The sequence below is a fragment of the Klebsiella sp. CN_Kp113 genome (assembly GCF_040064585.1).
Lineage (GTDB): Bacteria > Pseudomonadota > Gammaproteobacteria > Enterobacterales > Enterobacteriaceae > Klebsiella > Klebsiella michiganensis.
On record NZ_JBEAID010000042.1, the window covers coordinates 1 to 49,624 of the forward strand.

The following is a 49,624-nucleotide window of genomic DNA, read 5'->3' on the forward strand; positions in this document are numbered from 1 at the left end:
CAGAAAACCCCTGCCAGCGATGGCGGGGGTTTTTGCTTCATACGGCAGGTTGAAATACAGGACAGATGAATGACTGTTCACGACGCTATACCCCAAAAGAAAGCGGCTTAACGGTCAGCTTCAACTTTTCAGAAAACCCCTGCCAGCGATGGCGGGGGTTTTTGCTTCATACGGCAGGTTGAAATACAGGACAGATGAATGACTGTTCACGACGCTATACCCCAAAAGAAAGCGGCTTAACGGTCAGCTTCAACTTTTCAGAAAACCCCTGCCAGCGATGGCGGGGGTTTTTGCTTCATACGGCAGGTTGAAACACAGGACAGATGAATGCCTGTCCACGACGCTATACCCCAAAAGAAAGCGGCTTAACGGTCAGCTTCAACTACTTCTAAAGCAATACGTTGGCATGTCTCAGACCTTTAAAGGTGAAAATGCGACGCAAACTGTGATACAGACGAGGCATACCAACGGCTGTTCCATCCCTAATACCCTCAAGTGCGACAACCGCTATTGCCTTTATTTCAGACTCCCGTCAGGCGTTTTTTTCGTGTGTCTCTGGGCTGCGATTCAGCGAGTAGAGCAAGATTTATATCTTCCCACTCTTTATGATCATTTCTTTTATAAAAGCGTCCAGGATGGAGCCAGCCCAACTTTTGGACATAGTGCAGAAAATGAAGAAATTAGAACAAAAAGACATTGATGATTATTTACCGCCTTTATCATCTCAGCGGCCTGGGTGTTAAACGTAGACGAGGTCGATGATTTCACGAAGGAGTGTCTGACAGTCACTCCTTCCTTCGGTATATCCGGCAACGTAACCCGGAACAGACAAACACGGCGAACGGGCAGGCACAGCAAAAGCTTTGATACTTCACAAAGCGAATGAAAAAACAGGAGGTATTCATTATATGAATTTTTTTAAAACATAGTTTCACTTTAAGGGGGAAACAACTTTCTGCTTGTGGTTGTTATTTGTACAATGAGTGTTGGACAAGATAAATTCACAGTAAGTAGAGGGATTTATGAAGCAATACACCAACGAACTCACGCCATCAGTACTCGCATCATTCAATCATCCATTCAGCGCAGAGCAACTGGCAAACGCAGACGAAGAGCAACGCCAGATTTTCAAATCCCATATTGAAGAAATGAAAGATCGTTCTTTAATGGCAATTTGGCGTTTTGCTACGACTGGAGCGCTCACCCGAAACGGTGGAAAGATTGAGAAAGCCAGCGCCAACGACACTTTTATTCTTGAGGATGGGAGCGAGGTTACTCGGGCAATGGTTGGGGATGACGTTGTTTATCCTGACGGAACACGCGCGAAAATCATCAACGGATCGGGGTCAGTCAATACCAACGGCAACGGCGTTTCTTATGCTCTCGTAGGAAGCCAGCTTGATAACGGTGATGTGATTGTTAGCACCCCACAAGATTATGCCCTCCTCTGCCAGTTAGACAACAGCCCAGCAATGCCAGCCGATTTTCTCGCTCCATCGGCGCTCTAAAAAAAAGGAGTCCAGAAAATGGCTACAGGCTTTTGGGTTGTGAAAGGCGATAAAACAACATGCGGGGGATCGGTACTGACCGGACACCCGAAAGGGAAGCAGATTGGCCCGAATCTAAACAGACAGGCAACAGTGGGCTGCCAGGTATCCTGCGGTAAACACCCAGGTATTTACAGCGTGGCAGGTGGATATCCTGGAGAGTATATTCATGGTCAGTTAGCCGCCAGTACGCTCTACAGCCGCTCTACCTGTCCGTGTAAGTCATTTTTCATCGCCACCCATACTTTTATGCGACACGGCCCTTATCAGGCTCCAGTGCGGGCAACATCCACACCAGCGGCAGCGAAAGCCACACCTGATTCAGTACAAGAACCAGATCAGCATGCCCAAGTAGCGAAGAAGCAAAACAGTTTTGCTGACACCTGCAAGCCAGAAGATAACCAACTTCTGAACGGCGTTTACATCTGGACTGAAACCACCGACGCAGGACATGCTTATGTTTCTGTACACGAGAATAATTCGATCTATGTTTACACATACGGGCGCTTTGGTCGGAAAGGCCCGGCCACATTAACAGGTGATGGGATTCTTAACTTCCTGACTGGCGATGATGCACGCCTTTACTATCGTGAAGAACTGTACAAATACCAAGCGAGAGTTTTTCAGATCGACGATGTTACTACGGAGGAAACCCGCAGAATTTTTGAATCTCTATGGAACTCCGGTAAAACACCCGTTTTCACGGAGGCGATGGGAGACCGTACTAAGCGGCGCGGAAAGGTGATAGACGTTTACGATTTAACCGGCAGCAACTGCACAACTCACACGGTACAAGTGATCAGAGAAGCAGGGACTAAAATCTTTGACACCAGTTACACATCGACAACAACGCAGCTTCGTATCGACAATGAAGAAGATTTCACTATCCCTGTATCTTTACAGCGTTACCTGACGGAAAAGAGCGGCGATCTGTCTTCAATGAACGTTATGGAAGTCACCAGCTCATTCAGAGAACAGTATCCGAACATCGAACAATTCAAGCCTAACTCTGAAAGCCTCACAGGACGAGTGGAGGAAGGGCTTACTAACAGTGCGTCAACGGTTGGATCATCTTCGGGCTATTCTGGTGGCACGATTGGCGGCGTTTTAGGTGGTTCGTATGACATTGACGAATAGAGCAAAGGCTATCCTTCGATGGGGAGGCATTGCTTTAGTATTCGCAATTTACTCTATCGCCTTGATGATACCTGTGCTTGATTTTGGACTAACCCGGAAATACAACGGCCCCCCTTCAACAGGTCAGATGGAAGCCCGTTTATGTGAAGCGATCATAGATGACTTAGCGCGTTCAGTGGATAGCCTCTTAATCACTGCATTTGTCGGTAGCGCCATTTGTCTTGTTTTAGTCTTGCTTATCTTCAAGAAAGTGAGATGACCGTCAAAGGCTGGAGAGATCCAGCCTTTCCCCTTTTCCCTGTTTTTAGACAATACAAGCCTAATACGCGTTGGTGGTAAGACAACGCACTGGAGTGCCCCCGAGCCAGTGTCATTGTCTCACTTCTGAACAGAAAGAGATTTAAGGAGATCTGCCAGCTATACAAAGAGAAGTTCGGCAGCCTTCCCGATGCCGTATTATTGTTCGAGAACGTTAACTCACTTTACTTCAAGGGCGCATACGGCATAAAAACGCAGTTTATATTTATGCCGCTATTGTGGAATAAAAGCTCAATACTGACCAAAAATGATGATAAAGATTTCATCCGGGGATTACCGAAACGGATTATCAGGCCATTTTATGTAGAGGCACTTCTTGGTCTGGTTAGTATAGTATTTTTTGTAATTGCAGGGATTTTGATGCTGGCGATAAAACACGGTTGGGTGTGAAAGACACGTACCTGGCGGGCTTTACCCTGCCATACAAAGTGAGATACGGTCTGCGACACAATCCCCAGCGCCGCAGATACCTGACGTATGGTTGAACGAAGCCGGCTGAGCGGTCCGTTTCAACTTATTAGACAACCCCTGCCAGCAATAGCGGGGCTTTTGCTTTGGGTTGTAGCAACGGCGCGGGTGTAGTCGATCAGGAAAGGCGTCAGCCGCCACCTGACAAGAAAGCGGCACAATGGGGGAAACAGATTTGCCATCAACCGCATTATGACTCATACGGTTATGCGTCCTTCTTGCTTAATTAATATATTTAAAATAAATGACTTCAATTGTAGTATTCATGTTTGTTATGTATTTCCTGATTTAACTACATTTATGCGAACTATTTTTTACATTTCGTCATCGGCTTATGAAAAATAATAGCCAGCCACATCGGTGATAATTAATCAGGATAAAACAAAAAATGAAATTAATGACTCGCATTGCAGTGACAACCGTCCTCGCTACGGGCTTCTCAATGGCGGCACAGGCTGCGGATGTTAACGCTGCGCCAGTCCCGGCGCAGGATCCGATTGTCCAACACTTAAAACTGACCCAGGATCAGGTAACGAAAATTAAAAGCCTGCACCAGCAGCTGGAAAAAAACGTTCAGCAGATCTCCCAGAAAGATATTAAAGACGGCGTATTATTTGATGTGATTGATTCCGGAAAATGGAATGAAAAAGCGGTCAAAGATCAGCTGGCGGCGTTTAGTAAAGTCGAACAGCAGGTCCGCTATTATCGCGTGAAGTACTATTTTGATGTGAATCAGGTCCTGACGCCAGAACAGCGTAAGCAGGTCCAAAAAGATTTAGCTCAGGCGCTGAGTGAGTAAATCTATCGGCCCCGGCCGGGGCCGATATTGACGTCAGGCGACGCTTTCTTCTTCCTGGAGCCGTATCTCCGCTTCTGCGACGATCGCCTCCAGTTCGCTCAACATCTCTTCATAACCAAAGCTAACCGTTGTTATGGTTTCTGGCTGCGGCTGCGATGCTGCCAGCACCGCTTTTTTTGTTTTCTTCTTGCCCACTGACACACTCCCTTACTGCCGTTGTTACACAGGTAAATCTATCAGCAAAGCGCGCAGCGGCGTATCGGCAACGAGGGTAATGTTAGCTTCGTCACGAATAAACGCGCCATCACCGCAGGTCAAAGCCTGTTTCTCTTCTTCCTGCACTCGCGCATGTACCGTGCCGTGAATCGACTGCAGGTAGGCGCGCGGGCCGTGGAGCTGCACGTTAAGCTGCTCGCCTTTCGCCAGATTGATATGGTGGATCCATACCTGCTGGCGCAGCTGGAGACTGTTCTGGCTGCCGTCCGGCGAAGCCAGCAGCTGCTGCGCTCCCTCGGCGATAGCGATTTTTTGCACCAGCGGGTTTTCATGCTGCGGGCAGGCGTCCAGCCACAGCTGGATTCGCGTCAGCGAGCTCTCTTTGCTCAGGTTGTGCTCGCTGTAGCTCACGCCGGGCTGGGTGGATATCAGCAGCGCTTCGCCAGCTTTAGCCTGGATATGGTTGCCATCGCTGTCGCGGTATTCCGCTTCACCTTCCAGTATCAGGTTCAGAATGTCGACTTTCGGATAGGTACGCGGCTGGAACGACGCGCCGGGCGCCAGGACTTCCTGGTTGAGCACGCGCAGCGACGCGTAACCTAGCAATTTCGGGTCGAAGTAGTGGCCAAAGGAAAAGGTGTAGCGGGCCTGCAGCCAGCCGAAGTCGGCTTGACCGCACTGTTTGGCTGTTCGGGTTGTAATCATCTTCTTGACCTCTCTTTACACTAAATCAATGGTAAAGGTATGGACGCTGTATTGTTAGCCAGATATTCTGCCCGGTATGTTCAAATTTCCTGAATGAGAGAACGATGGCTAAAGAGAGAGCATTAACGCTGGAAGCGTTACGCGTTATGGATGCGATTGACCGGCGCGGAAGCTTTGCGGCGGCGGCTGATGAGCTTGGTCGGGTGCCTTCAGCGCTCAGCTATACCATGCAAAAGCTGGAAGAAGAGCTGGATGTCGTTCTGTTTGACCGTTCAGGTCATCGAACAAAATTCACCAACGTAGGCCGAATGCTGCTCGAGCGCGGGCGCGTTCTGCTGGAAGCGGCGGATAAGCTGACAACCGATGCCGAAGCGCTATCGCGCGGCTGGGAAACGCACCTGACCATCGTCACCGAGGCGCTGGTACCCACCACCGACCTGTTTCCGCTAATTGAAAAGCTCGCGACCAAATCGAACACCCAGCTGTCGATTATTACCGAAGTGCTGGCCGGGGCATGGGAGCGCCTTGAGCAGGGGCGGGCGGATATTGTCGTTGCGCCGGATATGCATTTTCGTTCCTCCTCGGAAATTAACTCCCGTAAGCTCTATTCGGTTATGAGCGTCTACGTTGCCGCCCCCGACCATCCCATTCACCTCGAGCCTGAGCCGCTTTCTGAAGTCACGCGCGTGAAGTATCGCGGCGTGGCGGTGGCGGACACCGCCCGCGAACGTCCGGTGCTGACGGTGCAGCTGCTTGATAAACAGCCGCGATTAACCGTGAGCTCGATCGAAGATAAACGCCAGGCGCTGCTGGCAGGGTTGGGCGTCGCCACGATGCCCTATCCGCTGGTTGAGCGGGATATTGCCGAAGGGCGCCTGCGGGTGGTCAGCCCGGAGTACAGCAACGAGATCGACATTATTATGGCCTGGCGCCGGGACAGCATGGGTGAGGCAAAATCATGGTGTCTGCGGGAAATCCCGAAGCTATTTATGGCAAGATAAAACAAAATGCGCCCCTTTTTGACGAGGGGCGCATGGTCAGTAAGAGGTCGGTTTCGGGTCCGGCCCGAAGCGGTTATTGCCTGGAGTGCCGTTCTGGCAATTGAAGACCAGGATCACCAGCCAGCCGATCACGGGGATCAGCAGTAATAACAGCCACCATGCCGAGCGGTCGGTGTCGTGCAATCGACGAAACTGCACCGCCCACCACGGTAAGAATATCAGCACGCCATAGATGGTCGTCAGAATGCCTTCCCCTCCGGCGCGCTGCCATCCGAGCATTTTATCAATAATGCTGAGTACGCCGGTCAGGATGATGTTGACCAGAATAAACATCCAGTACTCTTTGCGCCGGGCGCGGCCGCCAAATCCAATGTAGTTTTTTAATACTTTAAGATACCAGTCCATTTTTACGCCTCGATTAACCGTCAATCACTTGTTTTTAAAGCGATCGAAATAAGAATAGACGTGAATGAAATGCTGGTAAATATTTGTTTTGTGAATTATTGGGCGCGGTAAATGGCGCCCAACGGATTAGCGGAAGCGAAGATCGCGGCCGTGCGGTTCGTTAAGATCCTGCTGCGGGCCGACGGAGATAATCCCGGTTGGGTTGATCGTCTTATGGCTACGGTAGTAATGGTTGCGAATATGGGCAAAATCCACCGTTTCCGCGATGCCCGGCATCTGGTAGATATCGCGCAGGAAGCCATAAAGATTGAGATAATCGCTGATGCGGCGTTTGTCGCATTTAAAGTGGGTCACATACACCGGGTCGAAACGAACCAGGGTGGTCCACAGACGAATATCGGCCTCCGTCAGCTGGTTACCGGTCAGGAAGCGGTGTTGGCCAAGGATTTGTTCCAGACGCTCCAGAGACGTAAATACCGCATCGACCGCTTCGTCATAGGCCTGCTGGCTGGTGGCGAATCCGGCTTTATAGACCCCGTTGTTGACGTTGTCATAGATCCAGCCGTTCAGCTCATCAATTTGCGCGCGCAGCTCAGGCGGGTAGTAATCTCCAGCGCGGGCACCCAGTCCGTCAAACGCGGTATTCAACATGCGGATGATTTCCGCCGACTCATTGCTGACGATGGTTTGCTGCTTTTTGTCCCACAATACCGGCACCGTGACGCGCCCGCTATAGTGGGGATCGGCATGCAGATAAAGCTGATAAAGAAATTCGTGCTGGTAGAGGGTATCGCCCGTCGCTGCCGGGAAGCTATCGTCGAAAGTCCAGCCGTTCTCGAACATCAGGGGGTTGACCACGGAGACGGAGATAAACGGCTCCAGTCCTTTCAGGCTGCGCAGGATCAGGGTGCGATGCGCCCATGGGCAGGCCAGAGAAACGTACAGATGGTAACGGTCTTTTTCCGCAGCGAACCCGGCTTCGCCGCTTGGGCCCGGCGCGCCGTCGGCGGTTAGCCAGTTGCGAAAGGCGGACACAGAACGCTTAAATCGCCCTCCGGTGGATTTGGTGTCATACCAGGTATCGTGCCAGACGCCGTCAACTAATTGTCCCATTATTTCCTCCTTCAGATAGCAAAAGCGAGGAGAAGTCCCCTCGCTTTTTTATTTACTAGTATAGTGCGCTTACCACTTTTTATTCAGGACGCGGTCAATACTAAAGGCGCCTGGACCGGTGATAGCCAGCAGCAGGAAGCCGCCTGCGATGCTCAGGTTTTTCATGAACATCAGCGAGTTCACGCCCTCAGCAAAGTTGCTGTGGAACAGAAACGCGGTCAGCACGGTGAAGCCTGCGGTGAACAGCGCGGTGGTGCGGGTCAGGAAACCGAACAGAATCGCCAGACCGCCGCCGAATTCAAGCAGGATAACCAGCGGCAGCATAAACCCAGGGACGCCCATGGCTTCCATATATTGTTGAGTACCCGCATAACCGGTGATTTTTCCCCAACCTGCGGTGATAAACAGAATGGGCATCAGAATGCGCGCTACCAGTACACCAACATCTTCTAATTTTTTCATTTCTTACTCCAGAAAACCCAAAGGGCGGCGATTTTGTTTTTTGGTGCAATCCTGCGTAGTTACGCGGGCTTGCTGTCGATGGAGAGGATATTAGCGAGGATGAGATGTGATTGTTAGCAAGGAAAACTGTAGATCTTTTTCAAAGTTTCTGAGTAATTATTGATAAAGGACATGAATGTAAGAGGGGATGTAACGGGTCGTACAGGCGGTGCTGCGCAAAATGATGGCAGACGCTGAAAGGCGAAAGCGTTCTGCTGGTGAGCAAGAAGAGGGGCAAACCTGACGGGGACAGTGGGGCGAGAGGGATGCCGGGCGGCGGCTGGCGCCGGACCCGGTCATTAGCCTTAGCGCGAGGTGGACTGACGCAGCAGATTGCGTGCCATCCGCCAGGTGCTCCAGATACCGAGGCTGCGCTTTGCCCAGCGCATCAAAAAGCGCGGATGGCGAACGGACCATATTGCCACGATGCCGCTGCCGACCATTGCCCATGAACGCAGATTGAGGAAGGTGTTCCAGCCGCGATCAATGGGCGCGGTCGCTTCAATCCAGCGGCGGTGGCTGGCGCTAAGGTCCAGCCGCTGCTGTTGGATCAGGCGCAGCAAAAGCGCTTTTTGTCGTTCGCGTTCCTGCCGTTCGCGGCTCATGGCTTATCGTCCTCCAGCAATGCGCGGTCATTAGCCAGCTCCTGACGCGTGAAGCGCAGGAACGTTGAACGTCGGGCTTTGCGTAAGGTCCAGATACCACCAATGAGCGCTGCCAGCAGCAGGATAGCGGTGGTGGCGATCATCACGTTGAGCCGATACTGCGCATCGACGGCCCAGATGATGAGCACCAGCATGCTCATCAGCCCGAACGCGGCAAACAGCAGCGTCAGCCCGAGCATCAGGAACAGCTGGAAGAGATTGGCTTTCTCCTCTTCCAGCTCCACGACGACCAGGCGCAGGCGCGTTTCCACCATCTCGACCAGCAAAGTGACTATTCGCTGTCCGATGCCGAAAACGCTTTGCCCGGGCCCTTGCGTGCTTTTAGAGTTCGCCATAATTAACGACGCGTCAGCAGGACACCCAGTACCAGCCCGACGGCAGCACCAATTCCCACGCCGGTCCAGGGGTTTTCACGGACGTATTCATCTGCACGCGCAGCGGTTTCTCGCGTTTGCTTCAGGAGAGCATCGCTGGTTTCACCCAGGCGAACACGGCTTTCCTTCAGCGCGCTTTCGGCTTTACTGCGCAGCTTACCAATCTCTTCTTTCGACTTATCCGTGGAGGAGTTCAGCACTTCTTCCAGGGTATCAGCCAGCGTCTTCAGTTCCGCACGCAGGTCTTCTGCAACGTTATCTTTAGCCATGTTTATCTCCTGTTAAAGTGGTCCATATTGGTCTTGCTTAATCGATTAGTACTCGCGAGACTGCAGCTCTTTCAGTTCCTGCTGCGCTTCATCAAGTTTACGTTGACGCTTGCTGATTTTGTCAGCATCGCCTTTCTGTTCGGCTTCGCGCAGGTCGTTCCGACGTTCGGTAATTTCTTCCTGCTGTTTGGCGATTTTTTTCTGGTGATCGGCTTTGAGCTGGCTGTCGCTGCAGTGTGCTTTTACTTCGCTCAGCGCCTTTTTCAGACCGTCAATACGGTGCTGATTATGATGCTTTTCTGCGTAGCTGATCTCCCGCTGGATATCCTGCTCTTTTTCCTGGCAAGGGGAGATGGCAAAGGCGCTGGCGCTCAGTGATGACAGAACCAGGATCAAAGCGATGCGGTGTTTCATGGATACGACCTTCCATTGTGTGGGGGAATATCTCAGGATATCCCCTATCCAGTTGAGTAACGTGAGTCTGGTGACGCCCGCAAACTTAATGATAGTAAGTAAACCGGGAAATCACCAAACAGGGTGAATATATTCGGAATTTTCGTGGATTACCCGAATCTGTGCGGCGTATCGCGCAGGCGCGAAATCCAGGCGGTAGGCGAATCATCGTCTTCCACTAAAGCGATAATATAACCATGCGGTAGAGCGCGGCCCAAAACTTCTTTTGCCGCAGCGCCCTGAGCGCTGGAGTCAAACTTGATAAGCAAACCGTCATTCTGCGGCGTAATGCTTTTAAAACGGATACCGTTAGCGTCGAGATGGTGCCAGACGGAAAAACCGTCCGGCATGCTGATACCCTGACTAACGGGACGAATAGCCAGCGTGGATTCCTGCTGTTGCACGGTGAGCCAGAGCCAGAACAGGCCGCACAGGAGTAGCGAACCGCCCAGCACCCAGCTTATCTGACGCAGAGAGGAGCGTGTCATCTCCATTGTTAGCCCCGGCTTCTGTATTTTTTCTTCCACAGGACAATCAGCGAACCTATCAGGCCAAACACCAGCAGCGCGACGGGCAGCAGCATCAGGCAGGACATCAGCTGATCTTCATACTTCAGGAATACCGGCGTTTTCCCCAGCAGGTATCCCAGCGAGGTCAGGATCAGAACCCACAGCAGCCCGCTCATCCAGTTAAAAAACTGGAAGCGTGCGCTGCTCAGGCCTGATAGCCCGGCGATGGTCGGCAGCAGCGTACGAACGAAAGCGATAAAGCGGCCAATCAGCAGTGCGGAAAGCCCGTGCTTATGGAACAGGTGATGCGCGCGCTGATGATAGTGCGAAGGGAGGTGCGATAGCCAGTTTTGTACGATTCGCGTATTGCCAAGCCATCGGCCCTGAATATAGCTCAGCCAGCAGCCGAGACTTGCCGCCGCGGTGAGCAGCAGCAGCGTTTCCGGAAAGCCCATCGCGCCTTTGGCTATCAGGACGCCGACCAGCACAAGCAGGCTATCGCCGGGCAAAAAGGCGGCGGGCAGCAAACCGTTCTCAAGGAACAAAATCATAAATAAGACAAAGTACAGCATGCCAATCATGGAGGGATTAGCGAGAGTTTCGTAATCCTGAGCCCACAAGGCGTTCAATAATTGGGTTAATAGTTCCATTCACGATTCCTGGTACATCGGTTAACGGCACGTCTGAACGCGGTATATGCACGGCGACATAGCTTTTTATTAGATTATGGTCGCTACTGCGCTCTGAACGGTTCCCTGTTTAAAAGTGAAGTAAGCCAAAGCTAACTCTCAGAACGACAAAATGCATCTAATTGTAACAAACCCGCTGACTTTACGTCATAGAAATTGCAGTTTGTTGCATTCTGATTTTGCTGATTGCGAAGGAGGGTGGCGAGTGTATTTACACAGGCTGACACTATATATGCTTTGCTTACCCTGAGGCTTTACGGGCAGCGGAGGAATCGCTGCCCTGCAGAAGGAGAACGTCTATTTTACGCCGTTGGCGGCCGTATCGAGATGAACCACGGGATTATCGGCAAACAGGTAGCGATCGGCATTGAATTCAAAGTCGTCGCTGGTTTCGTTGAACAACATCAGCTTGGTATTTTCCAGATGCTGCCACATCGCCAGCTTAGCCGCATGTGGATCTTTGCGAATCAGCGCTTTAAGAATTTGGTCATGATCGTCGCACCAGTTATCGACGGTACGTGAGTCGATATGGTCGTGCAGTTTTTTCCAGTACGGGTTATGCACGCGCTGGGTCCACATTTTTTCGACGATAGCGGCTAACGCCGTATTTTGCGTCGCCAGCGCGACCTGGACATGGAACTGAAGATCCCATTCGGAATCGCGGAAGCACTTCTCTTTACGCGCTTTTTCCTGGATTTCCATCAGCTTCATGATGTCCTGCTTGGTCACCTGAGTCGCCGCGAATTCGGCAATATTGCTTTCTATCAGCTGACGGGCCTGCAACAGCTCAAAAGGACCATAATTGGCAAATTCCAGCGATTCGTCGGCAATTTGCTGATGTTTTGGATGATTAGAGATGACGTGGATGCCGGAGCCTTTGCGGACCTCAACGTAGCCTTCAACTTCCAGCATAATGATGGCTTCGCGAACCACGGTACGACTTACGCTTTTTTCATCAGCGATAAACCGCTCTGCGGGTAGCTTATCGCCCACAAGGTAGACACCTTGTTCAATGCGCGTTTTAAGCTCAGCAGCAAGCTGCTGATACAGACGACGCGATTCAGTGATTTCCATATTCGCTCCCGGGAGATGGCGACAATATTGGATTTGTTATACCACTTTTACGCGCTTCTCACCATAAGAAGAGACGAAAAAGCCGCCTTAATCAAGGCGGCTTTCGGAGGGGATAACTCGCGTGCCTCTAGCTTTGCGTGGCGGGTTTACTCGTTTCCAGCGGTGTCGTGTCGTCATCCGCCGATTTATTTTTCAGCACGGTCCAGATAACCACGGCGCCCAGCACATCGAAAACCGCCAGCACGGCGAACAGCGGGCTAAAGCCGATAGTGTCCGCCAGCGCGCCAACCACCAGGGCAAACATCGTGCTCGCCAGCCAGGCGGCCATACCGGTCATGCCGTTCGCCGTCGCTACTTCGTTACGCCCAAACACGTCGGAAGAGAGGGTAATTAACGCACCGGACAGCGCCTGGTGAGCAAAGCCGCCGACGCACAGCAGGGCGATAGCGACAAATGGGCTGGTGAACAGACCGATCATCCCAGGGCCAATCATCAGCACCGCGCCCAGGGTGACGACCATTTTGCGCGAAACGATGAGGTTTACGCCAAACCAGCGCTGGAACAGCGGCGGCAGATAGCCCCCAACGATACAGCCAAGATCGGCAAACAGCATCGGCATCCACGCAAACATCGCGATCTCTTTCAGGTTAAAGCCGTAGACTTTAAACATGAACAGCGGGATCCAGGCGTTGAAGGTCCCCCACGCCGGCTCGGCAAGGAAACGCGGCAGGGCGATACCCCAGAACTGACGGTTGCGCAGAATCTGCCACGGCGACATTTTCTTGCCGTTGTTGGTCTGATGCTGAGATTCCTGGCCGCCGATAATGTAGTCGCGTTCTTCTTCAGTTAATTTTTTCTGATCGCGCGGGTGTTTGTAGAAAATCAGCCACGCCATCGCCCAGGCAAAGCTCAGAACGCCGGAGATAATAAACGCCATCTGCCAGCTGTGCATCACGATGGCCCAAACCACCAGCGGTGGGGCAATCATGGCGCCGATCGAGGAGCCGACGTTGAAGTAGCCAACGGCGATAGAGCGCTCTTTTGCCGGGAACCATTCGGAGCTGGCTTTCAGGCCCGCAGGGATCATTGCCGCTTCGGCGGCACCCACCGCGCCGCGCGCCAGCGCCAGACCGCCCCAGCTTCCCGCCAGCGCCGTAGAGCCGCAGAACACTGCCCATGCGATAGCAAAGAAGGCATAGCCGATTTTAGTGCCTAAAACATCCAGCACGTAGCCGGCAACGGGTTGCATAACGGTATAGGCAGCGGAATAGGCCGCGATGATATAGGAATACTGTTGGGTGGAGATGTGTAACTCTTCCATCAGAGTCGGCGCAGCTGCCGCCACAGTGTTACGCGTCAGGTACCCCAGCACGGTACCTAACGTCACCAGTGCGATCATGTACCAACGTAACCCTTTAATTTTACGCATGTAAACCTCATCGTTTGTTATATATCCGCAGCGGGTGCGGCTATCTTCCAGCCCTGTAACTGAGGCGAAGAAGGTGAAACGGAGGGTTCAGGAGAGGAAACCTCGTATGGCCCGAACCTTGCCATTAACTGTTGTGTCTAATTCGGTGTCCATACCGGTAAATCCGACGTGATAGTTCGTCGGTAATGCATTCCGTCGGTTTATATGTTTCGACGGCAGCAAGATAACTTGTCATACAACTTCAAAAGTTGAGTGACGTCACAAAAGTGGGAAAGTTTGTGTGGGCATTCGTTCATGCGAAAAAGGCCAGAGCTGGCGCGCTCTGGCGGGGCGTTTACTCCTTTGATGGTACTTTTTTTGTCATCGTTTATTGATCTAACTCACGAAAAATACTTCGGCCTGTGGAAATTGGTGTGATAACTTTGTCAGCATTATAGTCAATCATCTGATGGGCTCCCCAGGGGGCGAAGAGGACACGAAAATGACACCGTTTATGACCGAAGATTTTCTGCTTGATACCGAGTTTTCCCGCCGCCTGTACCACGATTACGCGAAAGACCAGCCGATTTTTGACTATCACTGCCACCTGCCGCCGCAGCAGATCGCGGAGAATTATCGTTTCAAAAATCTGTATGACATCTGGCTGAAAGGCGATCACTATAAATGGCGCGCGATGCGTACTAACGGCGTAGCCGAGCGTTTGTGCACCGGCGATGCTTCCGATCGCGAGAAATTTGACGCCTGGGCGGCCACCGTACCGCATACCATCGGTAACCCGTTATACCACTGGACGCATCTTGAGCTGCGCCGTCCTTTTGGTATTACAGGTAAGGTTCTCTCTCCGGCGACGGCGGATGAAATCTGGAATCAGTGCAACGATCTGCTGGCGCAGGATAGCTTTTCCGCTCGCGGCATCATGCAGCAGATGAACGTGAAAATGGTCGGCACCACCGACGATCCGGTCGATTCGCTGGAGCATCACGCCTCCGTCGCTAAAGACAGTTCATTCTCCGTGAAAGTACTGCCGAGCTGGCGCCCGGACAAAGCCTTCAACATCGAACAGGCCACCTTCAACGACTACATGGCGAAGCTGGGTGAAGTGTCTGACACCGACATTCGCCGCTTTGCCGACCTCCAGTCCGCGCTGACCAAACGTCTGGATCACTTCGCCGCTCACGGTTGTAAAGTGTCTGACCACGCGCTCGACGTGGTGCTGTTCGCCGAAGCCAACGAAAGCGAACTGGATAGCATCCTGGCGCGTCGTCTGGCGGGTGAAGCCCTCAGCGAGCATGAAGTCGCGCAGTTCAAAACGGCGGTTCTGGTCTTCCTCGGCGCGGAATACGCCCGTCGCGGCTGGGTGCAGCAGTACCACATCGGCGCGCTGCGCAACAACAACCTGCGCCAGTTCAAACTGTTAGGGCCGGATGTAGGGTTTGACTCCATTAACGACCGCCCGATGGCGGAAGAGCTGTCCAAACTGCTCAGCAAACAGAACGAAGAAAACCTGCTGCCGAAAACGATCCTCTACTGCCTGAACCCGCGCGACAACGAAGTGCTGGGTACCATGATCGGCAACTTCCAGGGCGAAGGCATGCCGGGCAAGATGCAGTTCGGTTCCGGCTGGTGGTTCAACGATCAGAAAGACGGTATGGAACGTCAGATGACCCAGCTGGCGCAGCTTGGCCTGCTGAGCCGCTTTGTCGGGATGCTGACCGATAGCCGCAGCTTCCTCTCCTACACCCGTCATGAATACTTCCGCCGCATCCTGTGCCAGATGATTGGCCGCTGGGTTGAAGCGGGAGAAGCGCCGGCGGATATTCAGCTGCTGGGCGAGATGGTGAAAAACATTTGCTTTAACAATGCGCGTGACTACTTCGCCATTGAACTGAACTAAGACCAGAGGTCGGTTGATATGCAATACATTAAAATCCATTCGCACGATAACGTCGCGGTAGCGTTGGCGGATATGGCGGCAGGCACGGTAGTCACCATTGACGGCGATACGGTCACGTTGGCGCAGGATATTGCGCGCGGGCATAAGTTTACGCTGCGCGGCATTGCGAAGGGAGACAACGTCATTAAGTATGGTCTGCCGATAGGGCATGCGCTGGCGGATATTGCGCCGGGGGAACATATACACTCCCATAATACGCGTACTAACTTAAGCGATCTCGACGCGTACAGCTATCAACCGGATCTGATCGAACCCGCCGCGCAGCCGGCGGATCGCGACATCCAGATTTATCGTCGCGCCAACGGCGAAGTCGGGGTGCGCAACGAGCTGTGGATCCTGCCGACCGTCGGCTGCGTCAACGCCATGGCGCGCCAGATGCAGAACCGTTTTCTGAAGGAAACCAACGACGCGGAAGGTATCGACGGCGTTCATCTCTTCAGCCATACCTACGGCTGCTCACAGCTCGGTGACGATCACATCAACACCCGTACCATGCTGCAAAATATGGTGCGCCACCCGAACGCCGGGGCGGTACTGGTGGTCGGCCTGGGCTGCGAAAACAATCAGGTTGATGCCTTCCGCGAAACGCTGGGCGAGTTCGACCCTGACCGCGTCCACTTTATGATCTGCCAGCACCAGGATGACGAAGTGGAAGCCGGGCTGGAGCATCTGCGCCAGCTGTATGAGGTGATGCGCCACGACAAGCGCGAGCCGGGTAAGCTGAGCGAACTGAAGTTTGGTCTTGAGTGCGGCGGCTCTGACGGCTTGTCCGGCATCACCGCAAACCCGATGCTGGGCCGCTTCTCGGATTATCTGATTGCCAACGGCGGCACCACCGTGCTGACCGAAGTGCCGGAAATGTTCGGTGCCGAGCAGCTGCTGATGAGCCACTGTCGCGATGAAGAGACGTTTGGCAAGCTGGTGACGATGGTTAATGATTTCAAACAGTACTTTATCGCTCATGACCAGCCGATTTATGAGAATCCATCGCCGGGCAACAAAGCGGGCGGTATCACGACGCTGGAGGATAAGTCGCTGGGCTGCACGCAGAAAGCGGGCTCCAGCCAGGTGGTCGACGTCCTGCGCTATGGCGAGCGGCTAAAAGTGCACGGCCTGAACCTGCTGAGCGCCCCGGGCAACGATGCGGTTGCGACCAGCGCCCTGGCCGGCGCGGGCTGCCATATGGTGCTCTTCAGCACCGGTCGCGGCACGCCGTACGGCGGTTTTGTGCCAACGGTGAAAATTGCCACCAACAGCGAACTGGCGGCGAAGAAAAAACACTGGATCGACTTCGATGCCGGTCAGCTGATTCACGGTAAAGCGATGCCGCAGCTGCTGGAGGAGTTTGTCGATACCATTGTGGCCTTTGCGAACGGTAAGCAGACCTGCAATGAGCGTAATGATTTCCGTGAGCTGGCGATATTCAAAAGCGGCGTCACCCTTTAATTACTCGTTATCTTTCACGCCACAGCTGCGGCGTGAAACCTTGTTGAGTAATAAAGGGAGTCGTTTCAAAAGCGGCGTTTCAGAGTATGATGCGCCGTTTTGTCTTATACCCTAAATAATTCGAGTTGCAGGACAAAGCACTTGTGCTTTGAACAGCGCTGGCGCTGGCCCCGAAGGGGCGAGACCGCAGGCCGAGTAACGCGGCAAGTGAGCGAATCCCCGGGAGCTTACTGAAGTAAGTGACCGGGGTGAACGAACGCAGCTAACGCACATGCAACTTGAAGTATGACGGGTATATAAGGACTTTTCATGACCGCATACTGGCTTGCCCAGGGCGTCGGCGTTATCGCCTTTCTGATCGGTATTACGACCTTTTTCAACCGCGATGAGCGTCGCTTTAAGCTACAGCTGGCCGTCTATAGCGCCACTATTGGCGTGCATTTCTTTTTGATGGGCGCCTGGCCGGCGGGAATGAGCGCCGAGCTGAATACCGTCCGCACCCTGATCTCCATGCGCACCCGCAGGCTGTGGGTGATGGCCCTGTTTATCGTGCTCACCCTGGTGCTGGGGCTGGCGAAGCTGCAGCACGCCATGGAGCTGCTGCCGATTATTGGCACCCTGGCCAGTACCTGGGCGCTCTTTCGCTGCTCGGGTCTAACCGTCCGCTGCGTCATGTGGTGTTCGACCGCCTGCTGGGTGATCCACAACTTTTGGCTGGGCTCGCTCGGCGGCACCCTGATTGAAGGCAGCTTCCTGTTGATGAACGGTCTGAATATCATCCGATTCCGGCGGATGCAAAAGCGCGGTATCGATCCGTTTAAAGCGGAAAAGGCGGGGCAGAAAGAGAACCCCTCCGCGCGTTAGCGGAGGGGAGAGGTGAGATTAACTGCGCAGGGCGTTTTTCGCCAGCTGTTCGTCTTCAGCGATACAGGCGGCGGCGGTGAACAGCGCATCGGTCGAGGAGTTCAGCGCGGTTTCGCAGGAGTCCTGCAGAACGCCGATGATGAAGCCCACGGCGACCACCTGCATGGCGATATCGTTCGGGATACCAAACATATTACAGGCCAGCGGGATCAGCAGCAGCGACCCGCCCGCCACGCCGGAAGCGCCGCAGGCGCACAGCGAGGCGACCACGCTCAGCAGCAGCGCGGTCGGCAGATCGACCGGAACATTCAGCGTGTGTACGGCCGCCAGGGTCAGAACCGTGATGGTAATCGCCGCGCCGGCCATGTTAATGGTCGCGCCCAGCGGAATAGAGACCGAATAGGTATCGCGATCCAGATTCAGCTTTTCGCACAGCGCCATATTCACCGGAATGTTGGCGGCGGAGCTGCGGGTAAAGAAGGCGTATACGCCGCTTTCGCGCAGGCAGGTCATCACTAGCGGATACGGGTTGCGGCGGATTTTCCAGAACACCAGCAGCGGGTTAATCACCAGCGCCACCAGCAGCATACAGCCAACCAGCACCAGCAGCAGCTGGGCATAGCCCCACAGGGTTTCAAAACCGGTCGTCGCCAGCGTGGAAGCGACCAGGCCGAAGATACCCAGCGGCGCAAAGCGAATCACCACCTTAACGATAAAGGTAACCGCGTGGGACATGTCGTTAATCAGATTTTTGGTGGTTTCATTGCCGTGGCGCAGCGCGAATCCTAAACCGACGGCCCATACCAGAATCCCGATATAGTTGGCGTTCAGCAGCGCGTCAATGGGGTTAGAAACCATGCTCATCAGCAGCCCGCGCAGGACTTCGACGATACCCGACGGTGGGGTGATGCTCTCTGCCGCCGCGTTCAGGTGCAGCGTTGACGGAAAGAGGAAGCTGAACAGCACCGCGGTTAACGCGGCGGCAAAAGTCCCCAGCAGATAGAGGAACAGAATCGGGCGGATGCTGGTTTTCTGCCCCTGCTGATGGTTGGCGATAGAGGCCATGACCAGCATCAGTACCAGCACCGGCGCCACCGCTTTCAGCGCGCCGACGAACAGCGTACCCAGCAGTCCAACCGCCACGGCGGCCGGTTTTGAGACCGTCGCCAGCAGCACGCCGAGTACCAGACCAATTAAAATTTGTTTGACCAGACTGCCCTGAGCCAGTCGCCGTAGCAGGGTCGATCGGGGTGATGGGGTTGCCATAATTCATTCCTTCCAGTGATGTCGCTGTCCGTCCCGGCTACGTATTATTTGTAACGTTTATGTCCGGATGTAAATAGATGTTTGCCTGGTTGAGTATACGGAAAGAACGCTTCTGGGGAAGGGTAAAATGCTGTTTATTGCGCTGAGATCTTATTTTTTAACTATGTATTAACTATTTTGTGACATGAGTAAGAATAATGCGCGGCAAACGTTGCCGACCGGGTGAAACGGGTCTTCACCCGGCCGTTTACGTCTTACTGCAGCTGTTTTTTCCGATCGTTCTGCTTATTGACCCAGGCGTTGATAAGCAGCGTCAACGCCAGAATACCGCCGACCACGCCCAGCGAAATGCCGATGGGAATATGGTAAAAATCGACAATCAGCATCTTGATGCCGATAAACACCAGAATCACCGACAGGCCGTACTTCAGCATGGAGAAACGCTCCGCGACGCCCGCCAGCAGGAAATACATCGCGCGCAGGCCGAGAATCGCGAACAGGTTTGAGGTCAGCACGATAAACGGATCGGTGGTCACGGCGAAGATGGCCGGAATGCTGTCGACGGCAAAGATAACGTCGCTCAGCTCGACCAGAATCAGCACCAGCAGCAGCGGCGTGGCGTAGATAACGCCGTTTTTGCGGGTAAAGAAGCGTTCACCTTCGATTTTATCCGTCATGCGCAGATGATTGCGGATCCAGCGCACCAGCGGTTTATCGCCGATCCCGGAATCGTCCTCTTTCGCCAGCGCCATCTTCACGCCGGTAAACAGCAGGAATGCGCCGAAGACGTAGAGCAGCCATTCAAACTGAGAAATCAGCCAGCTGCCGGCGAAGATCATGATCGTACGCAGCACGATCGCGCCCAGTACGCCGTAAACCAGTACTCTACGCTGTAGCGCAGGAGGAACGGCAAAGTAGCTGAACAGCATCAGCCAGACGAAGACGTTATCCACGGCCAGCGCTTTCTCGATCAGGTAGCCGGTGAGGAACGCCAGCGCTTGCGGGTCGGCCACGGCGCGACCTTCGGTCTGCACCAGATACCACCAGAAAGCGGCGTTAAACAGCAGCGAGAGGGTAACCCAGAGAATGGACCAGCCAGCGGCCTGCTTCATGGTCATGCTATGCGCACCACGCCGTCCCTGCAGCAGCAGATCGATAGCCAGCATGATGACCACGACCACTGCGAATCCGCCCCATAACAACGGTGTGCCGACAGTATTCATTACTATTTTCCTTACATAAAAACAAAACGGCTGACGTCGGAAGACGGCAGCCGCTGCGCTTTTATGCATAGACCTCGCCTTCCGGCAAGGTCTCACTTACAACAAGAATCTGTTGCCCGGCGACCGGATGCGGTTTTTCACGCATCGTAATGACGATCGGCCGGCAAGGAAGTTACTCCCCTTTGCGCGTAACAAAGTATTACAGGTTATAAATGGCGTCAATGGAGGCCGACGGACCATTTACACAGCTTTACGCCACCGGTTGACTATCCGCCGGGAAGACCACGCCGGTCTGGCGACGAATTTCGCTCAGCAGCTTCGCCGTGATGCGGCTCACTTCCAGACCCGGATGAACCACCTCGTTGGCTTCGACCAGACGAGCGAACTCCTCCGCTTCATACAGCATCGTATTGATATGCTGCGGCTGGGTGAGATCCTGAGGCTTGCCGCCGCGCGGCACGAAGCACACTTTCTGGCATTCGGAGATTTTTTCGATCACCAGCGCGCCGGCTTCGCCCTGAATTTCGCTGGGGATGGCGGAATCGCTGACCTTCGAGTGGTGCAGGGTGACATCAAAATCCCCGTAGCTAAGAACGACTGTGCCCTGGCCATCGACGCCGCTCTCCAGCAGGCTGGCGGTTGCGTGCACCGCGCGAGGCTCGCCCCACAGCGCCACCGCGGAGGCCAGACAGTAAAAGCCGATGTCCATGATCGAACCGTTAGAGAAGGCCGGATTGAAGGTGTTGGGATTTTCGCCGTCGAGATAGCGCTGATAGCGGGAAGAGTACTGGCAGTAGTTAATAAAGGCTTTGCGCAGCTTGCCGATCTTGTCGAACGACTGTTTAAGCAGCAGGAAGTTTGGCAGGCTGGCGGTTTTGAACGCTTCGAAGAGCACCACGTTATTTTCCCGCGCCGTTTTGATCGCGGCTTCGACTTCCTGCAGGTTCGAGGCCAGCGGTTTTTCGCAAATCACGTGCTTTTTATGGCGCAGGAACAGGCGGGTTTGCGGGAAGTGCAGCGAGTTTGGGCTGGCGATATAGACCGCGTCAACGTCAGGGCTTTGCGCTAAATCTTCCAGCGAAGTGAACAGATGTTCGACGGGATAGTCGCTGGCGAAGGCCTGGGCTTGCTCAAGGCTGCGGGAGTAGATGGCGGTGAGTTTATATTTGCCGGTTTCATGGGCGGCATCGACAAACTGCTTGGTTATCCAGTTTGTGCCAACAACTGCGAAACGTATCATAAACGTTGACGAACTCCGTAAAAGGGACCTTTCGTCACTGTAGCACGCCATCATGACAAAACCAGTGCGCTATGGCGCAGAAGCTTGAAGAGTGGTGTGTTGTCTGATGTACGCATAAAGCGTACAATTAATGTGTACAATTCAAGCCGGGAGAGATTTATGCGCTCATACAGTACATCTGAAGCCAGACAGAATATTGCGGCCGTCATGGACGCCGCTGCCAGCGGAGAACCGATTGAAATTACACGGCGTGATGGAACGTCTAATGTTTTGATCAGTAAGGCGGAATATGAAACGTTTATGAATGCCAAACTTGATGCGGAGTTTGATTTTATTATGCAGCGACACGGCCGCACAGTTAAGGCGTTGACCGATCGATGAAATGGGTGAGCGCAAGCGAAGTCATTGCCTTTCATGATCGCATTTTACAACATCTCCCCGGCGTTAAAGGTATGTCCGATCCTGGTCGGGCGGAAGCCATAATTTATCGTGTACAGAACCGCTTTCACTATGAAGGGGTGAACGACATTTTTGAACTGGCTGCAACCTATTGGGTCGCTATCGCGCGTGGGCACATTTTTAATGATGGTAATAAGAGGACTGCTTTTTTTATCACCATGACGTTCCTGGCCCGCAATGGGTATCTTATCGCTGATGAAGATACCCGGTTGGAAGAACTCACTGTGCTGGCTGCGACAGGCGAAGCTACGGTAGTGGTTCTTGCTGATGCGTTACGGCAATTGGCGCTCTAACGAAAGCTGGGTCAGCCACAGGCGGGTATCAAACTCCAGCTGATGGTACTGCGGCTCCATATGGCAGCACAGCTGATAGAACGCTTTGTTGTGCTCTTTTTCCTTCAGGTGCGCCAGCTCGTGCACCACGATCATCCGCAGAAAATCCACCGGCGCATCGCGAAAGACGGTGGCGACGCGAATTTCGGCTTTCGCCTTCAGCTTGCCGCCCTGAACGCGGGAGATGGCGGTATGCAGGCCGAGCGCGTTGTTGAGCACGTGGATCTTGTTGTCGTACATCACCTTATTGATCGGCGCCGCGCCGCGCAGATAGCGGGACTTCAGATCCTGGGTATACTGGTACAGCGCTTTATCGTTGTTGATATCGTGACCCTGCGGATAGCGCTTTTTCAGCACCTCGCCGAGACGGTTCTGTTCGATTAACGCGGTGACCTGCGCAAGCAGGGATTCAGGGTAGCCCTGGAGATAGGTTAAAGTGCTCATGCAGCCTGTTTGGGTCATTCAGCGACAACTGCCGGGGATTCTAGCACCCCGCGCGGGCAGGATGCCAGAAAGGCGGCGTTACTCGATTATCGCGTCTTCTACCGCCCGGTAGCTAAAGAAGTCAAACAGCGCCTCTTTACGATGCAGCATGCTATCCACGCAGGCCATGCCGACAAACGCGCCGGTAAACTCGCCGTAGCGGCTGTATTCATCGGAAAAATGCGAGGTGTCGTAGACCGCGCCGATGTTTTGGTATTTTTCGCCATCCGCGGACCACGAGCATTGTATCTCCCGGCCGTTAATCGCCATCGCCAGATAGACTTCTCCCTCCGCAAGGCGGATTTTCTGCGGGTCGTCGTGACGCTCGCCGTTATCCATATAAATGATGGCCAGCTGCGCTGCGCCGGAGGCTTCATCCCAGGTTTTATGCAAAAACATATAGTTCATGTTGTCGTAATAGAGCGTCAGGCCGGCGCTGTGCTGATAAATCTCCGGGCTGAACTCCATCTTCGTGACGATGGTGGCGTATACCGAGGTGAGCTTTTTCGCCAGCAGGCTGACTTTATTGAGCGAGCTCAGCGACTCCTGGCCGCGTAAGGCAAGGTAGCCTGCTTTACGTTCAAGGCTGGTAAAGCGCTGAAGGCGGATCCGCGGCGCATAGAAGGCGTTATCCAGCGTCTGCCCATCAAAATCATCCCTGTCTGGTTTAGCCGGAAACGGCTGAGAAGGCAGATTAGACTCTTCCACCTGGTGCTGAGCGAGGTTCCCCCCGGCCGCCATGCGCAGCCAGCCATCGTCGCTCCATACCATCTTTTGTATCGCCGTCTCGCGGCCCAGCGGGCAGCGCAGCGCCTGGCGGAAGGGCCTGCTGCAAAGATGGGTTAACCAGACTTCGCCCGTCGGGGTCTCGACGTAGCTGCCGTGCCCGGCTTTTTGCAGATAAGTTTGCGGATTGAAGTAGTGTGGTTTGAGATGGTCTGCGTCGTGGCGCGCGTTATAGTTCTCCGGCCAGGAGGTGACGATGGGGTTTTGCGGATCGCCTTCATAGGGGCCGGCGACCTGCGTTGCGCGCGCCATAGTGACCGCATGGCCGTAGCCGGTGCCGCCTTCGGCGACCATCAGGTAGTAATAGTCGCCGCGGCGCGTCAAATGCGGTGCTTCAATACAGCCGCGATCGGTACCTCCGCGCCAGATCCGCTGCGGATAGCCGACAACGCTTCGCGTTTGCGGCGAATACTCCACCAGGCAAATGGCGCCCGGTTTTTCGTAACCTTCGCGGGTTTCCCACTCCAGGGATACGATCCATTTTTTTCCGTCGGTGTCGTGCAAAATGGAGGCATCGAACCCGGCAGAGTGGAGATAAACCGGCTCACTCCACGGGCCGGTGATTTCACTGGCGGTAATAAGATAGTTATCTACATCGAAATAACGTGAATTCATGGAATTCATCACGCCATAAATAACGTAGAACAGCTTTTCCTCTTCACACCAGGTCAGGCTCGGTGCCCAAATGCCTTTGGCGGAGGGCAGCTTTTTTAAATCCGGATTATTATCATCGGTAAGAACGTGGGTAAGTAATTGCCAATGTTTTAAATCCCTCGAATGATAAACCGGCAGACCGGGAAACCATTCAAAGGAAGAGACCGCCACATAATAATCATCGCCGCGCCGACAGATACTGGGGTCAGGATTAAAACCTTTAAAAACAGGATTCTGAATCATCGTATTTACCCTTAATGCGCAAAATATAGCGATGATTGTAAATAGGCGATGGCGACGGGGATATATAGACTCTGGCTATTTATATAATAAACGTCTACTTCTCCGGTGATGCGGCTCACAAAAACGCGTTATTTCTCCGCCTGACGCCCTACGGCATCGGTGCTTCTGACTTTGTGACGGAAGGCCAGCGGGGTGTCGTTCATCATCTCTTTAAACTTGAGGCAGAAGTAGGCACTGTCGGTGAAGCCGGCGCTTTGCGAGATATCGCTAATCTTCAGGTCGGTGTTGGTCAGTAGATTGATAGCGATATTCAGTTTGCGCAGCAGCATAAATTTTTTGAAGCTGATGCCGAAGGCGGATTTAAAGGTGCGGGAAAACCAGGATTTCGACCACCGGCAGCGGCGGGCGGCTTCTTCGGTTGTCATCTCAAAATTTTCATTTTCATCAATAGATTGCAGAAGTTCGATCAGCTCGCTCAGATAGCGATGGTTGGTGCGTTCGGTAATGGGGACGGAATCTTTCAGGCTATTAAAGGCGTGCAGCAGTACGCTCTGCATCAGGGAGCGAAACAGCGAATCGGTAAAGTCGCTGAACTCGCCGCACCAGCTCAGCAGCAGCTCCAGGCGCTCGGCTTCCTCGCCGGAAAGGTAAGCGACCGCGCCGCAGTGGGCGGCGGGGAGCGACAGGTCGTATCCCTCGAGCCACTCTTTTTCGAATTGCATAAGATAACGCTTGTGGCTGGCGGCGGCTGGGAGCGTCATTTCATGGATCAGTAAGGCGGGGACAAAAATCAGAGTATTGTTTTTTATCGTAAATTTCTCATCACCAATCGAATAGCTGCCCTCCGACTCTCGGAACCACATCAGTTCGTCCATCATATGAAAATGCGGGACTACGTTTATGCCATTGAAATCGTTTATGTTATCTAGCCGCAGGGTAAATAGCTCGCCGGCGCCCACGGGGATCTTTTCGAAAACGGGAGATTCATCACTCATCGGGTACACTCTTCTTATATTTAACAGGATGATTTATACATAATCGGTAAGCCCTAAGCAATAACGTACAGAGGACAAATATTAACGATCTTTCTGGCGGAGGCGCGATGAACACTGCCCGTATCAGTATTAAAGAAAAATTTAGCTATGGGTTAGGGGATACCGGCTGTAATTTAGTCTGGCAGACGGTGATGCTGTTTATGGCCTGGTTTTATACCGACGTATTTGGTTTAAGTCCGGCGCATATGGGGACCATGTTTCTCGCAGTCAGGGTATTAGACGCGGTCACCGATGTATTAATGGGGGCGGTGGCGGATCGTACCCGGACTAAATATGGGCAATTCCGCCCTTATATTTTATGGTTCGCAATTCCTTTTGGCGTACTTTGCTGCTTAACGTTTTATACGCCGGATTTCGGCTATACCGGTAAGCTGATTTACGCCTATGTTTCTTATACCTTATTATCGCTGGTCTATACGGCGATTAACGTTCCGTATTGCGCGATGATCAATAATATCTCTAACGATTCCCGCGAGCGCGTTTCGCTTCAGTCCTGGCGCTTTGCGCTCAGTACGCTCGGCGGTCTGATTGTCTCGCTGACCGCGCTGCCGCTGGTGGCCTGGCTGGGTCAGGGTAATGTGCAAAACGGCTATTTTTACACCATGATTGTGATGGGGTGCCTGAGCATCATTCTGTTCTTTATCTGCTTCGGCCTGACGAAAGAGCGCTACACCACGGATATCGCGGTCAACAATCAAAGCAGCATTCTTGATGATCTGGAAACCCTGCTCGCCAACAAGGACTGGCGTATCCTCTTCGCGCTCAACGTCGTTAACCTGATTGCGGTGCTGTTTAAAGGCGGGACCACGCTCTATTACGTCAACAACATTATGGGGCGGGCGGATCTGGGCAGCCTGCTGCTGACCACCACCCTGGCTTCCGGCGTGCTGGGGGCGATGCTCTCCCCGTTTATCTTTAAAAATATTGATAAAGTGAAAGGGTTTAAAATCTCGATGGCCATTGAGGCGGCGCTGCTGATAGGCATGTACTTCGTCCCGGCGGGGAACGTGGCCGCTATCTTTGCGCTGGTGATTATCATCAATATTATTCAGCTGGCCGCCACGCCGCTGCAGTGGAGCATGCTGTCCGATATTATCGATGCGGAAGAGAAACGCAGCGGTAAAAAACTCAGCGGGATCGTTTTTTCAACAAACCTGTTTGCCATCAAGCTGGGGATCGCCATCGGCGGCGCGCTGGTGGGCTATATGCTGGCATGGGGCGACTACGTTGGCGGCGCAGCGCAGCAAACCGACTCCGCGCTGCAGATGATCGCGCTGCTGTTCACCGTCTTCCCCGGGGTGCTGGTGGCGCTGCTGATTGTTATCATGAGCAAGTACAGCCTGGACGATAAACGCCTGTCGCGCCTGGCGCAGGACGACCTCCCGGCGTAACGGACTGTCGCCCGGCAGATGGAGATAATCGGCGCATCTCTATTCTACTGGGCGAAGTTTGCGTATAAACTCGCGGGTTTTAGTGTTCCGGAGGCACAAAGGCGATGAGCCAGGTAGAGTTAAACGGTGAGTTATTCACATTAGAGCGGTTCCCGCCGAATGCTGAAGAGGAAGCGCTTCAGGCGTGGGAAGCGGCGGATGAATATCTGCTGCAACAGGTGAATGACGTCGACGGCCTGACGCTCATTTTCAATGACAGCTTTGGCGCGCTGGGCTGCGCGCTGGCGGAACGCAACCCGGTCAGCATCAACGATTCCTACGTATCTGAGCTGGCGACCCGCTACAACCTGCGGATGAACGGCATTGATGAAGAGAGCGTACGTTTTCAGGATCCCCTGAGCGAACTGCCTGCCGCGCCGGCGCTGGTGCTCATTAAGGTTCCGAAGCAGCTGGCGCTGCTGGAGCAGCAGCTGCGCGCGCTGCGCGAGGTTGTCACGCCGGAAACCCGCATCATCGCCGCCGCGAAAGCGCGGGATGTCCACAATTCCACCCTGGCGCTGTTTGAGAAGATCCTGGGCACCACCACCACATCGCTGGCATGGAAAAAGGCGCGGCTGATTTTCTGTACCTTTACCGCGCCTGAGGTGGCCGATGCGCCGCAAACCTACAGCTGGCCGCTGGACGGTACGCCGTGGACGATTCACAACCACGCCAACGTGTTCGCCCGCAGCGGCCTGGATATTGGCGCGCGCTTCTTCCTGGAGCATCTGCCGGCAAATATTGAAGGCGAGATCGCCGATCTTGGCTGCGGCAACGGCGTGATTGGCCTGAAAGCGCTGGCTTTAAATCCGGACGCCCGGGTGATGTTTACCGATGAGTCCTATATGGCGGTCGCTTCCAGCCGGCTGAACGTCGAAACCAATATGCCGGATGACCTCGAGCGCTGCGAGTTTGTGGTGAATAACGCGCTGTCCGATATTGAGCCGGACCGCTTCGCCGCCATCCTCTGCAACCCGCCGTTTCATCAGCAGCATGCGATCACCGATCATATTGCCTGGCAGATGTTTAACGACGCCCGCCGCAGTCTGAAGTACGGCGGCGAGCTGTATGTTGTCGGTAACCGCCATCTCGATTATTTCCGCAAGCTGAAGCGCGCGTTCGGTAACTGCACGACGATCGCCACCAATAATAAATTTGTGGTGTTGAAAGCGACAAAGGTGCGCAAACAGCGCTGAGCGTTATCGGCTTTCCCGGTTTCCCCGGCTTGCGGCTGACGCCTTAGCCGGGCTACCGGCTGATACCTTAGTCGGACTACCGGCCGGGTTTTCTTTCCCTAAATCGACAGCGCCAGCCGGGTGCCCTGAGCGATTGCCCGCCGGGCGTCCAGCTCCATCGCCACGTCGCAGCCGCCAATCAAATGCACCGTTTTACCCGCCGTCTGCAGCGGATCGGCAAGCTCGCGGCGGGGATCCTGACCGGCGCAGATAATCACATGATCAACGTTAAGCACCTGAGATTCGCCGCCGATCGTCACATGTAGGCCGGCATCATCGATCCGTTGATAGCTGACGCCGGGGATCATTTGGACGCCGCGGGCCAGCAGGGTGGCGCGATGGATCCAGCCGGTGGTTTTCCCCAGCCCGTCGCCGGGCTTGCTGGTTTTGCGCTGGAGCATCACGATCTGGCGCGGGCTTTTAGCCAGCTGCATCCCCTCCGGGCGTAATCCGCCCGCGCTCTGCAGGCTGGTATCGATCCCCCATTCCGCACAGAACTCGCCAATATTCTGGCTGGTGGCGATGCCGGACTGGCTGAGGTACATGGCGGTATCAAAGCCGATCCCGCCGCAGCCGATAATCGCCACCTTCTCGCCGACCGGCGCTTTATCACGCAGGACATCGAGGTAGCTCAGCACCTTCGGATGATCGATCCCGGCGATATCCGGCATCCGCGGGGCGATCCCGGTGGCGAGGATTATCTCATCAAATGCCCGCAGATCGTCGGCCGTCACCCGGGTTTCAAGCCGCAGCGCGACGCCGGTAAGATCCAGCATCCGACGGTAATAACGCAGAGTTTCATGGAACTCCTCTTTGCCGGGGATCTGTTTGGCGATAGTAAACTGGCCGCCAATCTCATGGTGCCCGTCAAAGAGCGTCACCTGATGCCCGCGCGAGGCGGCGTTAACTGCAAAGGCCAGGCCGGCAGGACCGGCGCCGACTACCGCCAGCCGCTTCGGTGCGGTCGCGGGCGCTATCGGCATCAGGGTTTCATGGCAGGCGCGCGGGTTGACCAGACACGAGGTGACTTTACCGGCGAAGATCCGATCGAGGCAGGCCTGGTTGCAGCCAATACAGGTATTGATCTCATCCGCCCGCCCGCTCTGTGCTTTAGAGAGAAATTCGCTGTCGGCGAGGAAAGGGCGGGCCATCGATACCATGTCGGCGTCTCCGCGGGCCAGGATCGCCTCCGCCACGGCGGGATCGTTAATCCGGTTGGTGGTGACCAGCGGGATCGACACCGCGCCTTTCAGCTTGCGGGTGACCCAGCTAAACGCGCCGCGCGGGACCGGAGTGGCGATGGTGGGAATGCGCGCCTCGTGCCAGCCGATGCCGGTATTGATAATCGTGGCCCCGGCGGCCTCAATCGCTTTCGCCAGCGCGGTGACCTCCGCCAGGGTGCTGCCGCCGCTGACCAGGTCGAGCATCGACAGGCGGTAGACAATAATAAAATCGCTGCCCGCGCGCTCCCGCACGGCTCTGACCACCTCTACGGCAAAACGCATGCGTCGGGCGTAGTCGCCGCCCCACTGGTCGTCGCGCAGGTTGGTGCGCGCGGCAAGAAATTCGTTAATCAGATAGCCTTCCGAGCCCATCACTTCGACGCCGTCGTACCCGGCTTCCCGCGCCAGCTGGGCGCAGCGGGCAAAATCATCGATCAGCTGTAAGATCTCTTCGTGGCTCAGTTCGTGAGGCGTAAAGGGGTTGATCGGCGCCTGCAGCGCGGAAGGAGCCACCAGCTGCGGCTGGTAGCTGTAGCGCCCGGTATGCAGGATCTGCAGCGCGATTTTGCCGCCCTCTTCGTGTACCGCATCGGTGATATGGCGGTGATGAGCGAGATGGCTGGCGTCGTTAAGCACCGCGCCGCCCGCCATGGTGACGCCGGAAGGCGCCGGGGCAATCCCGCCGGTGACGATCAGCGCCACCCCGTGGCGGGCGCGCTCGGCGTAAAACGCCGCCAGCCGCTGTGCGCCGTCCGGCAGCTCCTCCAGGCCAGTGTGCATCGAGCCCATCAACACGCGGTTTTTGAGCGTTGTGAACCCCAGGTCAAGCGGGGCGAAAAGCGACGGGTAGCGGCTCATAATCTCTTCCAGTGTAAAATTATTGTTATGTGGTCGGATGAGTTACTAATTTAGCCGCCGCGGGCGAAAAGGGAAAAGGGGAGTGCGGCGATTGTGATGGGATTCAAAGAACGGCGGAAGGTTCTCCCTTACCCCGGCCCTCTCCCTCCGGGAGAGGGAGAAGGGCGGAATGGTGCCGGGGCCAGTTATGCCCGGACGGTTTCTTCTCCTGTAGGGGAGAGGCTTAGGGTGAGGGGGCAACAGGGGCACGGCGCGTCAGCCCCGGCGCCTGCCACATCGAGGTCGTTAATCCGCTGTCCACCAGACCGAGCTGCTCGGCGTACACCGACTGCCATTTGATCATCATCTCGTGATATAGCTCGCGATGCGCCGGATTGGGCGTAAATTCCCGGTGCCAGCTCACCAGCTTCTCGCCCGTCGCCGCCATATCGCCGTACAGCCCGGCACCGGCGCCGGCGGCGATCGCGCAGCCCAGCGCCGTCGCCTCGCGGACCTCCGGCACCCGCACCGGGAGGCCGGTGACATCGCTGAGGATCTGGCTCCACAGCGCGCCTTTTGAGCCCCCGCCCGCAAAGACCAGGCTGTCAAACTGCACGCCGGAAAACTGCGAAATTTGCGCCAGATTACAGGCAGAGACAATCGCCGCGTTCTCTTCCAGCGCGCGGAAGAGGGTGGCCTTATTGCATTTTTCCGGGTCGATGGAGAGGTTAATAAACGACGGCGCGGCGTGGTACCACTGCTTAAAGTGCATGGCGTCAGAGAAGATCGGCATCACCCCGTGGGAACCCGCCGGCACGCGGCTGGCCATCTCTTCGAGCAGGCTGTAGGCGTCGACGCCGAGGCGCCCGGCAATCAGCTTCTCCTCCGCGCAGAACGCGTCGCGGAACCAACGCATGGTCAGGCCGGTGAAGAAGCTGATGGACTCCGCCTGCGCCATGCCGGGAATGACGTGCGGGTTAACGCGAATATTCATCTCCGGGTCAGTTCGGACTTCCGGCAGATTAACCACCTGCTGCCAGAAAGTGCCGCCGAGCACCGCCGTCTGCCCGGCGCGCACCACGCCGAGGCCCAGGCAGCCGAGCTGGACGTCGCCGCCGCCCATCACCACCGGCGTGCCCGCGCGCAGCCCGCTTTGCGCCGCCGCCGCGTCGGTCACCGCTCCCAGTACGCTGCCGGTCTCTTTGACCGGCGAGAGAATATCGGCCCGCAGCCCGGCCATATCCAGCAGCGCCGGGCGCCAGTCGCGGCTGAAGAGATCGAGCATGCCGGTCGTTCCGGCGTTAGAAGGGTCAACCGCCAGTTCGCCGGAAAGCTTTGCCGCCAGCCAGTCGCTGATCATGGTGATGGTCGCCGCTTTGCGGTAGATATCCGGGCGATGATGGGCCAGCCACAGCAGGCGCGGCATGGCGCTCAGTGCCAGGGTCTGCCCGGACACGCCGTACACTTCGGATTCAAAACGGTCGTCGTGGATCTCTTTGAGCTCCGCCACCTCGCGGCTGGCGCGGGCGTCAACGTTGGCGCAGGCCCAGATGGCCTCGCCGTTGCGGTCGTAAAGCACGATGCCTTCACGCATCGAGCAGCAGGCCACGGACTGAATATCTGCCGCAGAGAGATGGGCGGCGGCCAGCGCCTGACGGATACACTGGCAGGCCAGCTGCCAGTTGGTGCCAAGGTCGAACTCCATCGAGCCGGGGACATTGTCCACGCTCAGGTGCTTCCATTCGGCCTGGCCGACCGCTATCTGACGGCCCTGGAGATCGAATACGACCGCCCGAATGCTGCCGGTCCCGGCATCTAACGCTAACAGGTAACTCATGACATGCGCCTCGCTCGTGTTGCGCGGCGCAGGGCCGTTATGAGGCCAGCGTCAGCACCGCGCGTGCTGTTGTCTCTTCCGTTACCAGGCCATTAATCCGCTTGCCGATAAGGGCCGCGTAAATCGCCTGCGCTTTTTCTGTGCCCCCGGCGACGCCCACGATGGTCGGCAGCTGCGCCAGCTCATCAAGGGTGACGCCGAGCAGTTCCCGATGGATCTCCAGCCCTTCAACCGGTTTGCCGTCGGCCTGCAGGAAATAACCTAAAATGTCGCCGACCGCGCCTTTGCGGGCGTACATCAGCTGTTCGCCTTCGCTGATATAGCCGGAGCGCAGGATGGTGGCGTCCCGGCGCTGGTCAATGGCGCCGATACCTACCACCGCCGCATCCGCCGCCGTCGCGGCGAGGATCACGTCGCGGACGCTCGATTCCCGGCGCAGGATCTCCGCCACATCCGCCGATGACACCCTCAGCGGCGCGGGGATCATGCTGACGCTACAGGCGGCATCCAGCTGGCCAATGCCGGTCATATACGGACCTACGCCGCCGGAAAGCGTCACCAGCCGAACCTGCTGGGAGCCGATAAACCCGCTCAGGTGCTGCAGGCAGCTCATGGTGGCTTCGCCAAAGCCCACCGCCAGCAGCTGTCCCGGCTCCAGCACGCCCATTAACGATTGCGCCGCGCCAATCCCCAGGCGGGTGTTCATCGGCGGGGTATTCAGCGCCGGCAGCACGCGGGCAATTTTCAGACCGAAGCGCTGCTGAAGTTCGGTTTCCAGCGCCAGGCAGCCCTCATAGCGCGAATTAATCTGGACGCGGATCACCCCCGACTGGCGGCCCTTCTCCAGCAGGCGGGAGATCTTTAACCGCGGCAGCCCTAAACGCTCGCCGATGTCGTTCTGCGTCAGGCCGTCGTGGTAGTAACACCACGCCACCCGCGCCACCAGCTCCTCCTCGGCTAACGCCAGCCCGGCGTAGCGGCTCTCTTCCGTAATGCGTTTTTCGCTCATAAAGTGAACTCTTATAAAAATTTAGATCATATGTTCGTTATTGCGCGGTCGGAAAATGTGAGCCGACTGGCAAAACGGATCTTTCGTTGTCCGCTGGTTTTCTTCAAACGATCGAAAGCATAAAACTGTGATCGTTGCACGGTTGTAAATATAGTTCACCGTCTACGCTTTTGAACATTATTAATTTAAAAAATCTTTTGTTCAAAATGAGGCGCGATGATGAAGCCACTGCTTGAAGCTCGCCAAATCGGCAAACAGTTCTCCGGCGTCACCGTGCTGAAGCAGATTGATTTCACGCTGCTTTCCGGCCAGGTGCACGCGCTGATGGGCGGTAACGGCGCCGGAAAATCGACGCTGATGAAGATTATCGCCGGGGTAGAGACCCCCGACAGCGGTGAGCTCATCCTCGGCGAACGTACATTTGCGCGCCTTACTCCCGCCCAGGCCCATCAGCAGGGCGTGTATCTGGTGCCGCAGGAACCGATGTTATTCCCCAATCTGACGGTGCGGGAAAATATTCTTTTTCGTCTGCCAAAGCGGGCGGATACCGAGGCCCCCCTGCAGGAAAAGCTTCAGCAGCTTAGCTGCCAGCTTAACCTTGAGGCGGCGGCCAGCACCCTGGAAGTCGCCGACCAACAAATGGTGGAGATCCTGCGCGGGCTGATGCGTGACGCGCAGATCCTGATCCTTGATGAACCCACCGCCTCATTGACGCCGGGGGAAACCGAGCGCCTGTTTCGCCAGATCCGCTCTTTGCAGGCGCTCGGCGTCGGGATCGTGTTTATCTCGCACAAGCTGCCGGAGATCCGCCAGGTCGCCAGCCACGTCTCGGTGATGCGCGACGGCGCGGTGGTGCTGAGCGGGGAAACCGCGCACTACGGCGACAACCAGCTAATCGGCGCAATGACGCCCGTCAGCCGCGATCGTGCGCTGAGCGACACGCAAAAGCTGTGGCTGGCGCTGCCGGGCAATCGCCGCACTCAGGCGCAGGATTTCCCGGTCCTTAGAGTAGAAGATCTGACCGGAGAAGGTTTTATCGATCTCAACCTGGAGATCCGCGCCGGGGAGATCGTCGGCCTCGCCGGGCTGGTCGGATCCGGGCGCACCGAATTTGCCGAAACGCTCTACGGTCTGCGACCGGCGCGCGCCGGGCGGGTATGGCTGGAAAACCGCGATATCAGCCGCGACAGTACGCGCGCCAGGCTGGCCTGCGGGCTGGTCTATCTGCCGGAGGACAGGCAGGTTTCCGGGCTGTTTCTCGATGCGCCGGTGCGCTGGAACACGGTGATGTTTAACCAGCCGTCGCTGTGGCAGCAGAACAGGCGCGAAGCGGCGGTGGTGGAGCGCTATCACCGGGCGCTGGGGATCAAAATGGCCGATGGCGATCGCCCGGTGCGCACGCTCTCCGGCGGTAACCAGCAGAAGGTACTGCTGGCGCGCTGCCTGGAGGCTAACCCGCTGCTGCTGATCGTCGATGAGCCGACCCGCGGCGTGGACGTTTCCGCCCGCGCCGACATCTATCAGCTGTTGAAAAGCGTCGCCGCGCAGAACGTGGCGGTATTGATGATCTCCAGCGATCTCGACGAGTTCGTTGGCCTGGCCGATCGGGTGCTGGTGATGCATCAGGGCAGGCAGAGCGGCGAGCTGGCGCAGCAGGCGGTCAGCGTTGACCGGATGATGACCCTGGCCTTCGGAGGACAGGCATGAAAACGTTATTAAAGAATCGTGAACTGAGCGCCTTTCTCGCCATCGTGGTGCTGTTTGCCGGGCTGGTGGCGCTCAACCCGGCTTATTTCAGTTTGCAAACCCTGGCTATGATCTTTGCCAGCGCGCAGATCCTTTGCCTGCTGGCACTGGGGGCGACGCTGGTGATGCTGACCCGCAATATCGACGTTTCGGTAGGCTCCACCGTCGGCCTGAGCGCTATCGCGACAGGCGTGGCGCTGAATAGCGGGTATGGCCTGATGACCGCCATCGCTTTCGCGCTGGCGATCGGCGCGCTGGCCGGCGCCTTTAACGGCCTGCTGGTGGTGGGGCTGCGCATCCCGGCGATTGTCGCCACCCTCGGCACCCTCGGGCTCTATCGCGGGGTGATGCTGCTGTGGACCGGCGGTAAGTGGATTGAAGGTTTACCGAACAGCCTGAAGGCGCTGTCGGAACCGGCGTTCATCGGTATTTCGCCGCTGGGCTGGCTGGTGCTGGCGCTGCTGCTGGCAGGCGGCTGGATACTGTCGCGCACCGCCTTTGGCCGTGATTTTTACGCCGTCGGCGATAACCTCGCCGCGGCCCGCCAGCTCGGGGTGGCGGTGAACCGCACGCGGATGCTGGCATTTACCCTTAACGGCATGCTGGCGGCCTGCGCCGGGATTGTGTTCGCCGCGCAGATTGGCTTTGTGCCCAATCAGACCGGCAGCGGCCTGGAGATGAAGGCCATCGCCGCCTGCGTGCTCGGCGGGATCTCGTTGCTTGGCGGTACCGGCACGCTGCTGGGCGCTTTTCTCGGCGCCTTCTTCCTCACCCAAATTGACACCGTGCTGGTGCTGTTCCGTCTCCCGGCGTGGTGGAACGACTTCATCGCCGGCCTGGTGCTGCTCGGCGTACTGGTGCTCGACGGGCGTCTGCGTCAGGCGCTGGCCCGCCATCAGCGGGCGCTGAAGTACAGCCGCTTTCAGCCCGGTAATAAAGGGGGCAAGCGCGTGGCCCCGTTTCCCGAACGCAAAAACAAAGAGGTGGCGTAAATGAAGCTCAACTGGGAAAGCGCGCTGCTGGCGCTACTGGTGCTGGAGATCCTGCTGTTTGGCGCCCTGAATCCGCGCATGCTGGATCTCAATATGCTGCTGTTCAGCACCAGCGACTTTATCTGCATTGGCATCGTGGCGCTGCCGCTGACGCTGGTAATTATCAGCGGCGGGATTGATATTTCGCTCGGTTCCACCATCGGCCTGTGCGCCATCGCGCTGGGGGTGATGATGCAGGCGGGCTGGCCCATGAGCCTCGCAATCCCCCTGACGCTGCTGCTCGGCCTGCTGTGCGGGTTGCTGAACGCGGCGCTGATTCATTACACCGGTATTAGCCCGCTGGTGATTACGCTCGGCACCCTGTACCTCTACGGCGGCGGCGCGCTGCTGCTTTCTGGTATGGCCGGGGCAACCGGCTACGAAGGCATCGGTGGATTCCCGGATAGCTTTACCGCCTTCGCCAACCTGACCCTGTTCGGCCTGCCGATACCGCTGGTGCTGTTCGCCGTTATCACCTTTTTCTTCTGGCTGCTGGCCCACCGCGGGCGCTTTGGGCGGCACCTTTTTCTGCTCGGGCAGAACCCGCGCGCCGCGCGCTACGCCGCGCTTTCCGTTAACGGGATGCCCTACGCGCTGTATGGCCTGGTGGGCGTGGCGTCGGCGGTAGCGGCGCTGGTGATGGTCTCCTATTTCGGCTCGGCGCGCTCGGACTTAGGACGCGACCTGCTGATGCCGGCGCTGACCGCCGCGGTGCTCGGCGGGGCCAATATCTACGGCGGTTCCGGCTCGATCGTCGGCACGGCGCTGGCCGCGCTGCTGGTGGGCTATTTACAACAAGGTTTGCAAATGGTCGGCATCCCCAACCAGGTGTCGAGCGCGCTGTCAGGGGCGCTGTTGGTTGTGGTGGTGATGGGGCGTTCGCTGAGCCTGCACCGTGAATGGGTGCGGATGAGCTGGCGGCGTCTTTTCTCGCGTAAAACAATCGGAGCATAAAATGAAAACAAAACTGATCGTGCTGGCGATGGCGCTGGGTATGGCATCGGCCCAGGCGGCGGACCGTATCGCCTTTATTCCTAAGCTGGTTGGCGTCGGCTTCTTTACCAGCGGCGGTAACGGCGCGAAAGAGGCGGGCAAAGCGCTCGGCGTGGACGTCACCTACGACGGCCCGACCGAACCGAGCGTCTCCGGCCAGGTGCAGCTGATCAACAACTTCGTCAACCAGGGCTACAACGCAATTATCGTCTCCGCCGTATCGCCGGACGGGCTGTGCCCGGCGCTGAAGCGGGCGATGCAGCGCGGGGTGAAGGTCCTGACCTGGGACTCCGATACCAAACCAGAGTGCCGCAGCATCTATATCAACCAGGGGACGCCGCAGCAGCTCGGCGGCCTGCTGGTGGAGATGGCGGAAAAGCAGGTGACGAAGCCTGGCGCCAAAGTGGCGTTTTTCTACTCCAGCCCGACGGTGACCGACCAGAACCAGTGGGTAAAAGAGGCGAAGGCCAAAATCGAAAAAGCGCATCCGCAGTGGGAAGTGGTGACCACGCAGTTTGGCTATAACGACGCCACTAAATCGCTGCAAACCGCCGAGGGGATCTTAAAAGCGTACCCGGATCTCGACGCCATTATCGCCCCGGACGCCAACGCGCTTCCGGCGGCCGCCCAGGCGGCAGAGAACCTCAAGCGCCAGGGCGTGGCGATTGTCGGCTTTAGTACCCCGAACGTGATGCGCCCCTACGTGGAGCGCGGCACGGTAAAAGCCTTCGGCCTGTGGGACGTGGTGCAGCAGGGCAAGATCGCGGTTAACGTCGCCGATCGTCTGCTGAAAAAGGGCGATCTTAACGTCGGCGACAGCGTTGATGTGAAAGATCTCGGCGCCCTGAAAGTCGAGCCCAACAGCGTGCAGGGCTATCAGTATGAAGCGAAAGGCAACGGCATCGTGCTGCTGCCGGAGCGGGTGGTGTTCACCAAAGAGAATATCAATAACTACGATTTCTGATGGAGGATGAGATGGCTGATTTAGACGATATCAAAGAGGGAAAAAACTTCGGCTTAGACCGTCCGCAGCAGAATACGCTCTATACGCTGAAGGGCTGCGGGTCGCTGGAGTGGGGGATGCAGTCGCGGCTGGCGCGTATCTTCAACCCGCAGAGCAACCGTACGGTGATGCTGGCGTTCGACCACGGCTATTTTCAGGGGCCGACCACCGGGCTGGAGCGTATCGATCTCTCTATTGCGCCGTTGTTCGAAGAGACCGACGTGCTGATGTGCACCCGCGGCGTGCTGCGCAGTCAGGTCCCGGCGGCGACCAACAAACCGGTGGTGCTGCGCGCTTCCGGCGGCAACTCGATCCTCAGCGAACTTTCCAACGAGTGCGTGGCGGTGGCGATGGAGGACGCGCTGCGCCTGAACGTCTGCGCGGTGGCGGCGCAGGTCTATATCGGCAGCGAGCATGAGCATCAGTCGATCAACAACATTATCAAGCTGGTGGACGCCGGCAACCGCTACGGTATGCCGGTGCTGGCGGTAACCGGCGTGGGCAAAGAGATGACCCGCGACGCCCGCTACTTCTCGCTGGCCAGCCGCATTGCCGCCGAAATGGGGGCGCAGTTCGTGAAAACCTACTTTGTTGAGGAAGGCTTTGAGAAAGTCACCGCCAGCTGCCCGGTGCCGATCGTCATCGCCGGGGGCAAAAAGCTGCCGGAGCAGGAGGCGCTGGAGATGTGCTGGCGGGCGATCGACCAGGGGGCTTCCGGCGTGGATATGGGGCGGAATATCTTCCAGTCCAGCGCGCCGCGCGCGATGCTGAAGGCGGTGAAAAAAGTGGTGCATGAGAACCTGAGCGCCCGCGAGGCGTATCAGTTCTGGCAGGAGGAAAAACAGGGAGAGCTGCAATGAACGTAACGCTGGTGGAAATCAATATCAAACCGGAACGGGTCGACGAGTTTCTTGAGGTGTTCCGCGCCAACCACGAAGGAGCGCTGCAGGAGCCGGGCAATCTGCGCTTTGACGTCCTGCAGGACCCGGAGGTGAAGACGCGCTTTTTTATCTATGAAGCCTATATCGACGATGACGCGGTGCTGGCGCACAAGAAAACCCCGCACTATCTGGCCTGCGTGGCGAAGCTGGAGGCGCTGATGTCGCAGCCGCGGCAGAAGCGCAGCTTTATCGGCCTGCTGCCGGAGGTGTAAGACGAGCCCTCACCCCGGCGGGGTGAGGGGACATCGTAGCTACTTACGGAAAAACTCGTTATACAGCATGTACAGATGCGCCGCGCTCCATGAGAAGTTCGGCGCGCCCTGCTGAGCGCCGGTGAGCGGATTGTAATTCTCCTGAATCGGGCCATCGGAGGTTAACCCCCGGGCGTGCCTGAAGAAGGCATCCGCCAGCTGCAGCGCCTCTTCGCGGTGGCCGTAGCGCTCCATCCCTTTCAGGCCGAACCAGAACTGGTCCACCCACACGCGGCCGCGCCAGTAAATATCCGCGCCAAACGCCGGATTCGTTAATGCGGCGGTACCCAGCGGTACGAAAGTATTGAACTCTTTGTTGTCCAGCATCACCGAAATGACGTCATCGGCATGCGCCTGAGTGGCCGCGCCGTTGAACAGCGGCGACCAGCCCTCCGGCCCTTTGCCGCGCTCGACGATCGGCTTACCGGCACAGCCGTTTGCCAGCGGCTGCGCTTCAATGCGAATGTCGTAATAGAATTTGCTCTGCGGGTCGAACATGCAGGTGTTGATATAGTCGGCGAGCTTTTGCGCCAGCGCCCGGTAGCGTTTTGCCTCCTCCGGCTTGCCGAGAAGGGTCGCCATCTCCGCCAGATAGTGGTTGTCGCTGTACATATAGCTGGCCTGATCGACCGACTCCTGCAGCAGCGAATAGCCGAGCAGATTGCCGCTTTTATCCCGGTTTTCAGCAAATTTCACCGTCCAGTCGCTGCGTTTGCCGCCGTCGGCGATGTATTTATCCAGCTGATCTTTATCGATAAAGCCGAAGACCGCCGCGTCGTCGCGCCCCGACTCCCAGGAGGCTGCCACCTGTGCCGGGATCTCCAGGCTGTCGTAATCGCCCTTCGCCGTCACCTGCTCGTAGGTTTTCAGGCCGGAAAGCGTCCGTTCTTTATCGCCCTTTTTCACGGTAAACAGCATCGCGCCATCGGCGGTGTTGTGCGCTTTATCGCGGGTCGCGCCGTACTCCGGCACGCCGTTGCCGTTGTGGTCGCGGTTGCGCAGCCACCAGTCATGGTAGGCCACCAGCTTCGGGTACATTTCCGCCAGCCAGGCTTTATCTTTGGTGACGTTATAGACTTCCATCACCGACCAGGCCGCCAGGCTCGGTTTGGTATTCCGCTCGTTCCAGTTGCTGCCGTCGCCGCCGCGCTCCGGGCTCAGGTTCCAGGCGATCAGATCCGGAATGAACCCGGCATCCTGCGGCCGCACTTTATCGTCGGCGGCAATCTGCCAGGAGAAGACGGCGCGGATGTTCTCTTTCGCGATTTCCGGGTTGAAGTGGGCCATGGCGTAGGCCTGCTTCCAGGTATCCCACGGCCATGTCTGGTTGCCGGAGAACCAGCGCCCGGTTACCGACGGCGTGACGGTGTTGTGCTTAACGGCGCCGCCCGGCGCGCGCCAGTTGCCGTTAAGGGTTTCGATCGCTTTCACCGCCACCCGGGTTTGGTGCGCCGTGGCATCCGGATTGGTCAGCCCCTTTTGCAGATAGCCGTTCCAGCGCGCCTCGGAAGCGCGCAGATAGTGCGCCGGTCGCGCCAGAATATCGCGGATTTGCGCTTTCTCAAGGCGCACCTGCTCGGCGTTCAGCAGGTGCGAGTAGGTGGTATAAAGCGTGGTCGAGCCGTTGATTTGCGCGCTGCTGGTGAATCGATGGCCATCGATTTGGGTGACCGTCGGCAGGGAGCGATGGATCTGATACTGCGATTCGCCGGAGGTCATTAAATCCGATGCGGAACGGACTTTACCGAAGCTGACCGTCAGTCCGTCGTGGGTCGCGCTCAGGCGGCGCTGATAGTCCGGGAAGGCCTGGTCGATGGTTTGCGTTGACTGCGGTTTCCCCTCTTTGGCGGAGAGCGTCTCCAGCAGCTCGCCGTCCCAGACTAGCTTAAGCGGACCGCTGCTGGTGATTTTAGTCTCCAGTAAAGACGTGTGCGCGCTGGCAAAGCGCAGGGTCATCTCGATCTGTACGCCGGGCGCGGAGAGCGTTTGCACCAGCGCCCCGGGCAGGCTCCAGGCCTGCATGGTGAAGGCCACTTTTTTGCCGTTCTGGTACACCGTCAGGCGATCGAAATGGGTCGCCATAAAGTTGATGTACTCCTCGGTGAGCAGCGCGGGCCCCGGAAAGCCGCCCATGGTGGCCGGACCGTCCGGCAGCAGATGCCCATGCCATGCGCCCAAATCGAAAAACGGGTTGAAACGCTGGTGGTCGTCGCCATCGAAATCCTGCATCGCCTGCGGCGCGCCGCTGCGGTTGATAACATTTTTAAAGTCATCCGCGGTCAGCGCGTGGGCGGAAAAGCTTAGCAGCAGGGCGCAGGCCAGCGGCGTCAGAGTGGTGATGATTTTCACGGTATTGATATCCCTTTTTACCAATAGAAATATTGCATCAGGAAAACCTGGTCGCTCGGGTCTCCGGAGGCGTTTTTCATGTAGAAGCGGCTGTCCGCGGCGGTCGCGAACCGTCCGTCGCCGTATTCGTACCAGATGCCGAACTGCATAAACGAGGTGGTTTCCTCGGCGGCGCGATCCGGGCGATGTTTGGCGTAGCTATAGGCGGTAGAGAGATACACGCCCTTGAGCGCTTCATACATGGCGCTGGCCATAAAGCCGGTCTCCGTTCCCGGCACGTTTTGCCCCCTGGCGCGCCCGGTATGGTGCCAGGCGCGGGCGGCGAGGTTGGGGGTGAGAATACCGGTTAACAAGAGCTGACCGGTACCGTCGGTTAGCTCAAGACCGTTCATCCAGGTGACCTTTTCGGCAATATCGTACTGGACGTAGCCGTTGACCATCGCCGGGTAGGTATATTTATCGTCGTAGCGGTCGTATTTGCCGAAATGGAGCCACGCTTTGCTTTCATCGTGGTGCCCGGCGGGCGTGGCGGTCACGCTGTAGCGAAAATCTCCCGCCAGGTTCTGCACCTTGAGCGCGTACATAATATCGCGCGTATTGGGGATCACGTAGCCGAGGTCGGGTGTGAAATCGCCCCACCACTGCAGATCGTCGAGCGATGAATCCTGGCGCAGGCTGAGCATAATCTCGGTGCTGCTATCGGTTTTATATCCGCCGTAGAGGCGGTTTATTCCACCTTCGAATCCGCCCCAGCTGTGTCCGGTACCCAGGCATTCCCCTGACGATCGGCCTGGACCGTCCAGCCTTCGCCATAAATTAAGCCAAACCAGCTACCGTGCTTTATTTCCAGCCCGCCTTCAATATAGGTGCCATCGCTATATTTATGTTTATCCTCGCCTTCTAAATCCATATATCCGCCGACCCCCAGTTCACCGTAAAAACGATAGGAAGTGGCGCTCAGTTCAGGCGTTTTCATATCATCATGTTCCGCCGGGTGAGCAACATCAGCCGCTACGGCAGGTGTGCAGAAGGCCAGAGCGGCAAGCGCCCCGTAAATCAAGTTATTCTTTTTCATCGCATTATTAAGAGATATTGTAATTTATTATTTTAGGGAAAATGGCTTATGACGCGTCGGAAGCCGGCGCCGCTTCAATTCTTTTTTCTTCTACCGTTAATCCCTTCACGTATTTGCTGTATTTCCACCACGCAAATCCGAGGAAGATAACAATGCCGCCGACGTTATAGAAAATAATGGTCAGAATATTGCCGCCGGTGGGAAAGGTGGAGGCGACGAAGCCGATAGCGAAAATAACAATCAGCATCGAGACCACCGTAATGCCGGTGGTGCGTGAGCCCATTTTAAAATCGCGCGGCAGATGATCGAGCCTGCGGCGCAGGTTGAGATACGCCAGCATGATAAACAGCGGCGGCAGCATCGAGGCGGCGGCGGTCATGTTGATGATGGTGTTCATTAAATCCTGCACGGTGCTGGAGCCCATCATCGGGATAATCATCAGCGGAATCACAATCAGGAACTGGATCCACGCCGCGCGCGCCGGTACGCCGTTTTGATTGAGCTCGACGGTTTTTTTACCAAATATGCCGGCCGGGATTTCGGAGAAAAAGATTTTGACCGGCGTCGCGGTCCACATTAATAACGAACCAAACATGGCCGTAAAGGAGACCAGGCCGACAAAACGGTTGACCACGATTTCCGGCAGGCCAAACCAGACCGCCATGCCGTGGAAGACCTGTACCGATCCGCCGGTATATTTCAGCGCTTTACTGCTGATAAACACGTTAATCAGCACCGAGGAAATGGAGTACAGCACGCCAATCACGATCCCGGCGAGGATAATGACCTTAACGAATGATTTCGATCCGCCTTTCACGTCATTGACGTACACCGCGACGGACTCCGCCCCACCGGCCGCCATAAAGATCCAGGTGGTGATGCCGAGGAACGCCCAGTTAAAGTTCGGGATCATTGCATCCACGGTAATCGGATCCGCTGGCTGAATACCGCCCACCAGCGCGCTGCCGGAAAGCAGAATGTAGGAGAGCGTCAGCAGCAGCATTAACGACGAGGTCACCGAGGTAATAGGACCCAGCATTTTTGCGCCGTTGGTGGACACCCAGGTCGACAGGGCGAACAGCGCCATGCTCAACATCGTGGTGGCGGCGGGCGTCAGAATGTACTCGTAGCCGAGGAAGGCGTAGGAGGCATACGCGATGACCCTCGGCAGCAGCGAGGTGAAAAAGAACAGATTCACGAACCAGTAGGTGTAGGCGGTAATAAAGGCCCAGCGCCCGCCGAGGGAGCTTTTTACCCACGCATAAACCCCCGCTTCGGAGTTTTTATTCAGCGAAACGAATTCCGCGATGATCAGGCAGAAAGGAACGAAGTAGAGCAGGGTTGCGAGGAAGAACATGGGTGCCGACGCCAGCCCCAGCTCAATATTGTTATTGATCACGTTGTTAAAACTGAAGACGGCGGCGAAGGTCAGCGACAGCAGGCCGAACTTGCCGATGGTATTACGTTTGATATCAGACATAACACATCTCCACACATTGTCCTTCAGAGAATGGCCGAAGGGGATTGTGTTGTTTGTAGGGTAGAGGTAGTTAAGTATTGCGGTTAATTTTAGTAAAAATTTTAGTAAATAAAAGCGGTAAAAATGAATTGCTTTAACTCGATCACGAAAATGGTTGAGCGCGAGATCCTGGCTGGCGGGTAAAAAAAACCGCCAGACGATTTAACGCTGGCGGGAGGAACGGTCGCTTATTTCACCGGATTTACCGCTGATTTCAGCACCGATGGCTGGCTCTTGCGCTGTTTTTTCTCAAAGCGGGTTATCCACCACCACGCGAGTCCGGAGAAGACTGCGGTCATAAAGACGTTAATGAAGAAGGCATTCACCAGATCGACGCCCGGTGGGAAAGCCGAGGCGGTCATGCTGACCAGGAAAATCACCATCAGCATCGACACCACGGCCATCCCAACCTTTCGTGACCCCATGCGGAAGTCGCGCGGCGTGTCGTCGTGTTTCCAGCGGAAAACAAAGTAGGCGGCCATGATAAACAGCGGTGGTAGCATCGCGGTACCCGCGGTCAGGTTGATAGCGGTGTTCATCATTTGCTGAACGCTGGCGGAGCCGAAACCGTTTACGATGAGCATCAGAAAGACGAAGACAAATTGCCACCAGGCGGCGCGCACCGGCACGCCGTGGACGTTCAGCTCGGTTGTTTTTTTGCCATAGATGCCGGCAGGAATTTCAGAGAAGTGAATTTTTACCGGTGCGGCGGTCCACATCATCATGCTACCGAAAATGGCGATAAACAGAATGATGCCGACGAAGCGGCCCATCAGCGCTTCTGAAATATGGAAATAGGCGCCGAGGCCGGTGAAGATTTCCACCATGCCGGCCGCATAGGTCAGATCTTCACGTGCCACAAAGACGTTGACCAGCAAAGAGCCCAGCGCGTACATGCCGCCAATCAGGATCCCGGCGGTGATGATGACTTTAATAAACGATTTCTGCCCACCTTTGGTGTCGTTCAGGTACGCGGCGACGGTTTCAGCCCCGCCTGCCGCCTGGAAAATCCAGCACATGATCCCCAGCGTCGCCCAGTTGATGGTAGGCGCCATGGCGTGCAGCGTAATCGGCTGCGCGGGGACATGGCCCGCGCCCAGCGCGGTAAAAGCGCCGACCACGTAAATCGCAAATAGCGCGAAGACGCCATACGCCACGCATTCGGAGATTTTCCCCAGCCAGGTCGCGCCTTTAGTGGAAATGTGGGTGGCCATGGCGAACAGGACGATAGAGATCAGCGACGTGACCATCGGCGAGAAAGGAATGGCGTAACCCATAATGGCGTACGAGGCGTAGGCCACCACGTTCGGCAGCAGCGACAGGAAAAAGAACAGGTTCACAAACCAGTACAGGAACGAGCCGAGATAGGCCGCGCGGGTACCTAAAGGCTGCTTCAGCCAGGCGTACATACCTGATTCGGAATTCTTATTCGCTGACACGAATTCGGCGATGATAAACACAAACGGAATAAAATAGACCACCGTCGCAAACAGAAAGATAGGGGCGGAGCTGAGCCCTAACTCGATGTTGTTATTGACAATATTTCGTACGTTAAATACGGCGGCAAACGCCATCGACAGCAGGGCGAATTTACCTATTTTGGCACGAACTGATTCGGACATAAGTCCTCCGAAAAATTATCTGGCCCGCATTGAGGGTTAGGGCCGGGAAGGCCAGCGAGTCGATCCGCTGGCCTCATCTTGCTTCACGCGGGCTTACTTATTCAGGAAGTAGCCGTCTTCGATAGTTACTCTGAGCACCACCTTTTTGACCGGCGAGTCGCAGATAAAGCGATAGGCTTCATGGGTGTCGCAAATCACCATTTGTCCTTCGTGAACCTGCACGGTTTCACCAATACCTTTCAAATATTCACGGTCGGTTTCATCGCGATAGCAGGCCACGGTCTGCAGCTGCTCTTTGGCGGCAAACTCAATTTTTTGCTGACCCTGAAGGTAGTAATGCACCTCGAAATAGCGGCGGTTGCCAACGAACAGCGCATCCGTGGTGCTGTCGCTTGCCACGCGATAGGAGAGCGAATCGCCGATAGAGTGGGCCACCCCGGGCCGAATATTGTCGATGTTATTAATCGCTTCTACGCAGCGCTGCCATTTACGCCCACTGTGATAAATTTGCTTAAACTGTTCTAAGTTATCGAGAATTCTCATTTTTCAGCCTCGCTGTGTGAATCGGAGGAAAAGAAACCGGCGCCAAAGCTATGATTCGCCAGCGTCTGCGAGGAAGCGCTCCCGCCTTCCAGCGGCAGCAGCGTAAAGCCATAGTTGAACGGTTTGAGCCAGACCCGCCAGCTATCCAGCACCTCGCTCCCCCAGGAGTTAGAGCCCAGGCCGAGCAGTTGGGCATCGATATTCAGGGTGATGTCATCGCTGCGACGCAGTTCGTTACAGTGCTGCGCGGCGTGCAGATTCTCCGCCGTATAGTGCCAGGCGCTGATGTTGAGCGGATCGCGCGGGACCACCATCAGACCGCTGCCGTGACGGTCGGTAAACGCGGCCCAGCGGACGTGCTGGCGGTTGCCGTTGTTCTGCGGGAACGGATAGTTCACGAACATGTCGTCCACGGTGGTGCGCCAGAGGTCAATGATGTTGCTCTGCTGGCTGTCGGCGTAGTTTTCGCCGGGACCGCGACCGTAGTAATCCACCTGTTCAAACTGGCCGTTAATGCCCAGCATAAAACCGATGCACGGCACGATGTGCGGATAGTCGCCGTAACGTTCGCCCGCAAGCTCAACGTTAATATGCCCCTGCGGGGTAATCTGCCAGCGATAGGTGCAGCGCATGCCGAAATCGAAAACCGGCGGGGCGATGATGCTGCGGGCGGTGATAATCACCGTATCGCCGCGCTGCTCGGCGCTGAATTCACGCAGATGCTCCTGCATGATTTGCAGATGATTGGGCTGCCACAGCCCTTCGTATTCCTGCTTGTGGTTATCAATCATTGGCTTGAAGAAGTTAATCTTCGGCTCACGGGTCACCTGGTCTACGCCGTTCACCTGCCATTCGCTCAGTTTGCCGCTGATTTTAGAGAAGACCACGCGGAAGTTATGCCCGGTGATGCTGTAGCTCAGTCGTTCATCAGCTATCCGTAGCGGGGTTGCGCTGGCATTTATCAGCGTTGATTTCGTTGCCGTCTGTTCTTTTAGCCGGAACTGGTAAATGGCGATCGGATGGTTAGCCTCGCTGTACGGCGTACGGGAATCTTTGGTTACCATGATGTTGACGAAGGTTTCGCGATCGTCCAGCTCCGGCAGGTCGATAGTGATATCGCGGCCGCTGTTTGGCGCAAGATCGCGCACCTTAAGCTGCTGGCTGGCAAGCGTAGCCCCCTCGGCGCGCACTTCCACGCGCAGGGTGTAGTCATCGAGGGTCGAGAACCAGAGCTTATTATCGATGCGCAGCTCGCCGCGGGCGATGTCGGTCGCCTGAACTTTTACCGGGGCGATAACCTGCTTGTACTCTCTGAGCCCGGGTCCAGGCGTCTGGTCGGAGAAAATCAGCCCGTCGAGGCAGAAGTTGTAGTTATTGGGATAGTCGCCGTAGTCGCCGCCGAATTTGTACCATACCGAGCCGCTGTCGTCGGTGGCCTGGATTCCGTGATCGCACCACTCCCATACGTAGTGGCCCTGAATACTGTCATGTTGATAGAACACGTTCTGGTATTCGCTCAGCCCGCCGGGACCGTTGCCCATCGCATGGGCGTATTCGCAGATAATCCGCGGCTTGGCATGCGGATATTCCCCAAATTCGTTCATCAGCGGTACGCGGGTATACATGGTGGAGATGATATCCACCACCTCCGCGTCGCGATCCTCTTCGTAATGCACCAGCCGGGTATCATCGATCGCCTTAGCGGCGTGATACATCGCGCGAATGTTGCAGCCGTAGCCGGACTCGTTGCCCAGCGACCAGATGACGATCGACGGATGGTTTTTCTGCGCGTGGACGTGGCGCACGATCCGCTCAACGTAAATATGCTCCCATGCCGGGTCATCGGTGATGGCGCTCAGGTTGCCGACGTTGGCGAAGCCGTGGGATTCGACATCGGTTTCCGCCATCACGAACAGGCCGTAAATGTCGCACATCTCATAGAAACGCGGGTCGTTGGGGTAGTGGGCGGTACGTACCGAGTTGATATTGTGCTGCTTCATCAGCAGCAGATCTTTCTCAACGCGATCCATCCCTACGGCGCGGCCCTTCAGATGGTCGTTGTCGTGACGGTTAACGCCGTGGAGCATCACGTAGCGGTTATTGATATAGAACAGGCCGTTGCGCACTTTGATATCGCGAAAACCGACGCGCTGCGGGATAACTTCGATAATCTCCCCGGCGGCGTTTTTCAGCGTCATCACCAGGTGATAGAGCCAGGGATTTTCTGCCGACCACTGCTGCGGCGCCTTCACGTCGATCGCAAAGTCGACGTTCAGCAACTGGCTGATGCTCAGGCGCGGCGTTGCACCTTCATACAGTACCTTTTCGCCGTCGAACAGCGCGTATTCCAGCGTCGCTGCGTCCGGCTGCGCGGCGAGATTTTCCAGCACCAGCTGGCAGGAGAGCGTGGCGTCGACGTAGTCATCGTTAAAATCGGTGCGCAGAGTGAAGTCCTGGACGTGAAGCGGGTTTTTGCCCATCAGATACACGTCGCGGAAGATACCCGCCGACCACCACATATCCTGATCTTCTATATAGGTGGAGTCCGCCCACTGCATGACGCGCACGCAAAGCAGGTTGTCGCCGATTTTTACCGCGTGACTAATATCAAACTCCGCCGTCAGGCGGCTGCCTTTGCTGAAACCGATGTACTGACCGTTAACGTACACTTCAAAATAGGTTTCGACGCCATCAAATTTAATCAGGGTCTGCTGGCCCTGCCAGCCCTCGCTGAGGGTAAAGATGCGCTGATAGGCGCCGGTAGGGTTGTCGGTCGGCACGTAGGGAACGTCAATCGGGAAAGGAAAGCCTTCGTCGGTGTACTGTAGCTGGCCGTGGCCTTCCATCTGCCACATTCCCGGTACGGTAATCGGCCCCCAGTCGCTCATGTATTGCGAGGTGAACGCTTCCGGCACCCGCAGCGGGTTGTTAAAGAAGCAGAAGTTCCACTGTCCGCTAAGGGACAAAAAGCGGCTGCTGGTTTCACGGGCGAAGGTTCGCGCCTGGGCCTGCGAATCGTAAGAGAAGAAATAGGCGCGCGGAGGCAGCCGGTTTTCATGAGTGAGTTGAAGATTTTCCCAGCGATTCATATCGCCTCCCTGAACGGACTAAACGGATGGAGTTTATTTTAGTAAAACTTTTACTAAATAAAACCGCCGGGAGCGATTTACTTTAACTCGATCACAAAATGAGCGTGACCGGGCGCCTGCGGTTAGCGTCGGGAAGGGGACATTCCCGGAGGCGATGCTGCGCATCTGTCCGGGCTACCGTTTGGCAGACGGCGGTGAACCCGTAGCCCGGGCA

44 protein-coding genes and 2 pseudogenes are annotated in these 49,624 nt (G+C 56.2%); 18 read left to right on the plus strand and 28 right to left on the minus strand.

Translation table 11 applies throughout. From position 1 onward, the window contains the following. Positions 1-705: 705 nt before the first annotated feature. From ABLV30_RS24615 to ABLV30_RS24630, 4 genes and pseudogenes are all read left to right on the plus strand, one after another. Positions 706-823, plus strand: a pseudogene (locus ABLV30_RS24615) (IS3 family transposase); the annotation flags it as partial. A gap of 199 nt (positions 824-1,022) precedes the next feature. Next, complete coding sequence (locus ABLV30_RS24620) at positions 1,023-1,508, plus strand: PAAR domain-containing protein (RefSeq protein ID WP_265801059.1); 486 nt, start codon at positions 1,023-1,025, stop codon at positions 1,506-1,508. An 18-nt stretch (positions 1,509-1,526) separates the two neighbouring features. Continuing rightward, positions 1,527-2,684 (plus strand): PAAR domain-containing protein, encoded by a 1,158-nt coding sequence (locus tag ABLV30_RS24625; protein ID WP_048260506.1) that lies wholly within the window; start codon positions 1,527-1,529, stop codon positions 2,682-2,684. A gap of 1,174 nt (positions 2,685-3,858) precedes the next feature. Then, complete coding sequence (locus ABLV30_RS24630) at positions 3,859-4,269, plus strand: Spy/CpxP family protein refolding chaperone (protein ID WP_032751388.1); 411 nt, start codon at positions 3,859-3,861, stop codon at positions 4,267-4,269. Between the two features lie 33 nt (positions 4,270-4,302). Here the strand turns inward: ABLV30_RS24630 and ABLV30_RS24635 are convergent, their stop codons facing one another. After that, positions 4,303-4,464: a hypothetical protein gene (locus tag ABLV30_RS24635; protein ID WP_162934508.1), complete on the minus strand. Its 162-nt coding sequence runs from the start codon at positions 4,462-4,464 to the stop codon at positions 4,303-4,305. Positions 4,465-4,488: 24 nt separating this feature from the next. After that, on the minus strand, positions 4,489-5,190 hold the full coding sequence (locus tag ABLV30_RS24640) for a pirin family protein (RefSeq protein WP_014226945.1): 702 nt from the start codon (positions 5,188-5,190) through the stop codon (positions 4,489-4,491). 104 nt (positions 5,191-5,294) lie between these two features. Between ABLV30_RS24640 and ABLV30_RS24645 the strand changes: the two genes are divergently transcribed. Beyond that, positions 5,295-6,191, plus strand: coding sequence for a LysR family transcriptional regulator (locus ABLV30_RS24645; RefSeq protein WP_014226944.1), 897 nt, complete (start codon positions 5,295-5,297; stop codon positions 6,189-6,191). Between the two features lie 36 nt (positions 6,192-6,227). Here ABLV30_RS24645 and ABLV30_RS24650 read toward each other — a convergent pair whose 3' ends face one another. The 11 genes from ABLV30_RS24650 to ABLV30_RS24700 all read right to left on the minus strand — a co-directional run bounded on the left by ABLV30_RS24650 (position 6,228) and on the right by ABLV30_RS24700 (position 13,672). Further along, entirely contained in the window at positions 6,228-6,596 is a 369-nt protein-coding gene (locus tag ABLV30_RS24650; RefSeq protein WP_004105984.1) for a DUF805 domain-containing protein, read from the minus strand. A 126-nt stretch (positions 6,597-6,722) separates the two neighbouring features. Then, positions 6,723-7,709, minus strand: coding sequence for a glutathione S-transferase family protein (locus tag ABLV30_RS24655; RefSeq protein ID WP_046878305.1), 987 nt, complete (start codon positions 7,707-7,709; stop codon positions 6,723-6,725). A 69-nt stretch (positions 7,710-7,778) separates the two neighbouring features. Further along, entirely contained in the window at positions 7,779-8,171 is a 393-nt protein-coding gene (locus ABLV30_RS24660; RefSeq protein WP_004125512.1) for a DoxX family protein, read from the minus strand. 344 nt (positions 8,172-8,515) lie between these two features. Further along, the gene (locus ABLV30_RS24665; protein WP_265801060.1) at positions 8,516-8,815 is read right to left on the minus strand and encodes a YqjK-like family protein; all 300 of its coding nucleotides are present in this window, start codon (positions 8,813-8,815) and stop codon (positions 8,516-8,518) included. Next, positions 8,812-9,210 (minus strand): phage holin family protein, encoded by a 399-nt coding sequence (locus tag ABLV30_RS24670; protein ID WP_004854455.1) that lies wholly within the window; start codon positions 9,208-9,210, stop codon positions 8,812-8,814. The genes ABLV30_RS24665 and ABLV30_RS24670 overlap by 4 nt, the downstream gene beginning before the upstream one ends. A gap of 2 nt (positions 9,211-9,212) precedes the next feature. Continuing rightward, entirely contained in the window at positions 9,213-9,518 is a 306-nt protein-coding gene (locus ABLV30_RS24675; protein ID WP_004854453.1) for a YqjD family protein, read from the minus strand. Between the two features lie 45 nt (positions 9,519-9,563). Further along, entirely contained in the window at positions 9,564-9,932 is a 369-nt protein-coding gene (locus ABLV30_RS24680) for a DUF1090 domain-containing protein (RefSeq protein ID WP_014226939.1), read from the minus strand. A 149-nt stretch (positions 9,933-10,081) separates the two neighbouring features. Further along, entirely contained in the window at positions 10,082-10,459 is a 378-nt protein-coding gene (mzrA, locus tag ABLV30_RS24685; RefSeq protein WP_161506366.1) for an EnvZ/OmpR regulon moderator MzrA, read from the minus strand. An 8-nt stretch (positions 10,460-10,467) separates the two neighbouring features. Then, positions 10,468-11,130, minus strand: a complete 663-nt coding sequence (yqjA, locus tag ABLV30_RS24690; protein ID WP_004125499.1) for a DedA family general envelope maintenance protein YqjA — start codon at positions 11,128-11,130, stop codon at positions 10,468-10,470. A gap of 336 nt (positions 11,131-11,466) precedes the next feature. Next, on the minus strand, positions 11,467-12,243 hold the full coding sequence (exuR, locus tag ABLV30_RS24695) for a transcriptional regulator ExuR (RefSeq protein ID WP_004854448.1): 777 nt from the start codon (positions 12,241-12,243) through the stop codon (positions 11,467-11,469). 127 nt (positions 12,244-12,370) lie between these two features. Continuing rightward, positions 12,371-13,672: an MFS transporter gene (locus ABLV30_RS24700; RefSeq protein ID WP_004854445.1), complete on the minus strand. Its 1,302-nt coding sequence runs from the start codon at positions 13,670-13,672 to the stop codon at positions 12,371-12,373. 481 nt (positions 13,673-14,153) lie between these two features. Between ABLV30_RS24700 and uxaC the strand changes: the two genes are divergently transcribed. The 3 genes from uxaC to ABLV30_RS24715 all read left to right on the plus strand — a co-directional run bounded on the left by uxaC (position 14,154) and on the right by ABLV30_RS24715 (position 17,936). Continuing rightward, positions 14,154-15,566 (plus strand): glucuronate isomerase, encoded by a 1,413-nt coding sequence (uxaC, locus tag ABLV30_RS24705; protein ID WP_014226936.1) that lies wholly within the window; start codon positions 14,154-14,156, stop codon positions 15,564-15,566. 18 nt (positions 15,567-15,584) lie between these two features. Further along, on the plus strand, positions 15,585-17,072 hold the full coding sequence (locus ABLV30_RS24710; RefSeq protein WP_014226935.1) for an altronate dehydratase family protein: 1,488 nt from the start codon (positions 15,585-15,587) through the stop codon (positions 17,070-17,072). 309 nt (positions 17,073-17,381) lie between these two features. After that, a complete protein-coding gene (locus ABLV30_RS24715) occupies positions 17,382-17,936 on the plus strand; it encodes a YgjV family protein (protein WP_148849725.1) in 555 nt (184 codons plus the stop codon). A gap of 18 nt (positions 17,937-17,954) precedes the next feature. On the opposite strand, the gene sstT is transcribed toward ABLV30_RS24715, so the two are convergent. The 3 genes from sstT to ABLV30_RS24730 all read right to left on the minus strand — a co-directional run bounded on the left by sstT (position 17,955) and on the right by ABLV30_RS24730 (position 21,665). Then, positions 17,955-19,202 carry a serine/threonine transporter SstT gene (gene sstT / locus ABLV30_RS24720; protein WP_004105963.1) on the minus strand — a complete coding sequence of 416 codons (1,248 nt, stop codon included), beginning with the start codon at positions 19,200-19,202 and terminating at the stop codon, positions 17,955-17,957. Positions 19,203-19,456: 254 nt separating this feature from the next. Beyond that, entirely contained in the window at positions 19,457-20,425 is a 969-nt protein-coding gene (locus ABLV30_RS24725) for a TerC family protein (protein ID WP_048260487.1), read from the minus strand. A gap of 250 nt (positions 20,426-20,675) precedes the next feature. Next, positions 20,676-21,665: a Gfo/Idh/MocA family oxidoreductase gene (locus ABLV30_RS24730; protein ID WP_016808035.1), complete on the minus strand. Its 990-nt coding sequence runs from the start codon at positions 21,663-21,665 to the stop codon at positions 20,676-20,678. 159 nt (positions 21,666-21,824) lie between these two features. Between ABLV30_RS24730 and ABLV30_RS24735 the strand changes: the two genes are divergently transcribed. Next, positions 21,825-22,046, plus strand: coding sequence for a type II toxin-antitoxin system prevent-host-death family antitoxin (locus ABLV30_RS24735; RefSeq protein ID WP_004105957.1), 222 nt, complete (start codon positions 21,825-21,827; stop codon positions 22,044-22,046). Beyond that, complete coding sequence (locus tag ABLV30_RS24740; RefSeq protein WP_004105955.1) at positions 22,043-22,417, plus strand: type II toxin-antitoxin system death-on-curing family toxin; 375 nt, start codon at positions 22,043-22,045, stop codon at positions 22,415-22,417. Before ABLV30_RS24735 ends, ABLV30_RS24740 begins: the two co-directional genes overlap by 4 nt. Here the strand turns inward: ABLV30_RS24740 and ABLV30_RS24745 are convergent. From ABLV30_RS24745 to ABLV30_RS24755, 3 genes are all read right to left on the minus strand, one after another. Continuing rightward, the gene (locus ABLV30_RS24745; protein WP_025108311.1) at positions 22,397-22,900 is read right to left on the minus strand and encodes a M48 family metallopeptidase; all 504 of its coding nucleotides are present in this window, start codon (positions 22,898-22,900) and stop codon (positions 22,397-22,399) included. The genes ABLV30_RS24740 and ABLV30_RS24745 overlap by 21 nt on opposite strands. Before the next feature lie 78 nt (positions 22,901-22,978). Then, complete coding sequence (locus tag ABLV30_RS24750) at positions 22,979-24,622, minus strand: glycoside hydrolase family 43 protein (protein WP_257198266.1); 1,644 nt, start codon at positions 24,620-24,622, stop codon at positions 22,979-22,981. Positions 24,623-24,750: 128 nt separating this feature from the next. After that, positions 24,751-25,617 carry an AraC family transcriptional regulator gene (locus ABLV30_RS24755; RefSeq protein ID WP_109212935.1) on the minus strand — a complete coding sequence of 289 codons (867 nt, stop codon included), beginning with the start codon at positions 25,615-25,617 and terminating at the stop codon, positions 24,751-24,753. Positions 25,618-25,724: 107 nt separating this feature from the next. On the opposite strand from ABLV30_RS24755, the gene ABLV30_RS24760 reads away from it, so the two are divergent. After that, positions 25,725-27,068 (plus strand): glycoside-pentoside-hexuronide (GPH):cation symporter, encoded by a 1,344-nt coding sequence (locus tag ABLV30_RS24760; protein WP_265801066.1) that lies wholly within the window; start codon positions 25,725-25,727, stop codon positions 27,066-27,068. Between the two features lie 104 nt (positions 27,069-27,172). Further along, positions 27,173-28,303: a 23S rRNA (guanine(1835)-N(2))-methyltransferase RlmG gene (gene rlmG / locus ABLV30_RS24765; RefSeq protein ID WP_014839608.1), complete on the plus strand. Its 1,131-nt coding sequence runs from the start codon at positions 27,173-27,175 to the stop codon at positions 28,301-28,303. Between the two features lie 98 nt (positions 28,304-28,401). Here rlmG and ABLV30_RS24770 read toward each other — a convergent pair whose 3' ends face one another. The 3 genes from ABLV30_RS24770 to lsrR all read right to left on the minus strand — a co-directional run bounded on the left by ABLV30_RS24770 (position 28,402) and on the right by lsrR (position 33,248). Next, positions 28,402-30,423 (minus strand): NADPH-dependent 2,4-dienoyl-CoA reductase, encoded by a 2,022-nt coding sequence (locus ABLV30_RS24770; protein ID WP_265801069.1) that lies wholly within the window; start codon positions 30,421-30,423, stop codon positions 28,402-28,404. Positions 30,424-30,646: 223 nt separating this feature from the next. Further along, positions 30,647-32,239: an autoinducer-2 kinase gene (lsrK, locus tag ABLV30_RS24775; RefSeq protein ID WP_143440068.1), complete on the minus strand. Its 1,593-nt coding sequence runs from the start codon at positions 32,237-32,239 to the stop codon at positions 30,647-30,649. Between the two features lie 37 nt (positions 32,240-32,276). After that, on the minus strand, positions 32,277-33,248 hold the full coding sequence (gene lsrR, locus ABLV30_RS24780; protein ID WP_004105944.1) for a transcriptional regulator LsrR: 972 nt from the start codon (positions 33,246-33,248) through the stop codon (positions 32,277-32,279). Positions 33,249-33,467: 219 nt separating this feature from the next. Here lsrR and lsrA point away from each other — a divergent pair, with 219 nt between their 5' ends. The 6 genes from lsrA to lsrG are packed head-to-tail and all read left to right on the plus strand — an operon-like array spanning position 33,468 to position 39,174. Next, positions 33,468-34,955 carry an autoinducer 2 ABC transporter ATP-binding protein LsrA gene (gene lsrA, locus ABLV30_RS24785; protein ID WP_224373420.1) on the plus strand — a complete coding sequence of 496 codons (1,488 nt, stop codon included), beginning with the start codon at positions 33,468-33,470 and terminating at the stop codon, positions 34,953-34,955. After that, positions 34,952-35,986, plus strand: coding sequence for an autoinducer 2 ABC transporter permease LsrC (lsrC, locus tag ABLV30_RS24790; RefSeq protein ID WP_014226924.1), 1,035 nt, complete (start codon positions 34,952-34,954; stop codon positions 35,984-35,986). The genes lsrA and lsrC overlap by 4 nt, the downstream gene beginning before the upstream one ends. Continuing rightward, complete coding sequence (gene lsrD, locus ABLV30_RS24795) at positions 35,987-36,979, plus strand: autoinducer 2 ABC transporter permease LsrD (protein WP_014226923.1); 993 nt, start codon at positions 35,987-35,989, stop codon at positions 36,977-36,979. It abuts the gene before it with no gap. Between the two features lies 1 nt (position 36,980). Continuing rightward, positions 36,981-37,982: an autoinducer 2 ABC transporter substrate-binding protein LsrB gene (gene lsrB / locus ABLV30_RS24800; RefSeq protein WP_014839604.1), complete on the plus strand. Its 1,002-nt coding sequence runs from the start codon at positions 36,981-36,983 to the stop codon at positions 37,980-37,982. Positions 37,983-37,993: 11 nt separating this feature from the next. Further along, positions 37,994-38,881, plus strand: coding sequence for a 3-hydroxy-5-phosphonooxypentane-2,4-dione thiolase (gene lsrF / locus ABLV30_RS24805; protein WP_004125444.1), 888 nt, complete (start codon positions 37,994-37,996; stop codon positions 38,879-38,881). Beyond that, positions 38,878-39,174: a (4S)-4-hydroxy-5-phosphonooxypentane-2,3-dione isomerase gene (lsrG, locus tag ABLV30_RS24810; RefSeq protein WP_004854408.1), complete on the plus strand. Its 297-nt coding sequence runs from the start codon at positions 38,878-38,880 to the stop codon at positions 39,172-39,174. Before lsrF ends, lsrG begins: the two co-directional genes overlap by 4 nt. A gap of 39 nt (positions 39,175-39,213) precedes the next feature. Here lsrG and ygjK read toward each other — a convergent pair whose 3' ends face one another. From ygjK to ebgA, 6 genes and pseudogenes are all read right to left on the minus strand, one after another. Further along, positions 39,214-41,562: an alpha-glucosidase gene (gene ygjK / locus ABLV30_RS24815; protein ID WP_265801072.1), complete on the minus strand. Its 2,349-nt coding sequence runs from the start codon at positions 41,560-41,562 to the stop codon at positions 39,214-39,216. A 17-nt stretch (positions 41,563-41,579) separates the two neighbouring features. Further along, positions 41,580-42,637 (minus strand): annotated as a pseudogene (gene ygjJ / locus ABLV30_RS24820) (protein YgjJ). Positions 42,638-42,683: 46 nt separating this feature from the next. Next, a complete protein-coding gene (locus ABLV30_RS24825; protein ID WP_265801076.1) occupies positions 42,684-44,117 on the minus strand; it encodes an amino acid permease in 1,434 nt (477 codons plus the stop codon). Positions 44,118-44,344: 227 nt separating this feature from the next. Continuing rightward, a complete protein-coding gene (locus ABLV30_RS24830; protein ID WP_014226913.1) occupies positions 44,345-45,778 on the minus strand; it encodes an amino acid permease in 1,434 nt (477 codons plus the stop codon). A gap of 93 nt (positions 45,779-45,871) precedes the next feature. Further along, on the minus strand, positions 45,872-46,321 hold the full coding sequence (locus tag ABLV30_RS24835) for a beta-galactosidase subunit beta (protein WP_014226912.1): 450 nt from the start codon (positions 46,319-46,321) through the stop codon (positions 45,872-45,874). Beyond that, on the minus strand, positions 46,318-49,410 hold the full coding sequence (gene ebgA / locus ABLV30_RS24840; protein WP_265801078.1) for a beta-galactosidase subunit alpha: 3,093 nt from the start codon (positions 49,408-49,410) through the stop codon (positions 46,318-46,320). Before ebgA ends, ABLV30_RS24835 begins: the two co-directional genes overlap by 4 nt. Between the last annotated feature and the right edge of the window lie 214 nt (positions 49,411-49,624).

Bases quoted from the DNA above. Each gene is read 5' to 3' on its own strand.
- ABLV30_RS24620 (WP_265801059.1), top strand. From the start codon at position 1,023: ATGAAGCAATACACCAACGAACTCACGCCATCAGTACTCGCATCATTC.
- ABLV30_RS24625 (WP_048260506.1), top strand. From the start codon at position 1,527: ATGGCTACAGGCTTTTGGGTTGTGAAAGGCGATAAAACAACATGCGGG.
- ABLV30_RS24630 (WP_032751388.1), top strand. From the start codon at position 3,859: ATGAAATTAATGACTCGCATTGCAGTGACAACCGTCCTCGCTACGGGC.
- ABLV30_RS24640 (WP_014226945.1), bottom strand. From the start codon at position 5,190: ATGATTACAACCCGAACAGCCAAACAGTGCGGTCAAGCCGACTTCGGC.
- ABLV30_RS24645 (WP_014226944.1), top strand. From the start codon at position 5,295: ATGGCTAAAGAGAGAGCATTAACGCTGGAAGCGTTACGCGTTATGGAT.
- ABLV30_RS24650 (WP_004105984.1), bottom strand. From the start codon at position 6,596: ATGGACTGGTATCTTAAAGTATTAAAAAACTACATTGGATTTGGCGGC.
- ABLV30_RS24655 (WP_046878305.1), bottom strand. From the start codon at position 7,709: ATGGGACAATTAGTTGACGGCGTCTGGCACGATACCTGGTATGACACC.
- ABLV30_RS24660 (WP_004125512.1), bottom strand. From the start codon at position 8,171: ATGAAAAAATTAGAAGATGTTGGTGTACTGGTAGCGCGCATTCTGATG.
- ABLV30_RS24665 (WP_265801060.1), bottom strand. From the start codon at position 8,815: ATGAGCCGCGAACGGCAGGAACGCGAACGACAAAAAGCGCTTTTGCTG.
- ABLV30_RS24670 (WP_004854455.1), bottom strand. From the start codon at position 9,210: ATGGCGAACTCTAAAAGCACGCAAGGGCCCGGGCAAAGCGTTTTCGGC.
- ABLV30_RS24675 (WP_004854453.1), bottom strand. From the start codon at position 9,518: ATGGCTAAAGATAACGTTGCAGAAGACCTGCGTGCGGAACTGAAGACG.
- ABLV30_RS24680 (WP_014226939.1), bottom strand. From the start codon at position 9,932: ATGAAACACCGCATCGCTTTGATCCTGGTTCTGTCATCACTGAGCGCC.
- mzrA (WP_161506366.1), bottom strand. From the start codon at position 10,459: ATGACACGCTCCTCTCTGCGTCAGATAAGCTGGGTGCTGGGCGGTTCG.
- yqjA (WP_004125499.1), bottom strand. From the start codon at position 11,130: ATGGAACTATTAACCCAATTATTGAACGCCTTGTGGGCTCAGGATTAC.
- exuR (WP_004854448.1), bottom strand. From the start codon at position 12,243: ATGGAAATCACTGAATCGCGTCGTCTGTATCAGCAGCTTGCTGCTGAG.
- ABLV30_RS24700 (WP_004854445.1), bottom strand. From the start codon at position 13,672: ATGCGTAAAATTAAAGGGTTACGTTGGTACATGATCGCACTGGTGACG.
- uxaC (WP_014226936.1), top strand. From the start codon at position 14,154: ATGACACCGTTTATGACCGAAGATTTTCTGCTTGATACCGAGTTTTCC.
- ABLV30_RS24710 (WP_014226935.1), top strand. From the start codon at position 15,585: ATGCAATACATTAAAATCCATTCGCACGATAACGTCGCGGTAGCGTTG.
- ABLV30_RS24715 (WP_148849725.1), top strand. From the start codon at position 17,382: ATGACCGCATACTGGCTTGCCCAGGGCGTCGGCGTTATCGCCTTTCTG.
- sstT (WP_004105963.1), bottom strand. From the start codon at position 19,202: ATGGCAACCCCATCACCCCGATCGACCCTGCTACGGCGACTGGCTCAG.
- ABLV30_RS24725 (WP_048260487.1), bottom strand. From the start codon at position 20,425: ATGAATACTGTCGGCACACCGTTGTTATGGGGCGGATTCGCAGTGGTC.
- ABLV30_RS24730 (WP_016808035.1), bottom strand. From the start codon at position 21,665: ATGATACGTTTCGCAGTTGTTGGCACAAACTGGATAACCAAGCAGTTT.
- ABLV30_RS24735 (WP_004105957.1), top strand. From the start codon at position 21,825: ATGCGCTCATACAGTACATCTGAAGCCAGACAGAATATTGCGGCCGTC.
- ABLV30_RS24740 (WP_004105955.1), top strand. From the start codon at position 22,043: ATGAAATGGGTGAGCGCAAGCGAAGTCATTGCCTTTCATGATCGCATT.
- ABLV30_RS24745 (WP_025108311.1), bottom strand. From the start codon at position 22,900: ATGAGCACTTTAACCTATCTCCAGGGCTACCCTGAATCCCTGCTTGCG.
- ABLV30_RS24750 (WP_257198266.1), bottom strand. From the start codon at position 24,622: ATGATTCAGAATCCTGTTTTTAAAGGTTTTAATCCTGACCCCAGTATC.
- ABLV30_RS24755 (WP_109212935.1), bottom strand. From the start codon at position 25,617: ATGAGTGATGAATCTCCCGTTTTCGAAAAGATCCCCGTGGGCGCCGGC.
- ABLV30_RS24760 (WP_265801066.1), top strand. From the start codon at position 25,725: ATGAACACTGCCCGTATCAGTATTAAAGAAAAATTTAGCTATGGGTTA.
- rlmG (WP_014839608.1), top strand. From the start codon at position 27,173: ATGAGCCAGGTAGAGTTAAACGGTGAGTTATTCACATTAGAGCGGTTC.
- ABLV30_RS24770 (WP_265801069.1), bottom strand. From the start codon at position 30,423: ATGAGCCGCTACCCGTCGCTTTTCGCCCCGCTTGACCTGGGGTTCACA.
- lsrK (WP_143440068.1), bottom strand. From the start codon at position 32,239: ATGAGTTACCTGTTAGCGTTAGATGCCGGGACCGGCAGCATTCGGGCG.
- lsrR (WP_004105944.1), bottom strand. From the start codon at position 33,248: ATGAGCGAAAAACGCATTACGGAAGAGAGCCGCTACGCCGGGCTGGCG.
- lsrA (WP_224373420.1), top strand. From the start codon at position 33,468: ATGAAGCCACTGCTTGAAGCTCGCCAAATCGGCAAACAGTTCTCCGGC.
- lsrC (WP_014226924.1), top strand. From the start codon at position 34,952: ATGAAAACGTTATTAAAGAATCGTGAACTGAGCGCCTTTCTCGCCATC.
- lsrD (WP_014226923.1), top strand. From the start codon at position 35,987: ATGAAGCTCAACTGGGAAAGCGCGCTGCTGGCGCTACTGGTGCTGGAG.
- lsrB (WP_014839604.1), top strand. From the start codon at position 36,981: ATGAAAACAAAACTGATCGTGCTGGCGATGGCGCTGGGTATGGCATCG.
- lsrF (WP_004125444.1), top strand. From the start codon at position 37,994: ATGGCTGATTTAGACGATATCAAAGAGGGAAAAAACTTCGGCTTAGAC.
- lsrG (WP_004854408.1), top strand. From the start codon at position 38,878: ATGAACGTAACGCTGGTGGAAATCAATATCAAACCGGAACGGGTCGAC.
- ABLV30_RS24825 (WP_265801076.1), bottom strand. From the start codon at position 44,117: ATGTCTGATATCAAACGTAATACCATCGGCAAGTTCGGCCTGCTGTCG.
- ABLV30_RS24830 (WP_014226913.1), bottom strand. From the start codon at position 45,778: ATGTCCGAATCAGTTCGTGCCAAAATAGGTAAATTCGCCCTGCTGTCG.
- ABLV30_RS24835 (WP_014226912.1), bottom strand. From the start codon at position 46,321: ATGAGAATTCTCGATAACTTAGAACAGTTTAAGCAAATTTATCACAGT.
- ebgA (WP_265801078.1), bottom strand. From the start codon at position 49,410: ATGAATCGCTGGGAAAATCTTCAACTCACTCATGAAAACCGGCTGCCT.